Here is a 51,635-nt window from a genome sequence, read left to right on the forward strand (position 1 = left end):
CCACGCCGCCACGGGCCAGCCAGAACGACTCACTGCGGCTGAAGGCGGTTTCTCCGGGCATCAGCGGCTCAAAGTGAATACTGCGCCCGCCGTTATCGTTGAGAATAAGTTCCTCATCGCGAAGCTGTAAGCGGATATCGAAAGGGGCTTTCCAGCCGGGGCCGAATATGCCCGACGGCGCAGGGGTTTTCGTCCGGTAGCTACTGTATGCGCGGGTGAGCATAAACGGCAACGGTCCCGGCAGCGCAATATCGGTCTCGCCGGGCAGGACTTTAGCCCCCAGCAGCGGGTTCACCGGGCTGCCGGAGGTTCTGCCGCCGGGACACACCGAGCAGGCCACGCCGGTGGGCGCGCCGATAAACACGCCCGTAGAGCCCTGAACGATGGGCCCGCCGTACTTCGTCATGTCGCTCATGCGGGCAGCCGGTTTTCCGGTCATTCACAAATCCTTTTGCCGTAATCCTGATTTCAACAGAGTAGGGTAAAAATAATCTGGAGCAGTTAAAGGTAATTTGTAAGAGAGCTATTTGATACGGATCATCCAAAGGGAATGAAAAATGAAATTAATGCATATTTTTCAATTGGTTAATAATGGTTGTTTATAAGTACGCTGCAATAATTTAATTCAGTGATACCAAATGCCTTATTAGCTGTTTCAGAACTTTGGAAGTCTGTTTCTGTCAGTGTTGCCTCGTTGCGTTACCTGTAAGTAAGAGCACGGGTACCTGGAGCCTTCATGAAAAAGCTGCGCATAATATTTTGAGTGTACACTTAACGGCATAAACCCGACCTTTTTTGCCGTTTACTCTGCCCATTGGCGGCAGGCGCTTCTGGCATCATTCTCGCTCATAAGCCCATCCAGGATCTGATGCGTGTCTGAAGAGAACGACGACAAAACAGAAGCCCCCACACCCCACCGACTGGAAAAAGCGCGGGAGGAAGGGCAAATCCCCCGATCCCGGGAGCTGACTTCTCTGCTGATTTTGTTAGTGGGGGTCTGCATTCTCTGGATTGGCGGCGCGTCGTTGGCAAGGCGCCTGTCGGGAATGCTGTCGGCGGGGCTGCGATTTGATCACAGCATGGTCAATGACCCCAATCTGATCCTCGGGCAAATCATCCTGTTAATAAAAGAAGCGATGATCGCGCTGCTGCCGCTTATCACCGGCGTGGTGCTGGTGGCGCTGATCTCGCCGGTGCTACTCGGCGGGCTGGTGTTCAGCGGCAAATCGCTACAGCCGAAATTTTCCAAACTTAACCCGCTGCCGGGCATTAAGCGTATGTTCTCCGCGCAGACCGGCGCGGAGTTGCTGAAGGCGATACTGAAATCGTCGCTGGTGGGCGGCGTGACAGCGCTTTATTTGTGGCATAAGTGGCCGGAGATGATGCGCCTGATGGCGGAATCGCCGATTACGGCGATGGGTAACGCGCTGGATCTCGTCGGACTCTGCGCATTGCTGGTGGTGCTCGGTGTGATCCCGATGGTCGCCTTTGACGTGATCTTTCAGATCTTCAGTCACCTGAAAAAGCTGCGCATGTCGCGTCAGGACATCCGCGATGAATTCAAACAGAACGAAGGCGACCCGCACGTGAAAGGGCGTATCCGTCAGATGCAGCGAGCGGCGGCGCGCCAGCGCATGATGAGCGACGTACCCAAAGCGGATGTCATTGTCACCAACCCCACCCACTATTCGGTGGCGTTACAGTATGACGAAAACAAAATGAGCGCGCCGAAAGTGCTCGCCAAAGGGGCGGGACTGGTGGCGCTGCGCATTCGCGAGATTGGCGCGGAAAACAAAATCCCCACGCTTGAAGCGCCGCCGCTGGCGCGAGCGCTCTATCGCCATGCTGAAATTGGTCAGCAAATACCCGGTCAACTGTACGCCGCCGTGGCGGAAGTGCTGGCCTGGGTCTGGCAGCTTAAACGCTGGCGTCTTGCTGGCGGGGAACGTCCACCACAACCTGCAAATCTTCCGGTGCCTGAGTCACTGGATTTTATGAACGAGAAGACTACCGATGGCTAATCTGGTCGCGATGTTGCGCCTGCCCAACAACATGAAAACCACGCAATGGCAGATCCTTGCCGGGCCGATCCTCATCCTGTTAATTCTGTCGATGATGGTACTGCCGCTACCCGCGTTTATCCTCGACCTACTGTTTACCTTTAACATTGCGCTGTCGATCATGGTGTTACTGGTGGCGATGTTTACCCAGCGTACGCTGGAGTTCGCCGCCTTCCCGACCATCCTGCTGTTCACTACCTTACTGCGTCTGGCGCTGAACGTGGCGTCCACCCGTATCATTCTGATGGAAGGACACACCGGCGCGGCGGCGGCAGGGAAGGTGGTCGAAGCGTTCGGGCATTTCCTGGTGGGGGGCAATTTCGCCATTGGGATCGTGGTGTTCGTCATTCTGGTCATCATCAACTTTATGGTGATTACCAAGGGCGCCGGGCGTATCGCTGAGGTTGGCGCGCGCTTCGTGCTCGACGGCATGCCGGGTAAACAGATGGCGATTGACGCCGACCTCAACGCCGGACTGATTGGCGAAGATGAAGCGAAAAAACGTCGCGCCGAAGTGACCCAGGAAGCGGACTTCTATGGTTCTATGGACGGGGCGAGTAAATTCGTTCGCGGCGATGCCATCGCCGGTATTTTGATCATGGTGATCAACGTGGTCGGCGGTCTGCTGGTCGGTGTGTTGCAGCATGGCATGAGCATGGGCGATGCGGCGGAAAGTTATACGTTGCTGACTATCGGTGACGGCCTGGTGGCGCAGATCCCGGCGCTGGTCATTTCGACCGCCGCAGGCGTGATCGTCACCCGCGTCAGTACCGATCAGGACGTGGGCGAGCAGATGGTGGGGCAGCTTTTCAGCAATCCCAGCGTCATGCTGCTCAGCGCAGGGGTTCTGGGCCTGCTCGGGCTGGTGCCGGGCATGCCAAACCTCGTTTTCCTGTTGTTTACGGCGGCGCTGTTGGGGCTGGCCTGGTGGATCCGTGGCCGGGAACAAAAGGCGCCCAGCGAACCGCAACCCGTTAAAATGCCGGAAAACAATTCGGTGGTGGAAGCGACGTGGAACGACGTCCAGCTTGAAGATTCGCTCGGTATGGAGGTGGGCTACCGCCTGATTCCGATGGTCGATTTCCAGCAGGATGGCGAGTTGCTCGGGCGCATCCGCAGTATCCGCAAGAAATTCGCGCAGGACATGGGCTTCCTGCCGCCAGTGGTGCACATTCGCGACAATATGGATCTGCAACCGGCGCACTATCGTATTCTGATGAAAGGGGTGGAGATTGGCAGCGGCGACGCGTATCCGGGGCGCTGGCTGGCAATCAACCCGGGAACCGCGGCGGGTACGCTGCCAGGCGAGCAAACCGTGGATCCGGCGTTTGGCCTGGATGCAATCTGGATCGAAAGCGCGCTGAAAGAACAGGCGCAGATCCAGGGCTTTACGGTGGTGGAAGCCAGTACCGTCGTGGCGACGCACCTCAACCATTTGATCGGCAAATATGCCGCCGAACTGTTTGGCCGTCAGGAAGCGCAGCAGTTGTTGGATCGCGTTTCCCAGGAGATGCCGAAACTGACCGAAGATTTGGTCCCCGGCGTGGTCACCCTGACCACGCTGCATAAAGTGCTGCAGAATCTGCTGGATGAAAAAGTGCCGATCCGCGATATGCGCACCATTCTTGAAACGCTGGCGGAACATGCGCCGCTGCAAAATGATCCCCATGAACTTACCGCCGTGGTGCGCGTGGCGCTGGGGCGCGCAATTACACAGCAGTGGTTCCCCGGTAGCGATGAAGTCAGCGTTATTGGCCTGGATACGGCGCTCGAACGCTTGTTGTTGCAGGCGTTGCAGGGCGGCGGCGGTCTGGAGCCTGGGCTGGCCGATCGCCTGCTGGCGCAAACGCAAGAGGCGCTGTCTCGTCAGGAGATGCTTGGCGCGCCGCCAGTGTTGTTGGTCAACCATGCGCTGCGCCCATTGCTGTCGCGCTTTCTGCGTCGCAGTCTGCCGCAGCTGGTCGTCCTGTCGAACATGGAGCTTTCCGACAATCGTAACATTCGCATGACCGCAACCATTGGAGGTAAATAATGCGCAGACTTCTTTGGCTGTTGCTGTTCCCGCTGGCGGCGCAGGCCGCCGGGGAAGGCGCATGGCAGGCCAGCAGCATCGGCATTACCTTAAACCATCGCGGTGAATCCGCCTCCTCGGCGCCGCTTTCCGCTGGTCAGCCGGTGTCCGGGCTGATGACCCTGGTGGCCTGGCGTTATGAGCTGAATGGCCCGACGCCTGCCGGTTTGCGGGTGCGCTTATGCTCCCAGTCGCGCTGCGTCGAGCTTGATGGACAAAGTGGGACAACCACCGCTTTTAGCAACGTGCCCGCCGTGGAGCCGCTGCGTTTTATCTGGGAAGTACCCGGTGGCGGCCGTCTGATTCCCGCCCTAAAAGTACAGCGCAATCAGGTAATTGTGAACTACCGCTAACGGTTATTTCCTCATCAGGCGGCAACGTAATTTGCTGCCTGACTCGCATTTTTGGCCCCCTCTTTTGATTCAAAAGAAACGCTGTTTTATAAATCGGTGACACGCGTTGCCGGTCTCTTTGCGTTTTTGCCATTTCGCCAGGACAGGTGGCAAAAACGAAAAGGTATCCCGCCTGGTAAGCTTTTACTGTAGCCGTGTAAGTACTCCCTCTGGCGTAGCCACAGGTCGGAGTCCCCCAACTGATTGCAGGGTTAACGGCAATGAAAACACGTAAAATTGGATTGGCGAATTATTTAGCCTACGGTTCAGGCGATTTTTTAGGTGCAGGCACCACGGCGCTCACAGCCGCCTGGTTACTGTATTTTTATACGACGTTTTGCGGTCTTTCGCCCATCGAGGCGACGTTTATCTTTGCGGCGGCGAGGGTGCTGGACGCAGTCGTCAGCCCACTGATGGGCTTTCTGACGGACAACTTCGGCTCAACATGGCTGGGTAAACGCTTTGGCCGCCGTAAATTCTTTATTTTGCTGGGGATCCCATGTGTCTTTAGCTACTCATTAATGTGGGTGGGGGATATGGGGTTCTGGTACTACCTGCTGACCTACCTGATTTTCGATATCGTCTACACCATGATCCTGGTGCCATATGAAACGCTGGTGCCGGAAATGACCGATGATTTCAAACAGAAAACCAAATTTTCCGGCGCGCGTATTTCCATGGCGCAGATGTCCGCGATCCTCGCTTCCTTCCTGCCGGGTATCCTGTTGACCGCGTTTGGCAAAGACAACCCCATCTCCTTTTTCTACGCCAGCCTGGTGTTCTCAGTGCTGTGCGCCCTGATGCTGACGTTCGTCTGGTTCTTCACCTGGGAGCGTCCACGCGAGGAATGGACGGAAGCAGCGCTACGCGCGGAAGAAGAGAAAAAGAGCCTGACGTTCAGCCAGAGCATGCGCCGCCTGTTTGTTGAGCTGAGCTCTACGTTGCGGATTAAAATTTTCCGCCAGCATCTCGGCATGTATCTGGGCGGCTACATCGCGCAGGATGTTTTCAACGCCGTCTTTACCTATTACGTGGTGTTCGTCCTGATGCAGGAAGCGTCGATGGCGTCAAACCTGCTTGGCACCATGGCGATTTTCCAGTTTATCGCGGTTATCGGCATGATCCCGCTGTGCATCCGCTTCGGACCTGCGCCTTCTTACCGGATGGTGGTGGTGCTGTTTGGTCTTAGCTCACTCTCGTATGCCCTGCTGTATTACGCCGGATTAAGCGATATTTATTCCCTGTTGCTGCTGGTGTCCGCCATTGCTGGTCTGGGGCGTGGGGGGATTAACTATGTGCCGTGGAACACCTACACCTACATTGCCGATGTGGATGAAGTGATTACCGGTCAGCGTCGTGAAGGGATCTTCGCCGGGATCATGACCCTGACGCGCAAAGCCTCACAGGCTGGAGCGGTCATGCTGGTCGGGATTGTCATGCAGACGTCTGGTTTCGTTTCCGGACAAAGCACCCAGCCGGAGGCGGTCAGCCACACCATACTGTTAATCCTCAGCTGCGGTACGCTGCTGGTGCTGGCCTGCGGTTTCCTGGTCTCTCTGCGTTTTAAACTGAATTTGCAAACCCACAGCACGCTACGCGAAGAAACAGCGAAAATGCGTGAGTCGGGCCGGGCGATGCCGGAGAACATCACGCCGCAGGCGCGCGCCACCGTCGAGATGCTGTCGGGTCTGCCGTATGAATCACTTTGGGGTAACAACAATATTGGTTACCTGAATCGTAATAAACCTGCTGCACCCTCGCTCAAGCGGGCAGCAACGTTGAATTCGACTTATAACAGAGGTTAGAGATATGAAAGTTTGGCCCGTCAAACATAGCGCGTTACTACGACAGCCGGAGCGTTTTATCTCCCGGGAAGAGCTGAAGGGTTTGATTCAGACGGTGACGAACAATCTGGTCAACATCAAGGACGAGACTGGCCAATTCCTGCTACGCCTGGATGACGGACGTGTGATTGACACAAAAGGGTGGGCAGGATGGGAATGGACGCACGGCGTCGGTCTGTATGGAATGTATCAGTATTATCAGCAGACCGGTGATGAGTCGATGCGCGACATTATCGACAATTGGTTCGCCGACCGCTTTGCGGAAGGCGCCACTACCAAGAACGTAAACACCATGGCGCCGTTCTTAACGCTGGCGTATCGCTATGAAGAGACGCGTAATCCGGTGTACCTGCCCTGGCTGGACAGCTGGGCGGAATGGGCGATGAATGAAATGCCGCGTACCGACCATGGCGGAATGCAGCATATCACGCTGGCGGAAGAGAACCACCAGCAGATGTGGGACGATACGCTGATGATGACGGTGTTACCGCTGGCGAAAATTGGCAAGTTGCTCAACCGGCCGGAATATGTCGAAGAGGCAACCTATCAGTTCCTGCTACACGTGCAAAACCTGATGGACAGGGAAACCGGCCTGTGGTTCCACGGCTGGAATTATGACGGGCACCATAACTTTGCCAACGCCCGCTGGGCGCGCGGCAACAGCTGGTTGACCATTGTGATCCCGGATTTCCTGGAACTGGTCGATCTGCCGGAAAACAATGCGGTGCGTCGTTATCTGGTGCAGGTTCTGAAGGCGCAAATCGCCGCGCTGGCAAAATGCCAGGATGAAAGCGGACTGTGGCATACGTTGCTGGACGATCCGCAGTCCTACCTGGAAGCGTCTGCGACCGCGGGTTTTGCCTACGGCATACTGAAAGCGGTACGTAAACGTTATGTTGGCGCGGAATATGCCGGGGTTGCGGAAAAAGCCATTCGCGGCATTGTGCAGAATATCTCGCCGGAAGGGGAGTTGTTGCAGACCTCCTTCGGGACCGGAATGGGCAGCAATCTCGATTTCTATCGTGCGATCCCGCTCACCTCTATGCCGTATGGCCAGGCGATGGCGATGCTGTGCCTGACGGAATATCTGCGGAAATATTTCTGATTCAGAAGTAAAAACAAAACCCGGCGATAGCCGGGTTTATTCTGCTGGTAACCTTTTATTTTGCCAGCGTCATTCTCGTAAGGAATTACATCCGCTCTACGGTTTCGATACCCAGCGTATCGAGACCCAGCTTCAGGGTTTTAGCGGTCAGCAGCGCCAGTTTTAGCCGGCTGTTGCGCACATCGTCGTTCTCTGCGCTCAGAATCGGGCAATGTTCGTAGAAACCGGAGAACAGACCTGCGACATCATACAGATACGCGCACATGACGTGTGGCGTCCCTTCACGCGCGACAACGGTCAGCGTCTCTTCAAACTGCAACAGACGCGCGGCCAGCTGCGCTTCGCGATCTTCGCTAAGCACCACTCTCGCGCTGGCAAGGGCGCGCTCATCCAGACCAGATTTACGGAACACCGACAGTACGCGGGTATAGGCATACTGCATATACGGCGCAGTGTTACCCTCAAAGGCCAGCATGTTGTCCCAGTCAAAGATATAGTCGGTGGTGCGGTTTTTCGACAGATCGGCGTATTTCACCGCACCGATACCGACGGCGTTCGCCAGTTTTTCCAGCTCGTCGGCGGGCATATCCGGGTTCTTTTCCGCCACCAGACGGCGGGCGCGCTCAAGCGCTTCATCCAACAGATCGGCCAGCTTGACGGTGCCGCCAGCGCGGGTTTTGAACGGCTTGCCGTCTTTACCCAACATCATGCCGAACATGTGGTGCTCCAGCGGGACGGAATCCGGAACGTAGCCCGCTTTACGGACGATAGTCCATGCTTGCATCAGATGCTGATGCTGACGGGAGTCGATGTAATACAGCACGCGGTCAGCATGCAGGGTCTCATAACGGTATTTGGCGCAGGCGATATCCGTGGTGGTGTACAAATAACCGCCATCTTTCTTCTGAATGATAACCCCCATCGGTTCGCCTTCCTTGTTTTTATACTCATCAAGGAATACCACGGTGGCGCCTTCGCTTTCGACGGCCAGACCTTTGGCTTTCAGATCGGCCACGATGCCCGGCAGCATGGGGTTGTACAGGCTTTCACCCATCACATCATCGCGGGTCAGCGTGACGTTCAGGCGATCGTAGGTGATCTGGTTCTGCGACATGGTGATGTCGACCAGCTTGCGCCACATTTGCAGGAAATAGTCGTCGCCGCCCTGCAGTTTTACCACGTAGCTGCGCGCGCGCTCGGCAAAGGCTTCATCTTCGTCGTAGTGTTTTTTGGCTTCGCGATAAAAACCTTCGAGGTCTGCCAGCGCCATTTCACCGGCGTTTTCCTGTTGCTGTTTTTCCAGATAAGCGATCAGCATCCCGAACTGAGTGCCCCAGTCGCCTACGTGGTTCGCACGAATCACATGATGACCAAGAAACTCAAGGGTACGCACCGCGGCGTCGCCGATGATGGTGGAACGCAGGTGGCCGACATGCATCTCTTTCGCGACATTTGGCGCGGAGTAATCGACCACCACGGTCTGTTTCTCCGGCTTCGCTACGCCGAGGCGATCTGAGGTCAGCGCTTGCTCCACGCTTTCAGCGAGAAACGCGGGGTCGAGGAAAATATTAATAAAGCCCGGGCCAGCGATTTCAACCTTACTGGCGATACCGCTGAGATCCAGATGAGTCAGCACCTGCTCGGCCAGTTGTCGCGGCGCCATGCCCAGTTTTTTCGCCACCGCCATCATGCCGTTGGCCTGATAGTCGCCGAACTGTACTTTTGCTGACTGACGAACCTGCGGTTCGCAATCCGCAGGCGCGCCTGCGGCAATCATGGCCTGACTGACTTTTTCTGAGAGAAGAGCCTGAATATTCACCTGAATACCTTACGTTGATGAAGCGGGTTGAAATTTACCGCCGCAGTTTAAGAATCAAGGGCGGGAGTATACTGCAAATGGCCCCTTGCGTCAGCACTGCGCGGCCTGAACAATGTGCAGAAAATAAGCGATAAAAGCGTGCATAACCATGCATTCGGCAAATCCCGCAATCTGCGGTTGGTTGTGTCGGACCAACAGAGTAAATTAGCGGCTTTGAAACCTGTTAAGAGCTGACATTATGGCGAACTGGCAAACCCTCGACGAACTGCATGATATTTCCGCCGACCTCCCGCGATTCACGCGGGCGTTCACGGAACTTTCCACTCGCCTCGGTCTGGATATTACGCCGCTTGATGCCGACCATATCTCTTTGCGTTGTCATCAAAACGCCACTGCGGAACGCTGGCGGCGAGGCTTTGAACAATGCGGCAAACTGTTGTCGGAAAATATCATCAATGGCCGACCAATTTGTCTGTTTAAACTGGATGAGCCCGTCTGCGTCGCGCACTGGGCATTTAGCGTTGTTGAGCTGCCCTGGCCGGGCGATAAGCGCTATCCCCACGAAGGATGGGAGCATATCGAAATCGTTTTGCCGGGAGAGCCGGATACCCTGAACGCGCGTGCGTTGGCGCTGCTCGCCGATGACGGACTGAGCCAGCCGGGGATTGTCGTTAAAACCAGTTCGCCGAAAGGCGCGCATGAGCGTCTACCGAATCCGACTCTGGCGGTTACCGACGGTCACGTCACCGTTAAATTCCACCCGTGGTCAATTGAAGCGATCGTGGCAAGCGAACAGCAGGAGTGACAATGGCATTACTTGAGATCTGTTGTTACAGCATGGAATGCGCGCGCATCGCGCAGCAAAACGGCGCGGATCGTATTGAGCTTTGCGCCGCGCCGAAAGAAGGGGGCTTAACGCCTTCGCTGGGCGTGCTGAGTACGGTTCGCCAACAGGTGACGATCCCTGTTCATCCTATCATCCGTCCGCGCGGCGGCGATTTTTGTTATTCCGCAGGGGAGTTCGCCGCCATGCTTGAAGACGTGCGACAGGTGAGGGAGATGGGATTCCCGGGGCTGGTGATCGGTGTGCTGGATGCGGACGGCCACGTCGACATGCCGCGCATGCAGCAAATTATGCAGGCGGCAGGGCCGCTGGCCGTGACATTTCATCGCGCCTTCGACATGTGTGCTAATCCATTAAAAGCACTTAACAATCTCGCGGAACTGGGCGTCGCCAGAGTGCTGACTTCGGGACAAAAATCAGATGCGGCGCAAGGTTTATCAATAATTTTGGAACTTATTGCCCACGCCGATGTTCCAATCATTATGGCCGGAGCAGGGGTTCGTGCAGCAAATCTGCAGCGTTTCCTCGATGCCGGGGTACGGGAAGTACACAGCTCAGCCGGAACGACACAGCCCTCGCCGATGCGTTATCGCAATCCAGGGTTGTCAATGTCAGCCGATAAGCAGGCGGACGAATACTCCCGCTATGTGGTTGACGGCGCCGCGGTTGCTGAAATGAAAGGAATCATTGCTCGCCATCAGGCCAAATGATTTTTACCGTTGCATCATGTCGCCCAATATGATGCTTGCTCGTACCAGGCCCCTGCCATTAACAGGGGCCTTTTTTTCTCCTGCATATTTCAGGCTGCCGCTGTGTTGGCCGCCTTGCTGCAACCTGAACTATTTTGGCGAAAACATGCTACGAGTAGGCCGGGTAAGGCGTAGACGCCACCCGGCAAAATACTACGGCTTCGTGGCAATCAACACCGCACGCATCGGCGCCGGATAGCCTTCCACGGTTTTGCTGTGGTCGGTTGGGTCGAGGAACTGCTCCAGCGATTCGGTGATCATCCAGTCGGTGCGGCGCTGCTCTTCTGTGGTGGTGACGCAGACGTCAGCGATGCGTACGTCGACAAAACCACACTTCTCTAACCAGTTTTTCAACGCCAGCGCAGACGGAATAAAGTAGACATTGCGCATCTGCGCGTAGCGATCGCCCGGTACCAGCACGGTGTTCTCGTCACCGTCGACCACCAGCGTTTCCAGCACCAGTTCACCGTCTTTCACCAGCTGATCTTTTAACTGCCAGAGATGCTCCAGCGGCGAGCGGCGATGATACAGCACGCCCATGGAAAAGACGGTATCGAAGGCGTTAAGCGCGGGCAACTGCTCAATACCGAGCGGCAGCAGGTGGGCGCGCTGATCGTTGCCCAGCAGTTTACGAACCGCTTCGAACTGGCACAGGAACAGCTGCGTCGGGTCAATGCCGACTGCCAGATGCGCGCCTGCGCCAATCATGCGCCACATGTGATAACCGCTGCCGCAGCCCACGTCGAGAATAGTCCGCCCGGTCAGGTCGGACAGGTGCGGCAGAACGCGATCCCATTTCCAGTCTGAACGCCACTCGGTGTCAATGTTCACGCCATACAAAGAGAATGGACCTTTGCGCCATGGCATCAGGTTGCGCAGCAGGGTATCGATACGCTTGAGCTGGCCCGGGGTAAGCGGTGTTTCGCTTTCTGCCGTAACGCTGTGCAGCAGATCCAGCCGGTCAGGCGTCAGGGCCGGAAGAAACGCCACCGCGTTGGCCCATTGCTTATACAGGCCGTGCTGTTCGCGCTGCCAGGCGGCAAGCTGCGCGGGCAAGGTTTCCAGCCAGTGGGAAAGCGCGTTTTTGGCAATCAGTTGATAAAAGTTACCAAAGTCGATCATGCCGGAACCTCAGCTTTCAGCGCCACCAGGGAACCAAAGTTAAAGCACTGGAACCAGAGTTCACTGTGTTCGAAACCCGCCTGGCGCAGACGCGCCTTATGGGTTTCGACCGAGTCGGTGAGCATCACGTTTTCCAGCATGCTGCGCTTCTGGCTGATCTCCAGCTCGCTGTAGCCATTCGCGCGCTTAAAGTCATGGTGCATGTTAAACAGCAACTCGCCGACTTTCGCATCTTCGAAGCTGAATTTTTCCGACAGCACCAGCGCGCCGCCCGGCATCAGCCCCTGGTAAATCTTATCCAACAACGCCTGGCGCTCAACTGGCGCAAGGAATTGCAGGGTAAAATTCAGCACCACCATTGAGGCATTTTCGATGGCGATGGTGCGGATGTCGCCCTCCACCACATCCACAGGCGTCGGCGCTTTATACGCGTCAATATGACGGCGACAGCGTTCAATCATTGCCGGAGAGTTGTCGACGGCGATGATTTTGCAATTTTGATGTTGAATATTACGCCGCACAGAGAGCGTCGCCGCGCCAAGAGAGCAGCCCAGGTCGTAAACCTGCGTGTCAGGCTGCACAAAACGTTCGGCGAGCATGCCAATCATCGAAATGATATTGGAATAGCCGGGAACGGAGCGCTGGATCATATCCGGGAAGACTTCAGCTACCCGTTCATCAAAGGTCCAGTCGCCCAGACTGGCGATTGGCGCAGAAAAAAGCGTGTCGCGGTGAGACATAACGTAAAAATCCGGGAAAAATAAAGGGGCGTATTGTGCGCTAATGCAGGGAGAAAACCAACTCCCACGGCATATACCACAGGTTCGCCAGCACCATTAGCAACAGCGCGCACCAGGTGGCGCTCATGCCTGACCGACGCCAGCGGAACAGCCGCTGATGGAAACCGTAGTAATGCATCAGCCGACCGGCAAGTAGAATGATGCCGCACAGGTGCACCATCCACGTTTCTGCGCCGTTCATTTCCATAAACAGCAGGAGCACCATCGCGATCGGAATATATTCTACCGCATTGCCATGGATACGAATGGCGCTCTGCAGTTCGCTAAAACCACCGTCGCCATAGGCAACGCGATACTGCATTCGCAGACGGACGACATCAAATGAAAACTTAATTAACAGCAACGCACCTAATACGGCATATAGCGCGCTTACCATACAATGTCCCTTTTTGGCAGATGGCACGCCCTTATGATAGGGGGCAATTTCAGAAAAGAGAAGATTGCTGTGGGATGGAGGGTGCTGATCCGATCACTGGCAACACCGCGCGCAAATCTTCCCACAGGGTGTCGACCAGCTCCGGCGCCTGCGCGATATCCGGGGTGTGCAAAAAAAGATACGGCGTGGTGGTTTGCTCCCAGCGTGGCAGTTTCGTCAGCCAGTCGGCGAAAAACGATTGATTCTGCGCCATATCATCGCTGCCGATGAATCTCACCATCGGAGTGTTTGCCGTCACCAGCGCATGAACCGGCACTTTCGGCTTCTTGCGTTGGGCGTCGCGTATGGCTTCGGTGTGCGGGCGCGCCGCGTGGACCGGTCGGCTGTCGAGAATAACCCGGTTTACGCCGCGCTGATGCAGACCGCTGTTCAGCAACTGTTCCGCGTCGCCTTTGGCGAAAAATTCCGGATGACGAACCTCGACGCCGTAAGTGAAGCCCTTTGGCAGCGCGTCGAGAAACGACCAGAGGGCAGGAAGGTCCTGTGGGCCAAAGGTCGCGGGAAGCTGCAGCCAGTACTGCCCGATGCGCGTCTCCAGCGGGGACAGGCGGCTAAAAAACGCATGCGCCAGATCATCACAGTGGCGAAGAGCCGCCTGATGCGAAATGGTCGCCGGAAACTTAAAGCAGAAGCGAAAATCATCCGTGGTTTGCGCGTACCAGCGTTCGACAATCTCCGCCCTGGGAAGCGCGTACAGGGTGGTATTGCCCTCCACGCAATTAACATGTCGGGCGTTATTAACTAACTTACTGATTTCAATAATGCTCTGGCGGTGCTAGGTATGCTTTGGGGCATCTGTGGGGCAAAATCCGCGAGCCTCTGATTCAGCATTGCGATCTGCTCACTACTGCTGTCTGCCATCCACGCACCGTATACGTTGAAGACCATCTGGGCGCTCGCATGGCCCATCTGACTGGCAATGAAGCTGGGGTTAGCGCCAGCTGACAGTGACCAGCATGCATACGTGTGACGCGACTGATATGCTTTCCTGTGCCTTATCCCTGCTCGCTTCATCGCTGCGTCCCATAAATCACCTATCGAGTCGACTTTGTAGATGACCCCCACCTGCTGACATCTTCTGACCAGTTGAGGGTTGAAAACAAATGTACACTCGTGGCTCTCAGTTCTGCCGTATTCGCGCAGCTGAACATCGATCTGATGTTTTTTTCCAAACCTGGTCATTTCCGCCTGATTCCTCAGGACGCTGATCGCAGGCTGAATGAGGTGTATCACTCTGTTGGTACTGGCCTCAGTTTTCGGTAGAGTGAATTCACCCAGTTTTGTATAATTGCGCCTGATTGTTATTGTTCCAGCTTCAAGATCGATATCCTCCCAGGCCAGGGAGGTCAGCTCTCCATGACGGACCCCTGTGTATACTGCTAGTGACCACAGGTTTTTCGTCTGCTGATGCCGGCATGCATCAATCAGGCGAATAAATTCGTCACGAGTTAGCGGATCTGGCTCTGCCCTGGCTTTTTTAAGAGGCTTGATCCCGTCGAATGGGTTCGCCTCTAAGTAACCGTGATCTGCGGCAAACTGAAACATTCCGGCAATAGTTGTCATGTAATAATTTACGGTGACAACACTTCTTCCCTTTGCCGGGACCTTCCCCTTCATTGGCATCTGGTGACCAGTCAGTAAATCTTTCCTGATATACAGTAATTCCTCTTTAGTCACCGCCGACACCAGCCGATTACCCCCGATCCTTGGTACCATATTCCTTGCGACTGACTCATAACGGTTGAGTGCGTTCGCGCAGATTTCCATTCTCTTCAGATCCAGCCACTTTTCGGTAAGCTCTGAAACTGTAATTTCTTTCTTACCCACCCCAAATGTCTTGAGGTTAGGGGAGTCCGGAAACTGTGCCGCGTACTCAAATGTGCCTGTTCTGATGGCAAAACATACCGATGTCCGCAGTTCTCCGGCGATCTTCCTGTTCTTAGCGGTGTCAGGGACACCGAGGCTCTCCCTGACACGCTTACCTTTGAAATTAAACCAGATGCGCAATGTGCCACCGTGGTTTTCGACGCCTGTTGGATATGTAACTTTATCCATTGATTCCTCCAGACGCCCAAGAGCGATATGAGATTACCTTTTTCATGGCCTCAGATCACCCAGGCTGTTTGTTTTTCATTGAGGCGACCCATGCATCGACCGCTTTACGGTTGTACATGCACTCGCTGGAAGGTTTCGGATTTCCGTCAGGTGAAACATGCACATATTCCCGCCCAACCAGCCAGCATTCTTTTCTGGCCCGGAGGATGGTTCCGGGCTTGAGCCCGGTAACCGCAATCAGAACCTTTTCGCTAACCCAGTCATTAGGTACCAGAAGAACAACTTCGCTCATGATTATCCCTCAGATAGCCCGGCATTCAGCCGGGCAGGTGGATTATTTAACCTGAATAAATGGAGTACTTGCGCCACTGGTCATGTACTGAGGCAGAGTGCCATTCCATTTGTTGATGGCCTCCAGTTGCAGAACTTCCGGGTTCTCCCGCATGGCCTGTCCACGGATCTGGATAGACTTTGCTTCTGCTTCCGCCAGCTTCAGTTTTGCATCCGCCTGGCCATCTGCCTCAGCGCGCAACATATTGGCTTCAGCTTCTCGTTGTTTCACTTCCTGCTCACGTTGCAGGGTCTTCTGGTTGGCGGTGACTTTTGCGTTGATGCTGTCGATGACTGTCGGCGGATACTCAGGACGGCCGACGTAAGAAAGACTGATAACCTGGATTCCTACCGGCCCCATGTCTGACTGGATCTCTTTCAGAGCGTTTTCAAGCAGCTCAGCTTTCCCGCCGTCAATGAACTTATCGGTGCTCATGCGGCTTGCGAGACGATTAAGGGCGTCAGCAATCTTTTGGCGCAAATCAGTGTCGGTGATGTCGTCCACACCTTTGCGATAGGTCTGGAAGACCGTCGTCACTTTGGTCGGATCAACTTTATAGGCGACGCCGATGTGATAGCCGATAGTTGTTCCGTCACTCATCTGGAAGTTGAAAGCATCGTCGTAGGTCTTCATCTGTTTGAAGGTAGGGAAGATATAAACCTCAGTGTTCCAGCCAGTCCAATAGCGGCCCACGCCTACCACTTCGCCGACACCTTTGTCGTCACCCAACTTATTAACCTTAATACCCACGTTGCCGGGTTCGACTCGATCGCAACCTACAAGACCGATTGCAGAGAGCGCGATAATTGAAGCCATAATTGTTTTTTTCATTTTTTTTCCTTCGTTACGGTAACTACAAGACCCTTACAAATGGCGTAGATGCACGGCGGGGTCAGAATCGCCAGGGCAAAGCCGGATATAACTGCCGTCGTGTCCTTCATCGAAATTAGGATCGGAACGAACAGCCCATAAACGCTGGCGACAATCACCACCGATAAAACAACACGTAAGTAAGCAACCATCAGCTGATCCCTTCTGGTTTGCTGGCCTGTAGCTCTGCTTGCTCTTTCACGTACCGGTCGTGCATGGCGTCCCATTTCGCCAGCCATTTTTGTGCTGCGCGCTTGCGTTCCAGAATTCGCCGAATACGCCGCATGCATCGGGCATGTGCAAAAAGATATTCCTGTGTGTGCTGGCCCATTCGATTGACGAGCACACCGTTGCTGAATACAGGCTCGTCTGGTTCGTTGGTATTCAAGCCGGCGCGGTGAAAAGTTTTGGTCACCATGTAGTGAGCAAGATTGCTGATCGCCGCACTCCTGCTGAGAAAACGGCGCGAGTAGCCGTGTCGTGATACGACGTAAACAGGCTGCATATCTTTAGCAAAGGCACTATCAATTGAGGTTGAGCTGATGCGTTTATCTTTCATTTCCGATCCTTAACTTTTGAATAACGCTCATGGGACATTACTTCCCAGTTCTTACCGCCATCGCGGGAGAGTAGCCGCCAGCGGTGGTTAACCTTGAGGCTCAAATTCCCGGAGCCGTGCATACGGCAAGGGTGAATGCGCCTTGCCCTGAACTGGCTTAAAACGTGTACCGCTTTGAGGTGAACCCACTCAGGAATTCGTATCGCTGTAAGTGCCATCAGATCCCCCCATTTCATGACCCTCCGTTTTCGGAGCCTCCACTTTTTGTTTTTTGACGAACTCAACCAGCTCAGAAATGAGCTCGTCGATTAACTCCTTCCCGCTATCCGTAAGGAATTCACCGCTGCCATTAACATCAACAGCGCTGCTGTAAATTCCCTTGATAGCTTTTACGCCTTCGACATTCCCGTACTCACTGATCGCAAGCCTTTCGAATTTTCTCAATAATCCATCGAGAAGAATCTCTGTTAACTCGACCGTGTTAATGCCGCCTTTATTGAGCTTAATAACAAGGCAGTTACTGCCTGTTTTACGCTGGTGGCGTAATAACGCTGCTTTTAAAATTCGGCGTCGGTAGGTTTCAATTACGTTGTTTTTCACGACGTTCAAACTCCGAATCCATCCACATTGAAACCTGAGCCGACAAGTCAAGGCAGAGGCCAGACAGAGAAATTATTTGCTCGATATCCATATCAATAATATTGGAGTTAATTAATTCCATTAATTGATACAGGTTATCTGCTGTGTTTTTTGCGGTTTCTAGAGAGCTGTCTTTACTGAGCATATTCAGACCCCGTAAGCTTTGCGCATGAAAAGGTTAGAGATATGGCGGTATTCCTCACCATAGGTCGCGAAGAAAAGCCGTGCTGTTAAATACGCAGATTTATCTTTGATGAATGTCATTTTTAACCTAATCCTGTTTTCAGGTTGCAGGAAGCCACACCAGTGAAGGTGTTATTTGTTTTATTGTTTAGCGTTACTTATTGAATTCGATCTTGTCCGCTTTAGAGCTAATAATGCTCTGCATTTCATCCAGTTTTTGGGAGACGAGACTTAAAACCCCAATTGCGTTTGATTCTGTTGGTATATCATCCATTGAATTATAAACGGCAAGCTTACAATCGCCGATATCACAAGCCCAAGAGTTAAGTTGATTAGCTAGCGATGTTAGCGACTCTAATTTTTGTCCCCGTTGACATTCAGCTCCAGCATGGATGCTAAGTTGCTCCACATACTCGTAAGCAGTTTGGCTGGTCTTTAGCATAGAACGAATCAGGCAGGCAATTGTGTTATCGGCTTCCGGTGAAAATTCATTTATGCGGTAAATAACCTCCAGTAACGAAGCATTCTCAGTGATTTCCGCAGCAATATCATTTAGCATTTCGATTGGATTTTTCATTATCGTTTATCCCATTCATTTTTATGGGCCTCGTTTGCATAGTTGCAGACAAACGCGAGAAGAATGTCGCTAATTTCTCTATACTCGTCATCATCAACCGCCGATAACAAACTAGCTGCTTCAACAATCAAGGACATATTCTTGAAGGCATCACAAGGATGGATGGACAACCCCTTAAATGTTTTTATCTTCTGAGACATTTTCTATCACCTCTGAGTTGATTTGATAGAATGATGATAGAGCCTGCTATTGGCCTTTGCAATAGGTATTGCTATTTAAATTGCTATTGATTTTTATGTCATTGATATCAAAAATAAAAAAAATATATTGCTGATGTGTTTGTAACAGCACGGTAGAAATAATTGTCCTTTAGACAGTGATCTACCAATACATGAGATATCGGGAGTTGGAGCATCGAAGCTTGAGAATAAAATGGACTGTGAAAGGGCGAGATACTCGCAGAGAGAAAGAGGGTAGGAGTTCCGATCAGGTAGTCGCCCGCCTGGTTGACTGGTGGTTACTATTGTGGGGGCACATAGAAAACCCGGCGCACTGGCCGGGTTAAGAATCTACTCAGCTTGTTATGCGTAAGTTTTTATTTTCATTTGCATTATTCACCCATGCTTCCTGTAGGTCTGCGGCATGCTGCCGATCACCTTTCCGAAGATGAAAATTTTGTTCATCTCTTCCTTCTCGATTGGGTCCCATGGTAGATAGGTATGGTTGTCAGAGATAACTAAGAGTTTGTCTTTCATCTTTTGTAAGCGCTTAACATGCGATGTGTCATCGTAGATGAACGCGTATATACCGTCGCCATCGAAATGCTGAACGCTGATATCGACGAAGAGTAAGTCCCCTGGCTCTATGGTGCCAGACATGCTATCACCTCGAACGTTGATGATGCGTATCTGCTCCTGTTTCCGGCCATTAAACATTTGACGAGCATCTTCAACTGAGTATTCCACGGAGCGCAGCACCTCCACGAATTCGCTGTTAATTATGCCCGGGCCAGCACTTACGGTAAGGTCGAGTACGTCAACTCTGAAGATGGCTGGATCTTTTTTGTTATTCATCGGTGGGGGTGGTTGTTGGTCGTCACCCCTCATTGGTCCAGTACCGTTTGATAGCCACTCCGAACGAACACCCAGGGCATTAGCTATTTCAACGATTTTAGTTGTGCCTCTAGCATTTCCAGATGTTATTCGCCATATGGTTGGTTGTGCCATATTCGCCGCTTTGGCTAACTGACCCTGGCTCATGCCCATCTCATGCATTGCGTAGTTAAGTCTGTCAGCTAGCGTCTTAAGTGTTCTCTCTTGCATATTTATAGCCTCCGCTATCACATTCTAGTCAAGCATGATAAACAAGTCTATTGCTCATTCCAATAGCAATTGCTATCATAATTTCGATAGCAACTGAACGGGATTAGCAAAAAAATGAAATCAGCAATTGAAAGAGCTATTGATGCTGCTGGAGGAGTAAATGCTCTAGCTCGCGCTATAGGTGTAAAACAACCCTCTGTCTCTCGCTGGAGAAAGGTTGGTGTTGTTGGGGTGGAACATGTGCCTGATGTTGCGGCCTTTACTGGGATTCCCGCCCATGAACTGAGACCTGACAAACCAAAATTATTCCCTCACCCGGGCAATGAGGTGTGATATGTCGCACTCGATCACTACCGAAAACCAAGTTAAGCCATTGGATATCGATTATCGCGATCCGCGCGGTGTGATTGTGCATGTCACCGGCTGGAATCGGGATAAACAGCAGGTGTACTTCACCAGGCAGAATTATCCGCATGAATGCATGCAGCCTGTCTGGAAGTTTCAAAATTATTTCAGGAGGGTTGTGGAGTGAGCAATTTCTTACAGCTCGTTGATCGTCCAATAGCCTTTCAACGGTCCTTCGTTCGCCTTGGCGTGGGTATTACAGGTGCATTGCTATTGTCACAGATTGTCTATTGGCAGAACCGCATGGAAGGGAATTGGTTCTACAAAACCCAGACAGATCTCGAAGAAGAGACTGGATTAACGCGTTACGAACAAGAGGGAGCGCGTAAAAAGCTGGTTTCCTGTGGCGTACTGGAAGAAGCAAAACGTGGCATCCCAGCAAAATTATATTTCAGAGTAAACCAGGAGCGCTTGGAAGAACTTCTACTTGGCGAAAACCAGCATGCAGGTATGGGGAAAACCAACAAACAAGGATGCGGAATTTCCGCAAACAGTGATGCGGAAAACCAGCATGCAGGTATGGGGAAAACCAACGAGCAGTCATGTGGAAATTCCGCATCCATTCATACAGTAGATTACCAGGAGACTACACAGAAGATTAATACAGAGAATAAATATCTTGGTGCATCGGCTGAAGCCGACACACCGAAAGTGAAATCTTCAACTGATTATTCTCCTGCATTTGAAGAAGCCTGGCAGGCATACCCAAAACGTAGCGGTGGAAATAACAAGCTAAGCGCATTCAAAGCCTGGAACGCACGTATTAAACAGGGCGTAAAACCAGAGACGATGCTGGAAGGGGTTAAGCGCTACGCAGCTTTCATGGCCTCTGAGGGAAAGATCGGTACTTCGTTCGTCAAGCAGGCGGCGACGTTCTTCGGGCCGGATAAACATTTCGATGAACCGTGGCTGGTAGAGACCCAGGAAAACAAAGTCCCTACCCGACAAGACCAGTCTCGCTACGAGTGGTACGCAAAGTCTGATGACGGCTCTGCCGAGGTGTTTATCAATCAGTCAGCGATCGATCGCATGAACCGTGGCGGGTATCGCCCATGAAAATACTCCTCAAGCGTGTGCTGGTGGCCGGATATAACCACGGCGTTCTGTGCGAGGGATTTGTGAGATGGTTTTTTGTTAAATTCGATTTACGGAGTTTGTGAGTTATGAGCCCAGCTGAACTATCAGAAAAACTATGGGATAACGCTGAACGCGTCGCTAAGTTTCTCCTTCCGAAAGGACATCTGGAGGGGAAGGAGTGGTGTGCTGGCAATACGAACGGTGACTCAGGCAAAAGCCTCAAGGTCAATATCGGCGGTAAAAAATCATGGGCTGACTTTGCCAGCGGTGACAGCGGTGACCTGCTGGATCTCTGGGTGTTGGTTCGTAACTGCCAGCTGCATGATGCAATGCGAGAGGCGAAAGAGTTTCTTGGCCTGAAAGATGACGACCACCACTTCGAAGCGAAGAAAAAACTGTTCTCTCGTCCGACGAAAAAGGGCGTTAAATCGGCCAGCAAATGCTATGACTACCTTGCTTCACGTGGAATTACCCGTGAAACAGCCGATCGCTTTAAGGTAACAGACGCGGTGGTCTGGTATCACGACGAAAGCCGCGAGGTACCAGCAGTGGCATTCCCGTACATCCGGAATGGTGAACTGCTACAGGTAAAACGTATTGGAACCGAAAGGCCAAACGGCAAAAAACTGATTATGGCTGAAGCTGATTGCGAACCATGTCTGTTTGGCTGGCAGGCTCTGGATAAAAACACCCGCCTGGTAGTTCTGTGCGAAGGTGAGATTGATTGCATGACCTTTACGCAGCTTGGCTATGATGCCCTGTCTGTTCCCTTTGGCGGTGGCAAAGGGGCCAAACAGCAGTGGATTGAATATGAATACCATAACCTCGATCGCTTCCAGGAAATTTGGCTGTGCCTGGACAACGACAATGTAGGCCGTGAAGCTGCAAAAGAAATCGCCAGACGTCTTGGGGAACATCGTTGCCGCATGGTTGAACTTCCCCACAAAGATATCAACGATTGCCTGATGAACGGCATGGACAGCGACTCCATTCTGGAATACATGGAGCGCGCCAAATTCTTCGATCCCGATGAGCTTTGCTCAGCAGGGGACTTGCTTCAGGAAACTATCGAGGCATTCGAACATCGGGATACCGGTCTGTTTACAAGCCCATGGGCTTCGCTGAACAACAACTTTAAGTTCCGTGCCGGTGAACTGACCCTCGTTAATGGCGTTAATGGGCATGGAAAAACAGAGCTCGTTGGACATATCGCGATTGATGCGATGAGTCAGGGCGTCAGGACGTGTATTGCTTCTCTGGAGCTTAAACCAGGCAAAATGCTTGCCCGACTCACGCGGCAAACCATCTGCACTTCCTCACCGAAACGTGAAGAAATCATTATGACCAACGAATGGTTTTCTGACCGCCTTTGGGTATTCAAACTTACCGGAACTGCCAAAGCAGACCGGCTTCTTGAGATTTTTGCCTATGCCCGGCGTCGCTATGGCATTGAGCTGTTCGTCATAGATAACCTGGCTAAATGTGGCTTAGACGAAGAAGACTACACAGGTCAGAAGGACTTCATCGATACGCTGTGCGACTTCAAGAACGAGCATAACTGTCACGTCCTGCTGGTTACCCACGCCAGAAAAACAAACGACTCCGCTCCAACAGGAAAGATGGACGTAAAAGGCACTGGCGCCTTAACCGACATGCCCGACAACGTTATGGCCGTCTGGCGCAACATTCCCCGTGAGCTGGCGCAGAGAAAAGCGGATCGTATGGGTTATGAGAGCCTCGACAAAGACGAACAGGCCGCGATCAATCTCCCCGCCTCAATGATTCGTTTGTTGAAGCAACGAGAAGGCGAAGGGTGGATCGGTGACATCGGAGCTAATTTCGACTCTCGCTCTCACCAGTTCCTGGAAGGCGAGAAAAAACCATTTAACTACCTGGTCGGTAAGCCGCAAAGCGAGCTTGATCTCGAGTGGGAAGCCAGCAACGTAACGAGGGTTTGAGATATGGAACTTGAAGCATCACTAAAACACTTTAGCCCTCAGGGTATGCACATCAGCGACGACGTGAAAGGAACCTCTCCGGATCGCCTCACCGGCACTGATGTTATGGCGGCGATTGGCACCACCAGCAGCCGTGCGCGCTTCGGCCTGGCGGCGTTCTTCGGTAAAGCGGGAATCAGCAAAACGGATGAACAGCTCGCAGTTCAGGCGCTGGCGCGATATGCGATGGATGTCGCACCGAAGAATGTTCGCAAAGCAGCTGGTGGCCAGTTCGGATGGTGTATGCAGATGTTGGCACAATTTGCCTTTGCTGATTACTCACGTTCAGCGGCTACCAGCGTGACGTGTCACAGTTGCAGTGGTACCGGGTTTATCTCCAGGAATGAGGATGTGGTTAAACATCCTGGTATTTTCGACGCCGACGGTGCTGAAGTAGTTGCCCCGAAGATTAAAAATGAGCTGGTGAATAGGGTTTGCGGAACATGCGGAGGAAAGAAAGTGATCCTTGCGCGGTGCAGATGCGGCGGTAAAGGTGAAGTGCTGGATCGCAAAGCGACCAAAGAACGTGGCGCACCGGTTTTCAAAACGTGTGAACGTTGCTCTGGTAATGGCTTCTCTGCCATCTCCTCGGCGACGGTACACCGTGCCATTCTGAAGCGTCTCCCGGAGCTCCATCAGTCCTCATGGTCACGCAACTGGAAACCCTTTTATGAAATGCTGGTGGACACGCTGCGCCAGGGGGAGCGTCACGCGGCAGTAGAATTTGAGAAGGCAACAACTTATTAATATGATCGGAGCAAATGGCGACACTTTTTTGCACGTTAGTGTTGACTTTGCATACAACTGTCCTGTATGCTTCTGATTATGGAGTATAACGCCTGTAGATAATTAACTTCGAAAAGCCCGCCACGTTGCGGGTTTTTTATTTCAGGGTCAGAAGCACAGCGGTTGTGCGTTCGGCTGTTAACCGAATGGTCGAAGGTTCGAATCATTCCTGTCCCGCCAATTCTGCATCTGTCGTAGTTTGGGAATTACGTCTGGCTTCCAACCAGAAGATGCGGGTTCGATCCCCGCCAGATGCTCCAAATTCGCCGGTCTAGTTCAGTGGCAGAACGGCAGCCTTGTAAGCTGCGCGTCAGAGGTTCGATTCCTTTGCCCGGCACCAATTTGCCTGTAGCTCAGAGGAAAGAGCAACCGCCTTCTAAGCGGTTGGTCGCTGGTTCGAATCCAGCCAGGCGAGCCATATACCATGTGATGATTCTGCCGGTGCAATTCCGGCGGCGTCTGCTCCACGAAACGCAGCGTACAACAGGAAAGGGCGCTCTCCCTTATGGGGCTTGGCTTAAATGCACCGAGCGCCCTTTCCGTTGTGGTGTAACTCAATTACCGCTTGCGGGTTGAATGGGTAGAGTAACGCATCAACTGGATCACTCCAGCGGGTTAGGCATGATGCTGATGCCGGTCCCGAGTATCGGTTCGAGTCCGATCGCCACACACAGAACCCACTACCTGGGACCCTTCGGCCAGAGAGCCGGCATTGCCTTACCCTCACATTGCCAGCCTGTCGCTGGCTTTTTTATTTTCAGGCTCCGGGAACCATCATCGACACGCCTACTTGTTAAATCGTCCCGAGGGCCTGAACCAACTACACACGGAATAAATATGTCTGAGACCTTCACTATCGTAGGCGTTGGTCTTACATCGTCATCAGTCGGTGTAACCTTTGCCACGCTGTTTCCGGAGGCGACTCCAGCAGTGATGCTCGGATCACTCGCCGGAACTGCGCTATACGTTCTGACCTCAGATCCCCATCAACTCTGGAAGCAGGCTATCTTTGCGCTGATATCGTTTATCAGTGGTGTGTTCTTCTCCGTACCCATGGCGAAAATCATGGCCGGAATCATCAACACGCCGTTAAGCCTGATGAAGCCACCGGCCAGCATTGAGGTATCGCCAGCTGTCGGTGCAATTGTCACTGCTTCCATTTCCGTGGCAGTCCTGCTGCGTATTCTCCGCAAATCCAAAAGCGGGAAGATGCCGGGGCTGGGGGAGGAAGATAAATGACATGGCAGCTTCTTCTTATGGATGCAAACGCCATAGTTTGCCTGTTAATCATGGTCAGGCTGATGTTTTTCCGGAAGGAGGGAAAGCGTCATCGCCTGAGTGTCGCGGTACTGGCCTATCTGGTCATCCTTGCCGCCGGATTCAACGCCTTCAACATTCTGCTCGGCCACTACGTACAGGTTAACCTCGGCGATCTGCTGCTTAACTCCGTCATCTGCATGGCGGTGTGGCTGGCTCGCGGGAACCTGGCGAAGGTCGTCATTACGGAATAGCCATGACCAAAGACGATATCTTTAACACCATCCTCGGCAAAGAGGGCGGTTATGTTGATCACCCGAATGATAAGGGCGGACCAACGAACTGGGGAATTACTCAGGCAACTGCCCGAGCGCATGGTTATACCGGTGATATGCGAAACCTTACACGTGACCAGGCTCTGGCGATCCTTGAGTCTGATTACTGGTATGGACCGCGCTTTGACCAGGTGGCAGAAGTATCCCCTTCTATTGCCGCCGAACTTTGCGATACCGGTGTGAACATGGGGCCATCGGTGCAGGTTAAATGGTTCCAGCGCTGGCTGAACGTTTTCAATAACCAGCAGCAGCTCTATCCGGATCTGATCGCCGACGGGCAGATCGGCCCACGTAGCATCAGCGCGCTAAAGTCCTTCCTGGAGAAACGAGGCGGCGAAGGGGAAATCGTATTGCTTCGCGCACTGAACTGTAGCCAGGGCCAGCGTTATCTTGAGCTGGCAGAACAGCGCAGCGCGAACGAGACATTTGTTTATGGCTGGGTAAAGGAACGGGTGGTTATATGACGCTTGAGATGATCACCGGACTCGTTGTAGCAGTATTTGCTGCTATTGCTGGGGCTTTTGGCCTGGGCCATCTACGCGGCGCCAGCAAAGCTGAAGCGAAAGCAGATAAGCAGCGCACCGAAGAAAACGCAGCGGCCACAGTCGCAGCAGCAGAACGCCGGTTAGAGACAACGAAAGAGGCCAGCAATGTACAGCAGACTGTTAACCATATGCCTGATGACGATGTTGATCGCGAGCTGCGTGACACGTGGAAGCGTCCCGGTGGTGGTTGATACCGCCTGTGATTGGGTAAAGCCAATCTACCTGACCGATCATGACATTGACGTTATGGACCGCCAGACGAAGAAAGACATCCTGGCGCATAACAAAGCGTGGCAGAAAAACTGCCAGAAGGTGAGCCCATGAGTTATACGCGATGCACCTTCTGCGGTTCGGGTTTACACACCCGTGAGATTTGCCCGCATACATGGAGCGGCAACGCTCGCCGGGTGAATCTGCGCTGTAGCTACTGCGGCGCCAACGGTCACAATTCTAACGCCTGCCCGCACAACGCCAGCAGCGCTAACCGTCGTCGACTTAATGACGATTTCTATATGGACTGAGGATAAAAAATGACTCCGATAGTGCTTACAGCTGAACAAATTAAATCGCTCGCTGAGTTTGCAGAATCAGAAGGTCAAGCGGCGTATACGATCGCCCACGCAACAATTCCGGCTTTTGAAGCCGATGATGGCGAGGTTATCCCGGAATACACGGGTCTGGTCGCCTATTCAGGTTCAGAAGAGCACGGCGTATTGCAACTGGAAGACTAGGCATTACAGCAGGCACTCAATGAATGCCTGCTGTAAAATGGACGGTTAGAGTAATTTTATAAATTTATCGCCGTCGTTAACTTGCTTGGCAATCCTGAGAATTACCGCAGCTATAGAGGCAATGAACTTTTCACGATTTGAAATCCCTTCGTCATTGAGATGTATTCCTTTGTCACCAATCAGGATGCCAAATTTGGGGTTTTCAATTAGCTCTCTTTGATCGCCCTTGCTTATGAGTGTGATTAATTTATTTATCTCTTCATTGGTAATTTCTGAATTATCAATTTGATGTGAGCGTGCATTTCTGATTTTGTTTACGACTTTAAGCTCCTGGTAGGAAAACTCATTCAAACCAAAATTTGTAGCGAGCTTGAGTTTTGCCGCGTATGACATAGTTAAGTTTTCGCCGAAACCATCAAAAAAATTAACGTTGTTTGATGCCGCACAGCACCACGCTTCAATAATTTTCTCGGTTACCAGGTGAAGGCGCAAGACGACACCTATGTCGTCTTCGCTTTGCATTATCGAAGATAGCCTTTCCCATGTTTGCTCATTAAGCAGAACCATTTCATCGAAAATTTTCTTATTCATAAATCATTCCTTTGTTGATTGTGCCAGTGCTCGTGGGCAGATGAGCACTCTACACCAGTATACAGAGAGGTAACCCATGGGCGGAACAATTGAGATCAGTGAGGTTGGGATGACAGTCAATATGGCTGGTGGCGGGAAAATAGTTGTCGGCAATTGGGGTGATGGCTCAGTAAATACGGCAGCCGCTCGCCCCCCCCTTACCCCGGAAGAGGAGCTTTATGGTCGTGGGCTCTGTCTTCTGCCTGATGGCTGGGAAGATCTAAGCGGTGACGGGCACTGGCAATATCATCTTAGCGAATCTTTGCGTCATCTATGGTCTTCGTTCAACAGGGAACAGAAGATGGCTATCGCTTACTCCATTAGCGAATTGTCAGATGAGCTGACGAATATCACATACGAAAGTTCCTGGTAATAACATCTCTGCGCATCGCACGCGCACATTCTACTCAGAACCTTTCAGGATGACCCTTGAGGAACCGGCTGGCGTCGGAGCCTTCTGAGGGCCGGATCTCCTGTGCGACAAGGTTCATCACTAAAAGGTAGCTCCGATGAATGATATTTCTATCGAATATCTGAAAGAAGCGCTGGAATACACACCAGAGTCTGGCGTCATCCGCTGGAGGCAGCGACCCAAATCTCATTTCAAGACAGATAATTCCTGGCGGGCAACTAATGCCAATTTTGCCGGAAAGATAGCAGGCTCGCTTTCTGATGATGGGTATTTGCGGATCGGGATAGATGGTCGGACATATAAATCTCACCGTGTCGCCTGGGCGTTACATTATGGCTATTGGCCTGAGCATGAGATTGACCACATTTCAGGCGATAGGAGTGATAACCGCATACACAACTTGCGATCAGTAACTGCGGCAGTAAATAACAAGAATTTACGCCTTTACTCCACAAATAAAACAGGTGTCCCCGGGGTCGGCTGGTATAAAGCACGCAGAAAGTGGAGAGCAAAGATAAACGACTCTGGAAAGGTAAAGCATATTGGTTACTTCGATGATTTCAGTGAAGCAGTAAAAGCAAGAAAGGCTGCCGAAATGCAGTTGCAATATCACGAAAATCACGGAACCAGTGACAGAGCTGCTTTCTAAAAGGAAATAAATCATGGGTCAGAAAATCATTACGTTGTCCGGCGCTGCGACGGATGTTCTTTATGCACTGTTTTTTCGTGGTGCGTTGACTGGCGGAGATCTGCCATCTAAATCTGGCGCAGCTGAGCTTCGAGAACTGGGGTTTGCTGAAAGTCGCCATACCGCTACAAAATATCATGAGAAAAACTTCTTCACGTTCCTGACTGCTGAAGGGCAGGAGTTTGCCATTAAGCATCTGGCAAATACTCGCTTTGGTGTTCCCGCTGGTGGTTATATCGGCTGCCCTATAGATGAGCCAAGAGACGGCATCAATAGCTACTGCCCAATTGAAGACTTTAAATGGGGCTGGTTTGTCGATAAATCAGGGCAAGCCTACATCCATAAGGCGCTGATCGGTGATGGCGTATTGTCTACGGGTTATAACGTGAAATTGAACGTGAGCGTCACCGACAAGGGTAAGCAGCACGAAGCTGGCATGGCACTCGATGTTGACGATGGCCAGAGCAACGTTGAGTTTATGGCTGATCGCTATACGGTGCATGAAGCCGCTTCATCCATAATCGAGAACGCCGTCGCAACAAGCGCGAAGACGAAGATTATGCTTGGCGATGAAACGAAGCAGGCCGTCATTGATGCTGTGCGTGAAAGCGATTTGTTCGCAGCCCTCCAGGCAAAGATTGATGCGCAAACAGCTTCAGTAGTTGGCTTGCAACAGGCGATGCACGAAGCGGTGAACGATGCTCTTCGCAATGCGCTCAAGCCAGGCGGTATCCTCTGGAATGCACGGTCGCGTGGAATCTGACGGGAGGTTGTATGCGTATCACCGTATTGGATGACGATCCGGGGCGGAAAATTAATCTCGCTCGGGAACGATATAAAGTCTATATCGATGGCGTTGAAGTTAAGCACGTATTCACTGCTGATGATGAAAAAGGCGAGGTGATTGCTGCCGTGCTGGATAATCGCGGTTACATGACGGCAGAGAACGGCGAAGTAAAGCGGCAATCGTTTTACGGGCGAGTAATCATCCAGCGTCAATAACCCCGATGGAGAAATTATGCAGGTCACTATTGATGGCGTCCCGTTTGTGCCTGCCTGCGCTTCAGCGTCACGGATCGGCATAGCCATTACTACCCACAACCGGCCAGACGTTTTAAAGCGCGCCATTGAGCAGCACCAAAAGCATCTGCCAGCCGGTGCGCTGGTGGTTGTTATCGATGATGGTTCAAAACCTGCAGCAGTAGTGGCTGACGGCGTGCAGCTGCGTCGCCATGATGAATCACTCGGCATTGTTGCTTCAAAGAACGCCAGCCTGTCAGCCCTGATGGATGCCGGATGCGAGCATCTTTTTTTATGGGATGACGATGCGTATGCCATCGCTGATAACTGGCACTTGCCATACATCGAATCACCCGAACCGCACCTTGCTTACCAGTTTCTCGATCTGGCAGGGGTGAATAAGCTGAAGGATATGGCGGTCCTGTACCGGGATGATAAGCACATCGCTTACACCGGGCAGCGCGGCGTGATGCTGTATTACCACCGCAGCGCTATCGAGAAGGTTGGCGGTTTCGATCCGGTATACGGTCGCGGCATGTACGAGCACAGCGATCTCGCCTTGCGCATCCATAACGCAGGACTGACTACGTGGGCTTACGGTGATGTGGTCGGTTCAGAAAAGCTGATTCATTCTCTCGATGAGCATGAATCCGTAGAGCGTTCGGTACCGCGTCCCGACCGACAGGCGCTGGTGGAACGTAACGTGAAGATCCATAACGAACGGCGTGATTCCGGGTTTACTGGTTATGTTGAATACCGCCAGCAGCGCGACGTGGTTATCACAACGCTGCTCACCAGTCAGCCCGACCCGCAGCGCGGCACAAAAATGGCGGCCTCGCCTGGCATGCTGGCTAAATGGGCCTCATCACTTCGGAATTGTGGCCGCATAGCGCTGGTGGATGAGCTGCATGCAGCCCCGGAAGACGTCGAGTTATACCGCGTTCCTGACGTGAAGATGAATGTCTACTTTCGTCGCTGGTTGCACATCTGGCAGCACCTGCGAGATCACCCTGAATACCGGTTCGTCTGGTGTACCGATGGTACAGATGTCGAAATGCTTCGCGCGCCGTGGGAAGAAATGGAAGCCGGAAAGGTGTATGTCGGTTCAGAACCAAAGACCTACGCCGACACTTGGGCAAAGCAGAATCATCCGGAGCGCATCTATCAGGAGTTTATCGAAGCGCACCGCAACGATGTGATGCTTAACGCTGGGCTGCTGGGTGGTACCCGCGCTGATGTGATGGCGTTCGCTCACGGCATCATCCGTCTTTACTACCGGATCGAAAGTTATCGTTTCTGGAAGAAAGAACAGGCTGGCGCCGCAGTGGGGGATATGATCGCTTTTGGCATTGTCGCTAAGTCTTTTGGCGATCGCATTGTCACCGGCCCGCGCATCCACACAGTTTTTAAGACTGATGGTATTGGCAAAGAATGCGCCTGGTTTAAACACAAATAGGCTGATATGAAAAAGACCAGAACTTTCAGTGAAAGATTCTGGGAAAAGGTCGTTGTTGCTTCTCCAGATGAATGCTGGATCTGGAATGCGGCTAAGAGAAAGAGTCCTATAGGCGGTGGAAAGTATTTATTTTACGGGCATTTGAAAGCTGGAGTTACTGCTGGCGGGCCTGGAAAGATGATTCTTGCACACAGAGCTTCATGGGAACTTTGCAACGGACCTATCCCAGACGGATATTTGATTGACCATACCTGCCATAACACTCTTTGCGTAAACCCAAAACATCTTCGAATAGCAACACCAAAGCAAAACGCTGAAAACAGGCACCGTCACTCCTCTGCGTCAGGATTTCGTGGCGTTACTTGGAATCGGGATATGAAGAAATGGTGTGCTCACTATAAAGAGCATGGTACCCGTCATCACCTTGGTTACTTTGACTGCAAGCATGAAGCCGCTGAGGTTGCACGACGAGCCCGGAATAAGGTGTTTACCCATAATGATGCTGACAGATATTAAGTTCTGCGTTGTTGGCCATCACGCCAGGCGGCAACAGGCTGAAGCGTTGGCCATGAGTATTGGCGCACACCTGCTTATCGATGAAGGTGACCACGGCGCGAACTGGAATCACCGACGCGCGCTTGAATGGGCATCAGAACAAACCTGCCGGGTAGTTGTTGTTGAAGATGATGCGATGCCAGTGGGCTTGTTCTTCACTTCAGTCACGAGCTGGCTTAATCGCTTCCCAGAATCGCTGGTGAGTTTTTACCTGGGTACTGGTCGACCACCTCAATATCAAATGCAAATAGCTGAACGACTGATAGTCGCTGATAAAACTCAGGCTGACTACATCACACTGCCGCGGCTGATACACGGCGTTTGTTATAGCGTACCTCCTCAGCATATTGAACGAGTCCTTTCTCGATGGGACAGCAGCAAGCCTGCCGATTATGCCGTTGGAGATGCCTATGGCGGCGCTGTAGTTTATCCGTGTTACTCGCTGGTGGATCATGCTGATTGTGAGCCTGTTGAACGTCACCCTGACTCATCGCCACGATCAGAACGCCGCCGGGCGTGGAGGTTAGCCTGATGCCTGCGTTAATACCAAGAGCATGCCGCAAGCGTGGCTGCCCAGGCACGACCACTGACCGCTCAGGCTATTGTCCCAGGCACCTTAACGAAGGCTGGCAGCAGCATCAGCGGGGACAGAGCCGACATCAGCGCGGCTATGGCAGTAAGTGGGACAGGCTGCGCCCAATCGTTCTCGACAGAGATAAACACCTTTGTCAGGAATGCCTGCGAAATGGAAGGTATACACCCGCTGAGACGGTGGACCACATCATCGCCAAAGCAAATGGGGGTACCGATGACCTGTCCAACCTCGAAAGCCTCTGCAAGCCCTGCCACAGAGCGAAGACAGCGGTCGAGAGACTCAAATGACATCAGTTCTCATTTGAAATGAGAAAGGGGGAGGGCGGGTTGAAAGTTCAGGAAAGACGCGCCAAAGGACCGCCGCCTAACCTCTTTTCACATCGCCGCAGGTTAGAAAACTTTTTTTAGGGGTCCCCCATTCGATGATTAATAGGAGTTTTCGATTATGTCTGGACCACCGAAAACCCCGACCCATCTACGTTTGGTGAGGGGTAACCCATCAAAGCGCCCGATCAATGAGAACGAACCAAAACCCCCTTCAGGGGTACCCCCAACGCCGAAGCATTTCGATAAGCAGGGGAAATACTGGTTTAAACGGATGGCCGACGAGCTTGATGCTATCGGTGTGATGTCTCAGCTGGACGCCAGAGCCCTTGAGCTGCTTGTTGAGGCTTATACCGAATACCGGCATCACTGCGACACGCTTGAAGTTGAGGGCTACACCTACCGGACCGAAACGCAGAGCGGGGATGTGCTGATAAAGGCTCACCCGGCGGCCATCATGAAAGCTGATGCCTGGAAACGTCTGCGCGCCATGCTCGGTGAGTTTGGCATGACGCCAGCCAGCCGTTCTAAGGTTAATGCCAAAGGTCCTGATGCGGTTGATCCGCTGACCGAGTTTATGAATGCGAGGGATTAATGGCTAAGGTTGCAGAAGGCATCCGCTACGCCGAGAGGGTAGTGGCGGGGGAAATTATTGCCTGTGAGTATGTGCGCCTTGCCTGTCAGCGTTTTCTTGACGATCTGGCACACGGCGAAGAGCGCGGTATTTTCTTCAGTGAACCGCGCGCGCAGCACATTCTGAATTTCTATAATTTTGTACCTCACGTAAAAGGCGCACTGGCAGGGCAGCCTATTGAGCTGATGGACTGGCACGTTTTCATCCTGATTAATATTTTTGGTTTCGTGATCCCGCTGGTTAACGAGGAAACGGGAGAAACCGTTTTGCGTAACGACGGCAGCGGTCGTCCAGTAATGGTTCGGCGCTTCCGTACAGCAGATGTTGAGGTGGCCCGTAAAAATGCCAAATCAACGCTTTGCTCCGGCGTGGGGCTTTATATGGCTGGTGCCGACGGCGAGGGCGGTGCGGAGGTTTATTCCGCTGCAACCACCCGTGACCAGGCACGCATTGTTTTTGAAGACGCGAAGAATATGGTCAAGAAGGCGAAAGCCACTCTTGGGCGGATCTTCGAATTCAACAAGCTCGCTATCTACCAGGAGCAAACGGCCTCCAAATTCGAGCCTTTATCATCAGATGCGAACAACCTTGACGGCCTGAACATCCACTGTGCCATCGTCGACGAGCTGCATGCTCACAAAACCCGTGACGTCTGGGACGTTCTGGAGACGGCAACCGGCGCACGTCTGCAATCGCTGCTTTTCGGTATCACCACCGCCGGTTTCAACAAAGAAGGCATCTGCTACGAATTGCGTGATTACGCCATCAAGGTGCTGCGTGGGCTGGTAAAAGACGATACGTTTTTTGCCATCATCTACACCTTAGATGAAGGTGACGATCCCTTTGATGAAAAAGTCTGGCAGAAGGCGAATCCGGGGCTGGGTATCTGTAAGCGCTGGGATGACCTGCGCCGCCTGGCTAAAAAGGCGAAAGAGCAGGTTTCGGCCAGAATTAACTTTTTCACCAAGCACATGAATATCTGGGTTACCGCTGAGTCAGCCTGGATGGACATGATGAAATGGGAGAAATGCGAGTTTATCGCCCCGCAGCACGAACTTAAAACCTATCCCTCCTGGGTGGGCGTTGACCTGTCAAACAAAATTGATATCTGTGCGGCCGCGAAAGTCTGGCGCGCGCCAGATGGCCACGTTCATGCGGATTTCAAATTCTGGCTACCGGAAGGACGCCTTGAGAAATGTTCACGCCAGATGGCAGAGCTCTATCGTAAGTGGGCCGGGATGGACAAGCTGATCCTTACCGACGGGGATGTAATCGACCATGCTCAGATTAAGGAAGAGCTACAGCTGTGGGTTGCTGGCGAGAGCCTGAAAGAAATCGGCTTTGACCCGTGGAGTGCGACGCAGTTCAGCCTTGCGCTGGCAGAAGAAGGGTTGCCGCTGGTGGAAGTGCCGCAGACGGTTCGCAATTTCTCTGAGGCGATGAAAGAGGTCGAAGCGCTGGTATACGGTGGCCGCTTCCATCACAGCGATCACCCGGTGATGAACTGGATGATGTCCAACGTAACCGTCAAACCGGACCGGAACGAGAACATATTCCCGAATAAGTCTACACCTGAGGCCAAGATTGATGGCCCTGCGGCCTTGTTCACAGCAATGAGCCGCGTTCTGGTTAACGGTGGCAACGACCAGCAGGATCTCTCCGGATTCTTCAATAATCCCATCATGGTAGGTTTCTGATGAAAAAAAACAAACGGCCAGGCAGGGTTAAAAGTGCTCTGCTTAACTGGCTTGGTGTGCCTATCAGCCTGACTACCGGCACGTTCTGGGAGGAATGGTTTGGTACCAGCAGCAGCGGAAAGGTGGTAACGGCCGATAAGGCCATCCAGCTATCGGCTGTATGGGCATGCGTAAGGCTGTTAAGCGAGTCTATTTCAACACTTCCGCTGAAAATATACGTTCGACAGCCTGACGGTTCGCGTAAAGCGGCAACCGATCATCCGGCCTATTCGATACTGTGCCGCCGACCCAATTCAGAAATGACACCATCACGCTTTATGTTGATGGTGGTCGCCAGTATTTGCCTGCGCGGGAACGCCTTCATTGAGAAGAAATTCATCGCAAACCGCCTGGTTTCGCTGGTGCCTTTGCTGCCGCAGAACATGGTGGTTAAACGTCTCACGACCGGGGCGCTGGAATACAAATACACTGAAAACGGTAACGAGCGCGTCATTCCCGTCAAAAACATCATGCACATTCGCGGGTTCGGTCTTGACGGTGTTTGCGGCATGATGCCGATGAAAACAGGCCGGGATGTGATCGGTTCTGCAATGGCGGTTGAAGAGTCCGCGGCGAAGATATTCGAACAGGGCCTGCAAAGTTCAGGGTTTCTCTCTTCTGATAAAGCTCTGGATGATACTCAACGTGAAAAACTTCGCGGTTACATGGCGGCGTTTACAGGCTCAAAAAACGCCGGGAAAATCATGGTGCTTGAGGGAGGCTTGACGTACCAGGGCGTAACCATGAACCCGGAAGATGCTCAGATGCTCGAAAGCCGCGCCTTTAGCATTGAGGAGATCTGCCGCTGGTTTCGCGTTCCGCCTTTCATGGTCGGTCACACCACGAAGCAAAGTAGCTGGGCATCCAGTCTGGAGGGCATGAACCTCCAGTTCCTGACGCACACCCTGCGACCCCTGCTGGTGAACATCGAACAGGAAATTGGACGGTGCCTGCTGGACAGCGATGATGAGGTTTTCGCGGAGTTCTCCGTAGAAGGACTGCTGCGCGCCGACAGCGCGGGCCGTGCTGCGTACTATACCAGTGCGCTCCAGAATGGGTGGATGTCCCGTAATGACGTGCGCCGTCTTGAAAATATGCCACCGATTGAAGGGGGTGACATTTACACCGTTCAGCTCAACCTGACGCAACTGAAAAATCTCGAAAGCAGCAATCCTGCTGTTCAGGCTCTGGCCCTGAGAGAGCTGCATAACCACATATTCCCTGACATTTCCTTTGAACAATCTCCGCTGAAACAGGCCGCTTAGGAGCACTTTCCTGATGAGCAAAAAACAACTTCCGGTAGCACCGGCGGGTCGCCCCTGCGCGCGCGTTACCTGTGAAACATTACCGTCCGCACTGGACCGCTGGGACGGCGGGATCAAAGCTGCGGCCACCGACGACAACAGTATTTCTGTTTTTGATGTGATCGGGCAGGACTACTGGGGTGAAGGCGTAACAGCCAAACGTATCGCCGGTGCGCTACGGGCGATGAATGGCGCCGACGTCACGGTCAATATCAACTCCCCTGGCGGTGACATGTTTGAAGGCCTGGCAATCTACAACCTTCTGCGTGAATACGAAGGCCGTGTGACGGTGAAGGTGCTCGGTATTGCCGCCAGCGCCGCCTCGGTCATTGCGATGGCCGGGGATGATATTCAGATCGGTCGTGGTGCCTTCATGATGATCCACAACTGCTGGGTCTACGCGATGGGTAACCGCCATGACTTTGCGGAACTGGCACAGTCTCTGGAGCCCTTCGATAACGCTATGGCAGACATCTACGCGGCGCGTTCCGGCCTTGATATGGCATCTGTTCAGAAACTGATGGATGCCGAGAGTTATATCGGTGGCAGTGACGCTGTGGCGAAGGGACTGGCAGACAGCCTGCTTTCTGCTGATGCGGTCAGTGATGGCGATGAATCACCTGCGGCCGCGCTTCGCAAACTTGATGCGCTGCTGGCTAAAACCAACACCCCGCGCTCTGAGCGCAGAAAACTCATTAAAGCCTTATCCGGTGGCATGCCTGGCGCTGTCACCACCAACGACGGTACGCCGGGCGCTGCCGAAGATATCAAACCTGAAACCCTCAATTCACTTGAAAACGCTCTTGCGGCGTTAGTCAAATAAGGACCATTTATGTCTGAAGTAAACGAAATTCTGAAAAAAGTCACTGCCAGCATTGAAGATGCAACCAGCAAATTCAACGCGAAAGCAGAAGAGGCACTGACCGAAGCGAAAAAGAATGGTCAGCTCTCAGCTCAGACCAAAGATGTTGTAGATAAAATGGCGACAGAGCTCAACGCTCTTAAGGAAGCTGAAAAAACCCTTAAGGCCAGCCTTGGTGAGCTGGAACAGCATGTTGCCCAAATGCCATTGAACAACGCTGCTAAAGTTACCGAAACTGTTGGACAGGTGGTGATTAATAGCGAGGCGCTGAAGGCCTTTGCCGCGAGCGTTGAAGGCAATAAGCGCGTAAGCGTCCCAGTTCACGCGGCCTTGCTTTCTACAGATGTTGCAGATGGCGTGGTTGAACCACAGCGACTGCCTGGCATCGACACTGCACCAAAACAGCGTCTCTTCATTCGTGATCTGATTGCGCCTGGCCGCACATCTTCACCGGCTATTTTCTGGGTGCAGCAAACGGGCTTTACCAATGCAGCGAAAGTCGTTGCAGAGGGGACTGCCAAACCTTACAGCGATATTGAATTCGCAACTAAAATCACGCCGGTGACAACCATCGCGCACATGTTTAAGGCATCCAAGCAGATCCTTGACGATTTCGCTCAACTCCAGTCTACGGTTGACGCTGAGATGCGTTACGGCCTGAAATATGTTGAGGAACAGGAAATCTTGTTCGGCGACGGAACTGGTGTGCACCTGCACGGCATCGTTCCTCAGGCCTCAGCATTCGACCCGGCATTTTCTGTTGAGAGCCAGAACGGGATTGATGATCTGCGCCTGGCAATGCTTCAGGCTCAACTGGCTCGTTTCCCTGCATCTGGCCACGTTCTGCACTTCATCGACTGGGCGAAAATTGAGCTCACGAAAGACAGTCTGGGCCGCTATATCCTGGCTAACCCGGCATCTCTGACTGGCCCTACGCTTTGGGGGCTTCCGGTGGTAGCAACTGAGGCAGCAGCTTTCCAGGGCAAATTCCTGACAGGCGCATTCAATGCCGCAGCTCAACTGTTCGATCGTGAAGATGCCAACGTGGTTATCTCCACCGAAAACGCCGACGACTTCGAGAAAAACATGATCTCCATTCGCTGCGAAGAACGTCTGGCGCTGGCTGTGAAACGCCCTGAGGCGTTCGTTTACGGTTCATTCAGCACCGGCGCGGGTAGCTGATAACTATTGCGGCCTTCGGGCCGCTTTTTTTCGGGGCAAACAAATGCTTGATCAGAATGTGGTGAAACAGCATTGCCGTATTGATACCGACTTTACGGGTGATGATGCTCTGCTGGAGATTTACACAGGTGCGGCGGCCCGGTACGTCCAGACATGGACACGCCGAACGCTCTATGAAAAGGAAAGCAGCCCTGGCTACGCTGACGACCCGGACCCGATACTGCTCAATGATGATGTGAAGGCAGCCATGCTACTGCTTATCGGTCACTGGTATGCAAACAGGGAAGCGGTAAACATCGGGAACATAACTTCAGCCGTACCTTTTGCTGTGGAAGCGCTATTGCAGCCATACCGTATTTATGGATTGTAGGAGGGGGTATGCAGGCCGGAAGACTGAGAGACAGGGTGGTAATTCAGAACATCACAACATCCAGAGACCCTTCTGGTCAGCCTGTTGAAACATGGCATGACGGCGCGACTACATGGGCAGAAGTTAAAGGTATCAGCGGGCGTGAGCTTGTAGCGGCAGGTGCAGAAACGGCTGTAGCCACTATCAGGGTATGGACTCGATTTCGTAACGATATAACTGCTGCGTCAAGACTCAGGGTTGTGACTGGCCCGTTCAAGGGTGTCATTTTAAATATCATTGGTCCGCCGATACCTGATTCTCGCGGCATTCAGCTCGAAATTCTTTGTAAGCAGGGGATCGAAAAATGATTGAGACGAGCCTCGATTTTTCCGGCCTGAATGACATCGCAAAGGATCTGGAGGCGCTTAGCCGCGCTGAAAACAATAAGGTTCTTCGTGATGCCACGCGCGCCGGTGCGGAAGTGCTTAAGGAAGAAGTGATCGCACGTGCACCGGTACGCACCGGAAAACTGAAAAAAAACGTGGTGGTGGTGACCCAAAAAAGCCGCCGCCGCGGGGAGATTTCTTCCGGCGTCCATATTCGTGGCGTTAACCCGCGCACCGGCAACAGCGATAACACGATGAAGGCGAATAACCCGAGAAACGCCTTTTACTGGCGCTTTGTGGAGCTTGGCACTGCGAACATGCCTGCGCATCCTTTTGTGCGACCCGCTTACGATACGCGCGAGGAAGAGGCCGCCAGCGTCGCCATTGCCAGGATGAATCAGGCTATTGATGAGGTATTGAGCAAGTGAATGAAGATAATATCTACGCCTTGCTTTCTCCCCTGGCAGAAGGACGGGTATATCCCTATGTTGCGCCATTAGGTAGTGACGGGAAACCTTCTGTCTCTCCACCCTGGATTATCTTTTCCATCGTCGATGATGTTTCCGCTGACGTGCTGTGTGGCCAGGCAGAGAGCAGGGTTTCCGTTCAGGTCGATGTGTATTCCACTTCGATCGCTGAATCACGATCCCTGAGAGATTTGGCGCTCGCTTCGCTTGAGCCGTTAAACCCTACAGAGGTGGTAAAAATCCCCGGGTACGAGCCGGATTATCGGCTCTACCGTGCCACCCTGGATTTTAAAGTTACCACCTGACGATTAATTCACCCAACGAACCCGCCTGATGGCGGGTTTTCTTTTTCCAGGAGACAGCTATGTCTGCACTTTATGAAAAATCGCAGCTGACGAAGATCCTTATTTCCTCCCTGCCAGCCACCAAAGAAACGATGGATACCGCAACCTTCCTCGATCTGAGTTGCACCATCAAAGAAATTCAGTTCACCGGTGGTCAGAAGCAGGATATCGACGTAACAACACTTTGCTCTACCGAGCAGGAGAACATCAACGGCCTGCCTTCTCCGTCAGAAATCTCTCTGTCCGGCAACTTCTACAAGAATCCGGCGCAGGACGCCTTGCGTGATGCGTATGACAACGATACGACCTACGCTTTCCAGGTCATTTTCCCGTCCGGCAAAGGCTTTAAGTTCCTGGCTGAAATCCGCCAGCACACCTGGTCTTCCGGTACCAACGGCGTAGTGGCGGCAACGTTCTCCCTGCGCCTGAAAGGTAAGCCTGAAAACATCGAGTCTGGCTCCTGAGAGGTCTCATGAAGAATATTAAAAATCTCGCCCTGGCTAAGATGTCGGGATTTCGTCATAAGACGGTCGCCGTTCCTGAGTGGGAAGGCGTCAAAGTGGTTCTCCGTGAGCCGTCAGGTGAAGCCTGGCTGCGCTGGCAGGAAGTGGTGAAAGCGGGTGCTGATGATGAAAATGTGTCAGTATCAGAAAAGGCACACCGTAATCTTTGCGCTGACGTTGTGCTCTTCATTGACGTTCTGTGTGACACCGATAAGCAACCGGTATTCAGCGTAGATGAAGAAGAGCAGGTGCGTGAAATCTACGGCCCCGTCCATTCACGCCTGCTCAAACAGGCGCTTGACCTGATCAACAATGCGGACGAAGCGCGGGAAAAGTCTCAACCCCCGGCGTAAAGTTTCTGATGTCGCTTGCGCTCCGGATGGGGCGCACGCTCTCAGAGCTTCGGCAGAATATGACGGCAAGCGAGCTTCTGATGTGGATTGAGTACGACAGGCAAAGTCCGGTTGGCGATATCCGTGGTGACATTCAGGCAGCCCAGCTCGTCTCTGCCATCTACGGCTCGCAGGGGGCAAAAGTACCGCTGGACGATGCGATCCTGCGCTGGGGTGGTGATGAGCAATCAGCACCGAAGGACCCGTTTGCAGGGCTTGAGGCTGCACTTACAGCTGCAACTCAGTGACTTTTTACCCAGAAAACATTAGGATTTTAGCCACTAATAATTCTGGGGATAGAAAATGGAAATTTTACTTGTTTCAATTGTAATAGGCTTAGTTCCAGCCTTAATAGCTCAAAGCAAAGGCCGCTCTTTCTTTGCTTGGTGGGTTTATGGTGCATTGCTGTTTATTATTGCCTTTGTACACTCGCTGGTAATTAAGAAAGATGTTGCAGCTGAAGAAAAAGACTTAATTGAAAATGAGGGTATGAAAAAGTGTCCGTTCTGTGCGGAAATAATCAAAAACGCAGCCATTAAATGTAAACATTGTGGCAGTGATTTGATGGCCGAATCACCTCCGGCTAAAACCGATGAAGAATACCTTGAAGAAGCCAGGCAAAAGGTCTGGAAACAATAAAAATAAAACCGCTTCGGCGGTTTTTTTACGTCTGGAGTTTGGATAAATGGCAACCTTACGCGAATTAATAATCAAAATTTCCGCCAATTCTCAATCTTTCCAGACGGAAATTTCCCGCGCCTCACGAATGGGCCAGGATTATTACCGCACCATGCAGAATGGCGGTCGGCAGGCCGCTGCTGCTGCCAGAGAGAGCGAAAGGGCGCTCTCTGATTTGACTGCCGGATTTGCATCTGCTGGAAGGGCTGCTGCCGCAGCTACGGCAGCTTTTGCAACGGGTAAAATTGTGCAGATTGCTGATGAGTGGAACTCCGTAAACGCTCGTCTTAAACAGGCATCATCTTCTGCTGATGATTTTGCCGCTTCACAGCGTCAGTTAATGGAAATCAGCCAAAGAACCGGCACGGCATTTTCAGATAACGCAAACCTTTTTTCCCGTGCAGCAGCCTCAATGCGCGAGTACGGTTATAGCTCTGACGAAGTTCTGAAAATTACCGAAGCTGTCTCTACCGGCCTCAAACTTTCCGGGGCTAACACTCAGGAGGCGAGCTCTGTTATTACTCAGTTCAGCCAGGCGCTCGCACAAGGCGTTCTTCGTGGTGAAGAATTTAATGCCGTTAACGAAGCCGGTGATCGGGTAATCCGCGCTCTGGCTGCGGGAATGGGTGTAGCCCGTAAAGACCTCAAGAGCATGGCTGACCAGGGACAGCTTACGATCGATAAGGTTGTCCCAGCTTTAATGAGCCAGTTAGGAGCATTGCAGGGCGAATTTGCCAGCATGCCACAAACGGTTTCCGGATCCCTTCAAAAAGTAACTAACTCATTCATGGCCTGGGTGGGCGGTGTAAACCAGGCAACCGGTGCTACTGATGCGTTGTCTGGCGGATTGGATAATGTTGCCCAGACGCTTGATTCTTTTACTTCATCAGCAGTGAGCGGCGCTCTGAATGACGTTGCTGACAATATGTCAACAATTACAACAGTCGCTGGGGCGCTTGTTGGTGTTGGGTTGGCAAGATACCTCAGCGGAGTTGTAACCAGCGCCAGTAGCGCAACAGGTGCGCTAATTTCAGCTGCGAAATCAGAGGTTGCCCTTGCTGTCGCGCAGGATAAAGCGGCTCAGTCTGCTGTTGCAGCTTCAAGGGCAGAAGTTTATCGAGCCCAGCAAGCTGTTCAAAGATCGCGAAGTGCAGATGTTCAGGCCGCTCAGCAAGAAAAAATTGCGGCAGCGGAAGCCAAAGTCACAGCAGCTCAAGCCAGGCTGACCACTGCTCTTGCAAGTGGCTCCGCCACAGAAAAAGTCAGGGCCAGAACTGCGCTTGAGCGTGCGCAGGCAGGGCTGGTGGCTGCAAAAAATGCCGACGCTCAGGCTATTGCTGAAAGACGGCTGGCTTCTGCGGAGGCAGCCAGAGACAGGAATCTGGCAAATCGCGTCTCCACCCAGCGAAATCTCAACAATGTAACATCAGTTGGTACTCGCCTGATGAGTGGTGCACTTGGTCTCATCGGCGGAATACCGGGTTTGGTCATGTTGGGTGCTGGTGCCTGGTATGCAGTCTATCAAAATCAGGAGCAGGCCCGTCGTTCGGCGCAGGAATACGCCACCACGATTGATGAAGTCAGTAAAAAGTCGAAGGCAATGTCTTTGCCTGAAGCTTCAGACAATGCTGAGAAAACGCGCGCAGCATTGAATGAGCAGAACAGGCTGATAGATGAACAAAAGAGCAAGATAGAAAATCTGAAAGAGCAGATGGCTGGTTATCAGTCAGTGATCAGTAATCCCGGTCCAACGACCAGCGGTGGTTTCATGATTAACCACCTGACATCTTTGGATACCGTGACCCGTGGACTGACTACAGTCACTGAACAGTTATCTGTTGAGCAGGAAAGGCTTGCCCAGATGCAGGAGAAATCTGCCTCTATCCAACAGGTTCTTGAAGGTCTTGAGCATCGGCGTGTGACGCTAATTCGGGAGGAGGCAGCGAATCAGAACCGGGCTTATCAATCACTTCTGTTGATGAATTGGCAGCACGATGAACTTAATCGATTACTCGGCCTGGGTAACCAGCTCCTTATGGCGCGCCAGGGGCTGGCTAACGTCCCGCTCAGACTTCCGCAGGCCGATCTCGACAAAAAGCAAACCGATGCCCTCGAAAAGAGCCGCCGGGATCTGGAGTTGTCACGCCTGAAGGGTGAAGCAAAAGAGCGCCTGCGTCTGAGTTATGCAGCCGATGACCTGGGGTTAACCAGTGACCCGCAATTCCAGACAGGCCGTCAGGAGTTGATTAATAACGGCCTTGCTGAATGGCGGAATAATGAGGCCAACAAACCTAAGGCGAAGGGCGGTAAAACCGAAGGCGAGAAAACCGAGGATGTGTATAAGCGCCTTATCAAGCAGCAAAAAGAGCAGATTGCTCTGGCTGGTCAAAATACCGAACTGGCAAAACTGAAATACCAGGTTAGCCAGGGCGAACTGGCGACGCTGACAGAGTCCCAGAAACAGACCCTTTTGCAGAATGCCGCGCTTATTGATCAGCAGAAAATTCGTGAGCAACTGGCAGCATATGAAGCAAACCTTGCTGATGCCAACGCCAGCTCGCGTGCATCAAATCAAGCTGAGCTCACTGGATACGGGCAGGGGAGCCGTACGCGTGAGCGTATGCAGGAAATGCTGCGTATCAGGGAGGAATTTCAGCAGAAAAACGTTGACCTTCAGCGCCAGTATCAGTCCGGTGATATCTCTGAGGAACTGTATCGCCAGGAGCTGGCACTGAATAAACGTTATCTCGATGAACGCTTACGCGATCAGGAGGGTTTCTACGCTGCGTCTGATGCCCAAAGAAGTGACTGGGCTGCTGGGATGCGGGAGGGCTTTGCTAACTGGGTAGATACTGCTTCCGATTACGCCTCACAGTCAGCAGACCTGGTGAACAATACCATGTCTGGGCTGGTGGGGAATATTTCTGAAGCGCTTTCCGGTAATAAGGTTGACTGGGAAGACTGGGCCAGTTCGGTTCTTCAGTCTATGCAGAAAATTATCCTCAATGCGATAATCGTTAATTCTCTGCAGTCATCTATGGGTGGTAGTGGATTCCTCAGTGGGCTGTTTGGCGGGGCGGCAGGTGGTTCCACGCCGTCCGGCGCTTACAACTCAGCAGCATCAGGACTTCAGCTCAACGCAAAAGGTGGCGCCTATGCTTCTGCAAGCCTCAGCGCTTACAGTAACAGCATCGTCAGTTCGCCTACCTATTTTGCCTTCGCCAAAGGCGCAGGTTTGATGGGGGAAGCTGGGCCGGAAGCTATCATGCCGTTAACCCGCTCCGCTGATGGATCGTTAGGAGTGCGTGTGGTTGGTTCACAGACTCCAGCATCCGGAAATGGCATAACTCAGCACATCACCCAGCATTTCACCATATCCGGTAATGGTGATGCAGCACTGAAACAGGCAATGCAGGAAGCAGCCCGTCAGGGGGCGAACGATGGTGCCAAGCAGGCGCGTCAGGATTTGCTGCAGGACTTTTCCAATCGAGGCCAGGCACGTCGTTTGTTAGGCGTGTGATGGTCTGCATCCTTAATTTAATTAGCCGAAAGGCAGGAGACAGTTATGACTTTAGAGAAACGTGTTGAAGAATTGGAAATGTCGCTTTTGCATACGCGGCAGGCAATCAATGAGATTAACTGCGCGATTGATGAACTCAGTGTTTCTGTTCGTCAACAACTGAAAGTTAATGATAAGGGACTTCAGGAACGGGACGACAAAGTTACATTGGCGGATGGCGGCATTACTGTTCATCTTAAAGAGGGAGGGGTTATTGTTATTAACCGTTTTAGTGCCCCTGTAAGTGAACCAGATAAATTACGCCAGGCAATGGAGATAGCCGCAACTACTGGTGCGGAGGCGGCTATGGAACAAATACATCAAGACTTTATTTCTCGTGGACCGCTACGCCGATTACTTGGCTGAGGCGGAATATAATCCATTGAGGTACTGATTTACTTCTTTTTCAATATCTACGAGAGTGCGATTCTTCGCATCCTTAATGAACATATGATGGGTGATGCTTTCTTCGTGCTCACCATAAACGGTAACTCTGACATTTGGAGTGCCGGCTTCTGGCTCGTAATCACCTGGCATTCCAATGTGTAGTAGTTGCACTTTAGACAAGTAAAACTTCATCTTATTTCCTTATCAAGAGGTAATCAGCCATCCCTCTTTTCCTGAGTGCGCCAGTGTCCCACCACTGGCGGGCTGAACCACACACTTTAACCAGGGTTAATGCCCCGTAACACCCTGACAAATGATCAGTACCGCCGTTGTGCGTATTTCTCCAGGAGTATTTATGGCTGCACTTGAATGGCCGGAAGATATCTGTCCGGCGTCTTTGACGTGGCGACCAGAAAGCAACACCAAAACATTTCGTTCCCCCTTCAATGGTGCGTCACAGACTGTCCGTTATCCCGGTACCCGCTGGGTATGTTCCCTGACATTCAACAACCTTTCGGATGATAAATCACGGCGCCTTGATTCGCTAATTGCTGAACTGGATGGCGAATATGGCAGGGTGAAAATCCATGACTGGGGAAGGGGCGGGCGCACTCCCGCGGGTTCGCCAGTGGTGAATGGTGCAAACCAGACTGGCACAGAATTACAGACGAGCGGATGGACTCCCGGTGCCGTGGTTCTGGAACGTGGAGACTACATCACCGTTAACGACGAACTGAAAATAGTGACCGCCGATGTGACGAGCACATCAACCGGTACAGCCACTGTGACATTCGCGCCCATGTTGCGCTGGTCGCCACCGGATGGCGCGGCTGTCGAAGTGGCGAAACCGTACGGCATTTTCAAACTTAAGGATAACCAGCAGGGCGCGGGTAATCGAGTACCTGGGGTATTTACCAGTTACACGCTGGAACTGGAGGAGGCGTTTTAATGTTGTATTCCCCTTTTTCTGATTCGATGGTCGACTGGCTTTCCCGCGACCGGGTCACGGCTGTGATTGCTGCCAATATCCAGTTTGAGTCCGGCACTGTTTACGTGCATTCCGGCACTGGGACAATCGTGCTGGGCGGATATGTTTATTACGGCATGGGGCGAATGGGCTCTGTCGATGATGCCAGCGAAACCAACACCACCAGTCCGACCCAGGTCAAAATGACGCTCTCTGGTCTTGATCTGTCGCTTTTTGCCACGACGCTGAATGAGCGTTGTGTGGGAAAAAATGCCGAGATTTATCTTGTTGCTATGGATGATAACGGTGTGGTTCAGGTTGCCGATCTCCTGTTTAAGGGCCGGGTATCCAGTACCGGCGCGACAGTCGGCGAGACTAACGCGCTCCAGTACACCATCAGCAATATTTTTGAAGACTGGCAGCGTCCGTTCCCTGACCGCTATACCGATGAGTCACAGCAGGCCGCTTATCCAGGCGATCGCATATTTCGTTACGTAGCTCAGATGGCAGAGCGTTCGATTTACTGGGGCAGTAAAAAAGACGCTCCCGGATTTACCTATAAGTGAGGAAGCATGAAGCACCCTGACTGGCAAAACAGATTAAACGTAGTGATGAAGGCCGCCATTGAGCGGCCTTTTTCATGGGGCGAGCATGACTGTTGTCTGTTTGCGGCCGACTGCGCACAGGCCATGTGCGGTGAGGATTATGCCGCTGAATGGCGCGGGACGTATGACAGCGAACCAGGGGCTAAAAAGGCCATTCTTCGCGGTGGTGGTTCACTTGAAAAGGTGCTTGCCCGATTTCTCGACGAAGTACCGGTGAAACTGGCGCAGCGTGGGGATATTGCCATCGTCGAGAATGCCGGGACGAAGTGCGCTGGCGTGGTGTATTCCGGCGTTGTATGGGTGCCTGGCGAAAATGGTCTTGTCAGCCTGCGGGTTAAGCCGATGAGTGTCTGGAGGGTACGTTAATGCCTGCTGCTGTTCCTATTGTTGCCAGCATTGCCGCAGGTGTGGCGGCGGCAAATGAAATGTATGCCATTGCGATGGTGATCACCGTCGCCGCACAGATCGCTACTCAGGCGCTGACCAAAACGCCGTCTCTGAATTCCTATCGCGATACGGCAGAGCGTAAACAGGTTCTGCGTGCGGCAGCCAGTGCCAAAACCGTTGTTTATGGTCGCTCCACATCAGCGGGCACTCTGTTCTTTTCCGAAGAGCAGGCTGGCGAACAGGATGATGGCGAAATGTTGCATCTGGCCATTGCTCTGGCTGGACATCCGCTATCCGGTATTCAGACGGTCTGGCTGGGTGATGAACCGATCAGTAGCTATCCTGAGCATGCCTTTTTCGAGCTGCACACCAACCGCCAGGCGGCAGACCCTTATATGCTGGAAAACTGCCCGTCATGGAAAGAAGACATGATCGGGAGAGGGATCACCTGGCTGCGCGTATCCCTTAAATTTAATGCTGAAAAATTCCCGTCTGGTATCCCCAACATTAAAGTCGAAAAGCTGGGCCGCGCTATATACGACCCGCGAACCGGGCAGACGGCATATAGCAACAATGCTGCGCTGGTCATTCTGGATTATTACCGCAACTATCTGAAAGTCCCGGATTCAGACATCCTCTGGGACCAGTTTCAGGAAGCGGCGAATATCTGCGATGAGGAGGTAATCACTGGCGGTAATACTGTTGAAAAGCGGTATACGATCAACGGTGAGTTTGACCTCAGCGAAAACAAGGTGAGCATTCTTGAGGGGATGCTTGCGGCCTGTGCGGGTGATGTCACCTATATAGCCGGTAAGCACGGCTTGCTTGTTGGTGCCTATTATGGCCCGGCAACGGAAGTGATCACCGAAAGCCAGCTGGCCGGCGATATCGAAATCATGCCGGAAGTCTCCCAGTCGGAGCGGGTAAACACTATCAAGGGAACATTCGTCGATCCTGAGCAGGGGTTTACTGAAGCGGATTTTCCATCTGTATCCGTAAGTGAGTGGGTGACGGAGGACGGCGTAGAAATTTCGCAGGATATGAAACTGCGATTTGTGACGAGTGAGTTTCAGGCTCAGCGCCTGGCTGATGTGAAGTTAAAGCGAACCCGCATAGCCAGAACGATGAACGTTACGCTGAATCTCAGCGGCTACCGATATCGTCCTGGAATGTATGTGAAGGTGAATTTCCCGTCACTGGGCATCGTCAACGTAGAGATGCGCGTTACCGACTGGAAGTTTGGCGTGCAGAATGGTGTACAGCTAACGCTGAAACAGGAAACTGCTGATGTCTGGGGTGATGCAATAGGTAAGCCTGTAGAGCGGCCACCATTCACGCAGTTACCGTCCGGTGGCGTGGCACAGCCGCAAAACCTCAGATACACCGTTGAGGAAATCGGGCAGGTGGTACAGGGCATTCTTTCCTGGGAAAACGTGGGGCAGGTGACCTATAACAAAGTCATCATTCGTCGTAACGGCCAGATGGTGCTTTCTGTTCAGGTTCCGGGTTCATTTACACGTCTGACCGGATTGCCAAAGGATACCTATACCGCCCATGTTATCGCCGTTAACCAGATGGGAGCGGAATCTCCTGAAGGCTATCTGGAATTCAGCATTGAGGCCCCGCCTCCTCCGTCGCATGTTGATATTGAGCAGGGTTTCTTTGCCGTCACGCTGATCCCACGTCTGGCTGCGATAACAAACGTTTCCACCCAGTTTGACTTCTGGACATCAGGCGAAACTCAGCTTCCCGGCACAACGACTGAAATCGTTGAGGGGAACGCCAGCAGGGAGGGTATTGGCACCACATGGACCAGTAACCAGCTACAGGTGGGACACACATATTACTGGTACATCAGGACGATTAACGCCTTTGGTGCATCAGCATTTGTTGAGGTTCCGGCGCTGTGCTCAATGGATACCGGAGGCCTGATCGACCTCATTGATGATGCCGTTCAGAATTCTGATGCATTTAAAAATGTGCAGGAAGGAGTTGATATAAACCTCGAAGGCATTATGGAAAATTCGCTGGCGAACCACGGAACTGTTGAGCACCAGTATCAGCAATATGGAGAGGTCCGCGCAGATATACTGGTCGTAAAAACCACGGTAGCGTCTGCTGAGCAGGGACTTGCTGACCTGTCCACGTATGTTCAGGCGCAGATTGGCCCTGAGGGCGAGCTAACATCAGCCGTTAACCAGAAGATGACTGCAGTCGTTAATAGTGATGGTACAGCGAAGGCATCTTATACGCTCAATATGGGTATTGTCAGGAACGGAGTGAAATACAATACAGGTTTCGGCATGTCCATTGAGCCTGATGGTAGCTCATACAAATCAACTGTAGTTTTTGCGGCTGATCAGTTCGGTATTTATTCCGGTAGCGACCCTGGAAACTATATTGCTGCCTTCTTCGTATATAACGGCCAGGTATTTATCAGGGATGCTTTAATTCAGGACGGTAGCATCACTAATGCCAAAATTGGTAACTATATTCGATCCAGTTCTTACATATCTGGTCCCGGTGGAACGGGGTGGAATATAGATAAAAATGGTAACTGTGAATTCCATGGTCAGTTTTATGCGAACAGCGGTCAGTTTGCCTTCAATGGCGAAAACAACACGGTTGTAATAAATGGGAATGGTATCACGGTCAATCTCCCCGGAGGTGGTCGGGTTGTCGTTGGACGTTGGTAGGTGAAGTATGCCGGAAGGTATTCTGATTGATTATAACGATGGCCGTCCTGTGATGGCTATTACTGCGGGGCTGCGTGCCCCATCGTTTTGTGCCAGTTTTTCAGGGAACGGAACCGGAGCGAATCAATTTCGCGTCGATACTCCGTTGACTCCGGGTTCTACAGTTTTTGTTTTGCCGACACGTCCTGTTGACATACAGGAATTTGCCGACAATCAAACATGGATTGTTTTGCCGATATATATGACATCAGTGACAAGAAACGGAGACAGTGGTGTTACTGTTAACGGTACAAACAGGGGCAACTACCAGCGAATACCAAACTGGGCAGGAACAGTATTTGAAATTCTTCCTGCCTCTACTTACAACGAAGGACTCCTCGTTTCCAACTCTACTGATTTCACAGCAATTTCAAATCAGGCTAAATTAATGACATGTGCTTACGTTGGCACGGTGACAGTCAACGGCTCGATGGCGCTTCCCGTAACAGGAATACCGTTCGGGAAATGGAATAACAATAATGTATCTGTAGGGTTTGACGGAACAAATATTATTGTTAGAGACATCAGTTACTCAGGAAGAGATGATGTTACCGCATCTGTAACAATGGACCTGGTAATTTTCAATAATACCGCTCCTGTAGCCGGTGATGGCATCACCATGACAAATTCAGCAGGACAGGTAACATTTTCAACAATGAAGCGACCATTTGTATATGACCAGCAATTAACCATGACCGACAGCAATCAGTATGTAGGTGATAAATATTGCCAGATAGTATTTACAGGTGCTCAGTCAAGAAGAGTCGATGGGTACTTCAATGTAAGAAAAAAAGGCGTTGTAATGTCAGGAGGAAATGTCAGGTCAGCGTATAACCAGGTAGTCGGTAATTATAATGACAACGGATTCGACATGTCATTTAACCAGAATATTAATATGCCCGTTTTAATCCTTCCAAACATGTACTGAGGAAATAACCATGTCCGCAGGAACTTTAACCCTGACCAATAACTCTGACATTGTGACGGGTATCGGTACTTCATTTGTAACGGAACTCGCTGCAGGAGATTTCGTTGTAGTAACGGTCGGAGGTGTACCATATACTCTGCCGGTTAAATCGGTAGAGAGTGACACAGGCCTGACGCTGGTCAGTGTATTCACAGGCCCGACACAATCCGGCTCCGCATGGTCGGCGGTTCCACGCGTGGCTCTGAACATGGTGACAGCCGCGCTGGTTGCACAAAGTGCGGAAGCGCTACGTGGTCTTAACTACGACAAGCAGAACTGGCAGCAGGTTTACAGCGCCAGCGGCAGCATTACCGTAAAACTCCCCGACGGTTCAACGTTCACCGGCCCGTCGTGGAAATATCTGGCAGACAACATGGCGACAAAAACGGGCGGAGCGGTGCCGATCAGCCAGGGCGGAACCGGTTCAAAGACTGCAGCAGGCGCTCGAACAAACCTCGGTTTAGGAGATCCTGAGGATTATTGTACACGTGGCAATTCCGGCTGGAATGTTTACGACCCTCCGGAAGCAGCTCCACGCGCTACAAATGAGGGGAATCTTCCCACAGGCCTATATTGGGGGACACTTGATATGATTGGCAAT

General features: G+C 52.2%; 64 protein-coding genes, 4 tRNA genes and 3 pseudogenes. 52 read left to right on the forward strand and 19 right to left on the reverse strand.

The window, feature by feature from the left end; translation table 11 throughout:
• On the reverse strand, positions 1-439 hold a 439-nt coding region (locus tag OOJ60_RS22060; protein ID WP_268077748.1), incomplete at its 3' end, for a DUF6531 domain-containing protein.
• Positions 440-872: 433 nt separating this feature from the next.
• Between OOJ60_RS22060 and flhB the strand changes: the two genes are divergently transcribed.
• The 5 genes from flhB (at position 873) to bglB (ending at position 7,472) form a co-directional block, all read left to right on the forward strand.
• Positions 873-2,021 carry a flagellar biosynthesis protein FlhB gene (gene flhB, locus OOJ60_RS22065; protein ID WP_042283896.1) on the forward strand — a complete coding sequence of 383 codons (1,149 nt, stop codon included), beginning with the start codon at positions 873-875 and terminating at the stop codon, positions 2,019-2,021.
• Positions 2,014-4,092 carry a flagellar biosynthesis protein FlhA gene (flhA, locus tag OOJ60_RS22070; RefSeq protein ID WP_042283893.1) on the forward strand — a complete coding sequence of 693 codons (2,079 nt, stop codon included), beginning with the start codon at positions 2,014-2,016 and terminating at the stop codon, positions 4,090-4,092. Before flhB ends, flhA begins: the two co-directional genes overlap by 8 nt.
• Complete coding sequence (flhE, locus tag OOJ60_RS22075) at positions 4,092-4,484, forward strand: flagellar protein FlhE (RefSeq protein WP_042283891.1); 393 nt, start codon at positions 4,092-4,094, stop codon at positions 4,482-4,484. The genes flhA and flhE overlap by 1 nt, the downstream gene beginning before the upstream one ends.
• 260 nt (positions 4,485-4,744) lie before the next feature.
• Positions 4,745-6,328, forward strand: a complete 1,584-nt coding sequence (locus OOJ60_RS22080) for an MFS transporter (protein ID WP_042283888.1) — start codon at positions 4,745-4,747, stop codon at positions 6,326-6,328.
• 4 nt (positions 6,329-6,332) lie between these two features.
• Positions 6,333-7,472 carry a beta-galactosidase BglB gene (gene bglB, locus OOJ60_RS22085; RefSeq protein WP_205613273.1) on the forward strand — a complete coding sequence of 380 codons (1,140 nt, stop codon included), beginning with the start codon at positions 6,333-6,335 and terminating at the stop codon, positions 7,470-7,472.
• An 85-nt stretch (positions 7,473-7,557) separates the two neighbouring features.
• Here the strand turns inward: bglB and argS are convergent, their stop codons facing one another.
• Complete coding sequence (argS, locus tag OOJ60_RS22090) at positions 7,558-9,291, reverse strand: arginine--tRNA ligase (RefSeq protein ID WP_042283881.1); 1,734 nt, start codon at positions 9,289-9,291, stop codon at positions 7,558-7,560.
• 238 nt (positions 9,292-9,529) lie between these two features.
• Here argS and OOJ60_RS22095 point away from each other — a divergent pair, with 238 nt between their 5' ends.
• On the forward strand, positions 9,530-10,096 hold the full coding sequence (locus OOJ60_RS22095; protein ID WP_060571378.1) for a VOC family protein: 567 nt from the start codon (positions 9,530-9,532) through the stop codon (positions 10,094-10,096).
• Positions 10,097-10,098: 2 nt separating this feature from the next.
• Entirely contained in the window at positions 10,099-10,845 is a 747-nt protein-coding gene (gene cutC / locus OOJ60_RS22100; RefSeq protein WP_042283875.1) for a copper homeostasis protein CutC, read from the forward strand.
• A gap of 192 nt (positions 10,846-11,037) precedes the next feature.
• Here cutC and cmoB read toward each other — a convergent pair whose 3' ends face one another.
• The 15 genes from cmoB to OOJ60_RS22175 all read right to left on the reverse strand — a co-directional run bounded on the left by cmoB (position 11,038) and on the right by OOJ60_RS22175 (position 19,778).
• Positions 11,038-12,006 carry a tRNA 5-methoxyuridine(34)/uridine 5-oxyacetic acid(34) synthase CmoB gene (gene cmoB / locus OOJ60_RS22105; RefSeq protein WP_205613274.1) on the reverse strand — a complete coding sequence of 323 codons (969 nt, stop codon included), beginning with the start codon at positions 12,004-12,006 and terminating at the stop codon, positions 11,038-11,040.
• On the reverse strand, positions 12,003-12,746 hold the full coding sequence (cmoA, locus tag OOJ60_RS22110) for a carboxy-S-adenosyl-L-methionine synthase CmoA (RefSeq protein WP_042283870.1): 744 nt from the start codon (positions 12,744-12,746) through the stop codon (positions 12,003-12,005). Before cmoA ends, cmoB begins: the two co-directional genes overlap by 4 nt.
• A gap of 40 nt (positions 12,747-12,786) precedes the next feature.
• The gene (locus tag OOJ60_RS22115) at positions 12,787-13,182 is read right to left on the reverse strand and encodes an MAPEG family protein (protein WP_042283868.1); all 396 of its coding nucleotides are present in this window, start codon (positions 13,180-13,182) and stop codon (positions 12,787-12,789) included.
• A 49-nt stretch (positions 13,183-13,231) separates the two neighbouring features.
• Positions 13,232-14,005: a DUF72 domain-containing protein gene (locus OOJ60_RS22120; RefSeq protein ID WP_205613275.1), complete on the reverse strand. Its 774-nt coding sequence runs from the start codon at positions 14,003-14,005 to the stop codon at positions 13,232-13,234.
• Entirely contained in the window at positions 13,984-15,297 is a 1,314-nt protein-coding gene (locus OOJ60_RS22125) for a tyrosine-type recombinase/integrase (RefSeq protein ID WP_205613238.1), read from the reverse strand. Before OOJ60_RS22125 ends, OOJ60_RS22120 begins: the two co-directional genes overlap by 22 nt.
• 55 nt (positions 15,298-15,352) lie before the next feature.
• Positions 15,353-15,589, reverse strand: a complete 237-nt coding sequence (locus tag OOJ60_RS22130) for an excisionase family protein (RefSeq protein WP_058685154.1) — start codon at positions 15,587-15,589, stop codon at positions 15,353-15,355.
• 42 nt (positions 15,590-15,631) lie between these two features.
• Positions 15,632-16,459 (reverse strand): SPFH domain-containing protein, encoded by an 828-nt coding sequence (locus OOJ60_RS22135; protein WP_058662942.1) that lies wholly within the window; start codon positions 16,457-16,459, stop codon positions 15,632-15,634.
• Positions 16,456-16,650, reverse strand: coding sequence for a hypothetical protein (locus tag OOJ60_RS22140; RefSeq protein WP_045339075.1), 195 nt, complete (start codon positions 16,648-16,650; stop codon positions 16,456-16,458). The genes OOJ60_RS22135 and OOJ60_RS22140 overlap by 4 nt, the downstream gene beginning before the upstream one ends.
• The gene (locus OOJ60_RS22145; RefSeq protein WP_199016988.1) at positions 16,650-17,057 is read right to left on the reverse strand and encodes a hypothetical protein; all 408 of its coding nucleotides are present in this window, start codon (positions 17,055-17,057) and stop codon (positions 16,650-16,652) included. The genes OOJ60_RS22140 and OOJ60_RS22145 overlap by 1 nt, the downstream gene beginning before the upstream one ends.
• Positions 17,054-17,293 carry a ParE family toxin-like protein gene (locus tag OOJ60_RS24920; RefSeq protein WP_419095430.1) on the reverse strand — a complete coding sequence of 80 codons (240 nt, stop codon included), beginning with the start codon at positions 17,291-17,293 and terminating at the stop codon, positions 17,054-17,056. The genes OOJ60_RS22145 and OOJ60_RS24920 overlap by 4 nt, the downstream gene beginning before the upstream one ends.
• On the reverse strand, positions 17,247-17,657 hold the full coding sequence (locus tag OOJ60_RS22155; RefSeq protein ID WP_032650068.1) for a hypothetical protein: 411 nt from the start codon (positions 17,655-17,657) through the stop codon (positions 17,247-17,249). The genes OOJ60_RS24920 and OOJ60_RS22155 overlap by 47 nt, the downstream gene beginning before the upstream one ends.
• Positions 17,638-17,841, reverse strand: a complete 204-nt coding sequence (locus tag OOJ60_RS22160; protein ID WP_016240231.1) for a hypothetical protein — start codon at positions 17,839-17,841, stop codon at positions 17,638-17,640. Before OOJ60_RS22160 ends, OOJ60_RS22155 begins: the two co-directional genes overlap by 20 nt.
• Before the next feature lie 192 nt (positions 17,842-18,033).
• Positions 18,034-18,456 (reverse strand): hypothetical protein, encoded by a 423-nt coding sequence (locus OOJ60_RS22165; protein ID WP_197377765.1) that lies wholly within the window; start codon positions 18,454-18,456, stop codon positions 18,034-18,036.
• Positions 18,456-18,656 carry a hypothetical protein gene (locus OOJ60_RS22170; RefSeq protein ID WP_017384395.1) on the reverse strand — a complete coding sequence of 67 codons (201 nt, stop codon included), beginning with the start codon at positions 18,654-18,656 and terminating at the stop codon, positions 18,456-18,458. The genes OOJ60_RS22165 and OOJ60_RS22170 overlap by 1 nt, the downstream gene beginning before the upstream one ends.
• 414 nt (positions 18,657-19,070) lie before the next feature.
• The gene (locus OOJ60_RS22175) at positions 19,071-19,778 is read right to left on the reverse strand and encodes an XRE family transcriptional regulator (RefSeq protein WP_017384394.1); all 708 of its coding nucleotides are present in this window, start codon (positions 19,776-19,778) and stop codon (positions 19,071-19,073) included.
• A 114-nt stretch (positions 19,779-19,892) separates the two neighbouring features.
• On the opposite strand from OOJ60_RS22175, the gene OOJ60_RS22180 reads away from it, so the two are divergent.
• The 16 genes from OOJ60_RS22180 (at position 19,893) to OOJ60_RS22255 (ending at position 26,911) form a co-directional block, all read left to right on the forward strand.
• Positions 19,893-20,111: a transcriptional regulator gene (locus OOJ60_RS22180; RefSeq protein ID WP_032645228.1), complete on the forward strand. Its 219-nt coding sequence runs from the start codon at positions 19,893-19,895 to the stop codon at positions 20,109-20,111.
• 1 nt (position 20,112) lies between these two features.
• A complete protein-coding gene (locus OOJ60_RS22185) occupies positions 20,113-20,310 on the forward strand; it encodes a DUF4222 domain-containing protein (RefSeq protein ID WP_000019788.1) in 198 nt (65 codons plus the stop codon).
• Positions 20,307-21,239, forward strand: a complete 933-nt coding sequence (locus tag OOJ60_RS22190; RefSeq protein WP_000064516.1) for a hypothetical protein — start codon at positions 20,307-20,309, stop codon at positions 21,237-21,239. Before OOJ60_RS22185 ends, OOJ60_RS22190 begins: the two co-directional genes overlap by 4 nt.
• A 107-nt stretch (positions 21,240-21,346) precedes the next feature.
• Complete coding sequence (locus OOJ60_RS22195) at positions 21,347-23,218, forward strand: toprim domain-containing protein (RefSeq protein ID WP_047051618.1); 1,872 nt, start codon at positions 21,347-21,349, stop codon at positions 23,216-23,218.
• Positions 23,219-23,221: 3 nt separating this feature from the next.
• Positions 23,222-24,004, forward strand: coding sequence for an antitermination protein (locus OOJ60_RS22200; protein WP_205613240.1), 783 nt, complete (start codon positions 23,222-23,224; stop codon positions 24,002-24,004).
• Positions 24,005-24,148: 144 nt separating this feature from the next.
• Positions 24,149-24,223 (forward strand) — tRNA-Asn (locus OOJ60_RS22205).
• 5 nt (positions 24,224-24,228) lie between these two features.
• A tRNA-Gly gene (locus OOJ60_RS22210) sits at positions 24,229-24,303 on the forward strand.
• A 5-nt stretch (positions 24,304-24,308) separates the two neighbouring features.
• Positions 24,309-24,383: transfer RNA gene (locus tag OOJ60_RS22215), tRNA-Thr, on the forward strand.
• 2 nt (positions 24,384-24,385) lie between these two features.
• Positions 24,386-24,461: transfer RNA gene (locus tag OOJ60_RS22220), tRNA-Arg, on the forward strand.
• Positions 24,462-24,880: 419 nt separating this feature from the next.
• A complete protein-coding gene (locus OOJ60_RS22225; RefSeq protein ID WP_001514183.1) occupies positions 24,881-25,282 on the forward strand; it encodes a putative holin in 402 nt (133 codons plus the stop codon).
• Positions 25,279-25,554, forward strand: a complete 276-nt coding sequence (locus OOJ60_RS22230; RefSeq protein WP_001514184.1) for a phage holin family protein — start codon at positions 25,279-25,281, stop codon at positions 25,552-25,554. The genes OOJ60_RS22225 and OOJ60_RS22230 overlap by 4 nt, the downstream gene beginning before the upstream one ends.
• 2 nt (positions 25,555-25,556) lie before the next feature.
• On the forward strand, positions 25,557-26,099 hold the full coding sequence (locus OOJ60_RS22235; protein WP_205613241.1) for a glycoside hydrolase family 108 protein: 543 nt from the start codon (positions 25,557-25,559) through the stop codon (positions 26,097-26,099).
• A complete protein-coding gene (locus OOJ60_RS22240) occupies positions 26,096-26,371 on the forward strand; it encodes a hypothetical protein (protein WP_205613242.1) in 276 nt (91 codons plus the stop codon). Before OOJ60_RS22235 ends, OOJ60_RS22240 begins: the two co-directional genes overlap by 4 nt.
• Positions 26,361-26,504, forward strand: a complete 144-nt coding sequence (locus tag OOJ60_RS22245; protein WP_233470919.1) for a hypothetical protein — start codon at positions 26,361-26,363, stop codon at positions 26,502-26,504. Before OOJ60_RS22240 ends, OOJ60_RS22245 begins: the two co-directional genes overlap by 11 nt.
• A complete protein-coding gene (locus OOJ60_RS22250) occupies positions 26,501-26,701 on the forward strand; it encodes a hypothetical protein (protein ID WP_060569845.1) in 201 nt (66 codons plus the stop codon). Before OOJ60_RS22245 ends, OOJ60_RS22250 begins: the two co-directional genes overlap by 4 nt.
• Positions 26,702-26,710: 9 nt before the next feature.
• On the forward strand, positions 26,711-26,911 hold the full coding sequence (locus tag OOJ60_RS22255) for a hypothetical protein (protein WP_060569846.1): 201 nt from the start codon (positions 26,711-26,713) through the stop codon (positions 26,909-26,911).
• 45 nt (positions 26,912-26,956) lie between these two features.
• Here the strand turns inward: OOJ60_RS22255 and OOJ60_RS22260 are convergent, their stop codons facing one another.
• Positions 26,957-27,502 (reverse strand): hypothetical protein, encoded by a 546-nt coding sequence (locus OOJ60_RS22260; RefSeq protein WP_032636956.1) that lies wholly within the window; start codon positions 27,500-27,502, stop codon positions 26,957-26,959.
• A gap of 76 nt (positions 27,503-27,578) precedes the next feature.
• Here OOJ60_RS22260 and OOJ60_RS22265 point away from each other — a divergent pair, with 76 nt between their 5' ends.
• The 23 genes and pseudogenes from OOJ60_RS22265 (at position 27,579) to OOJ60_RS22375 (ending at position 45,352) form a co-directional block, all read left to right on the forward strand.
• A complete protein-coding gene (locus OOJ60_RS22265) occupies positions 27,579-27,914 on the forward strand; it encodes a hypothetical protein (RefSeq protein ID WP_060569847.1) in 336 nt (111 codons plus the stop codon).
• A gap of 136 nt (positions 27,915-28,050) precedes the next feature.
• Entirely contained in the window at positions 28,051-28,602 is a 552-nt protein-coding gene (locus OOJ60_RS22270; RefSeq protein ID WP_111970382.1) for an HNH endonuclease signature motif containing protein, read from the forward strand.
• A 13-nt stretch (positions 28,603-28,615) separates the two neighbouring features.
• The gene (locus OOJ60_RS22275; protein WP_233470920.1) at positions 28,616-29,404 is read left to right on the forward strand and encodes a phage tail tip fiber protein; all 789 of its coding nucleotides are present in this window, start codon (positions 28,616-28,618) and stop codon (positions 29,402-29,404) included.
• Between the two features lie 11 nt (positions 29,405-29,415).
• Complete coding sequence (locus OOJ60_RS22280) at positions 29,416-29,643, forward strand: hypothetical protein (RefSeq protein WP_032667396.1); 228 nt, start codon at positions 29,416-29,418, stop codon at positions 29,641-29,643.
• A 16-nt stretch (positions 29,644-29,659) separates the two neighbouring features.
• Positions 29,660-31,117 carry a glycosyltransferase family 2 protein gene (locus OOJ60_RS22285; protein ID WP_205613244.1) on the forward strand — a complete coding sequence of 486 codons (1,458 nt, stop codon included), beginning with the start codon at positions 29,660-29,662 and terminating at the stop codon, positions 31,115-31,117.
• A 6-nt stretch (positions 31,118-31,123) separates the two neighbouring features.
• The gene (locus tag OOJ60_RS22290) at positions 31,124-31,633 is read left to right on the forward strand and encodes an HNH endonuclease signature motif containing protein (protein ID WP_071925305.1); all 510 of its coding nucleotides are present in this window, start codon (positions 31,124-31,126) and stop codon (positions 31,631-31,633) included.
• Positions 31,614-32,262: pseudogene (locus OOJ60_RS22295) on the forward strand (hypothetical protein). The gene OOJ60_RS22290 and the pseudogene OOJ60_RS22295 overlap by 20 nt, the downstream one beginning before the upstream one ends.
• Positions 32,216-32,554: an HNH endonuclease gene (locus OOJ60_RS22300; RefSeq protein WP_233470921.1), complete on the forward strand. Its 339-nt coding sequence runs from the start codon at positions 32,216-32,218 to the stop codon at positions 32,552-32,554. The pseudogene OOJ60_RS22295 and the gene OOJ60_RS22300 overlap by 47 nt, the downstream one beginning before the upstream one ends.
• A 157-nt stretch (positions 32,555-32,711) precedes the next feature.
• A complete protein-coding gene (locus OOJ60_RS22305; protein ID WP_058679251.1) occupies positions 32,712-33,185 on the forward strand; it encodes a phage terminase small subunit P27 family in 474 nt (157 codons plus the stop codon).
• A complete protein-coding gene (locus OOJ60_RS22310) occupies positions 33,185-34,921 on the forward strand; it encodes a terminase large subunit (protein ID WP_016063095.1) in 1,737 nt (578 codons plus the stop codon). The genes OOJ60_RS22305 and OOJ60_RS22310 overlap by 1 nt, the downstream gene beginning before the upstream one ends.
• The gene (locus OOJ60_RS22315) at positions 34,921-36,225 is read left to right on the forward strand and encodes a phage portal protein (RefSeq protein WP_032104390.1); all 1,305 of its coding nucleotides are present in this window, start codon (positions 34,921-34,923) and stop codon (positions 36,223-36,225) included. Before OOJ60_RS22310 ends, OOJ60_RS22315 begins: the two co-directional genes overlap by 1 nt.
• Before the next feature lie 13 nt (positions 36,226-36,238).
• Entirely contained in the window at positions 36,239-37,087 is an 849-nt protein-coding gene (locus tag OOJ60_RS22320; protein ID WP_205613246.1) for a head maturation protease, ClpP-related, read from the forward strand.
• 9 nt (positions 37,088-37,096) lie between these two features.
• On the forward strand, positions 37,097-38,308 hold the full coding sequence (locus tag OOJ60_RS22325) for a phage major capsid protein (protein ID WP_023296252.1): 1,212 nt from the start codon (positions 37,097-37,099) through the stop codon (positions 38,306-38,308).
• Between the two features lie 43 nt (positions 38,309-38,351).
• On the forward strand, positions 38,352-38,678 hold the full coding sequence (locus OOJ60_RS22330; protein WP_022650848.1) for a head-tail connector protein: 327 nt from the start codon (positions 38,352-38,354) through the stop codon (positions 38,676-38,678).
• An 8-nt stretch (positions 38,679-38,686) separates the two neighbouring features.
• Positions 38,687-39,025, forward strand: coding sequence for a phage head closure protein (locus OOJ60_RS22335; protein ID WP_022648888.1), 339 nt, complete (start codon positions 38,687-38,689; stop codon positions 39,023-39,025).
• Positions 39,022-39,471 carry an HK97-gp10 family putative phage morphogenesis protein gene (locus tag OOJ60_RS22340; protein WP_006809157.1) on the forward strand — a complete coding sequence of 150 codons (450 nt, stop codon included), beginning with the start codon at positions 39,022-39,024 and terminating at the stop codon, positions 39,469-39,471. Before OOJ60_RS22335 ends, OOJ60_RS22340 begins: the two co-directional genes overlap by 4 nt.
• Entirely contained in the window at positions 39,468-39,815 is a 348-nt protein-coding gene (gene gp17, locus OOJ60_RS22345; RefSeq protein ID WP_205613247.1) for a tail completion protein gp17, read from the forward strand. The genes OOJ60_RS22340 and gp17 overlap by 4 nt, the downstream gene beginning before the upstream one ends.
• 59 nt (positions 39,816-39,874) lie before the next feature.
• A pseudogene (locus tag OOJ60_RS22350) lies at positions 39,875-40,294 on the forward strand (phage tail tube protein); the annotation flags it as partial.
• A 32-nt stretch (positions 40,295-40,326) separates the two neighbouring features.
• Positions 40,327-40,710: a phage tail assembly chaperone gene (locus OOJ60_RS22355; RefSeq protein ID WP_001549114.1), complete on the forward strand. Its 384-nt coding sequence runs from the start codon at positions 40,327-40,329 to the stop codon at positions 40,708-40,710.
• A gap of 8 nt (positions 40,711-40,718) precedes the next feature.
• On the forward strand, positions 40,719-40,997 hold the full coding sequence (locus OOJ60_RS22360) for a phage tail assembly protein T (protein WP_023305929.1): 279 nt from the start codon (positions 40,719-40,721) through the stop codon (positions 40,995-40,997).
• A 55-nt stretch (positions 40,998-41,052) separates the two neighbouring features.
• Complete coding sequence (locus tag OOJ60_RS22365) at positions 41,053-41,388, forward strand: zinc ribbon domain-containing protein (RefSeq protein ID WP_032665364.1); 336 nt, start codon at positions 41,053-41,055, stop codon at positions 41,386-41,388.
• A gap of 46 nt (positions 41,389-41,434) precedes the next feature.
• The gene (locus OOJ60_RS22370; RefSeq protein WP_205613248.1) at positions 41,435-44,947 is read left to right on the forward strand and encodes a phage tail tape measure protein; all 3,513 of its coding nucleotides are present in this window, start codon (positions 41,435-41,437) and stop codon (positions 44,945-44,947) included.
• A 45-nt stretch (positions 44,948-44,992) separates the two neighbouring features.
• Complete coding sequence (locus OOJ60_RS22375; protein ID WP_080076622.1) at positions 44,993-45,352, forward strand: hypothetical protein; 360 nt, start codon at positions 44,993-44,995, stop codon at positions 45,350-45,352.
• On the opposite strand, the gene OOJ60_RS22380 is transcribed toward OOJ60_RS22375, so the two are convergent.
• Positions 45,341-45,565 (reverse strand): hypothetical protein, encoded by a 225-nt coding sequence (locus tag OOJ60_RS22380; RefSeq protein ID WP_023242812.1) that lies wholly within the window; start codon positions 45,563-45,565, stop codon positions 45,341-45,343. The two genes, OOJ60_RS22375 and OOJ60_RS22380, sit on opposite strands and share 12 nt — an antisense overlap.
• 163 nt (positions 45,566-45,728) lie before the next feature.
• On the opposite strand from OOJ60_RS22380, the gene OOJ60_RS22385 reads away from it, so the two are divergent.
• The 6 genes and pseudogenes from OOJ60_RS22385 to OOJ60_RS22410 form a co-directional block, all read left to right on the forward strand.
• The gene (locus OOJ60_RS22385) at positions 45,729-46,322 is read left to right on the forward strand and encodes a hypothetical protein (protein WP_205613249.1); all 594 of its coding nucleotides are present in this window, start codon (positions 45,729-45,731) and stop codon (positions 46,320-46,322) included.
• Entirely contained in the window at positions 46,322-46,906 is a 585-nt protein-coding gene (locus OOJ60_RS22390) for a hypothetical protein (RefSeq protein WP_079780918.1), read from the forward strand. Before OOJ60_RS22385 ends, OOJ60_RS22390 begins: the two co-directional genes overlap by 1 nt.
• A 6-nt stretch (positions 46,907-46,912) precedes the next feature.
• Positions 46,913-47,311, forward strand: coding sequence for a DUF6950 family protein (locus OOJ60_RS22395; RefSeq protein WP_079780920.1), 399 nt, complete (start codon positions 46,913-46,915; stop codon positions 47,309-47,311).
• Entirely contained in the window at positions 47,311-50,028 is a 2,718-nt protein-coding gene (locus tag OOJ60_RS22400; RefSeq protein ID WP_205613250.1) for a phage tail tip fiber protein, read from the forward strand. Before OOJ60_RS22395 ends, OOJ60_RS22400 begins: the two co-directional genes overlap by 1 nt.
• A 7-nt stretch (positions 50,029-50,035) precedes the next feature.
• On the forward strand, positions 50,036-50,995 hold the full coding sequence (locus OOJ60_RS22405; RefSeq protein WP_205613251.1) for a DUF6453 family protein: 960 nt from the start codon (positions 50,036-50,038) through the stop codon (positions 50,993-50,995).
• A gap of 10 nt (positions 50,996-51,005) precedes the next feature.
• A pseudogene (locus tag OOJ60_RS22410) lies at positions 51,006-51,635 on the forward strand (phage tail protein); the annotation flags it as partial.

This window comes from Citrobacter sp. R4 (assembly GCF_026719175.1).
In the GTDB taxonomy this organism is placed as follows: Bacteria; Pseudomonadota; Gammaproteobacteria; order Enterobacterales; family Enterobacteriaceae; genus Citrobacter_A; species Citrobacter_A sedlakii.

Excerpts from the sequence above, each read along its gene's own strand:
- OOJ60_RS22395 (WP_079780920.1), top strand. The coding sequence starts at position 46,913 with ATGAAGCACCCTGACTGGCAAAACAGATTAAACGTAGTGATGAAGGCC.
- OOJ60_RS22325 (WP_023296252.1), top strand. The coding sequence starts at position 37,097 with ATGTCTGAAGTAAACGAAATTCTGAAAAAAGTCACTGCCAGCATTGAA.
- OOJ60_RS22170 (WP_017384395.1), bottom strand. The coding sequence starts at position 18,656 with ATGTCTCAGAAGATAAAAACATTTAAGGGGTTGTCCATCCATCCTTGT.
- OOJ60_RS22305 (WP_058679251.1), top strand. The coding sequence starts at position 32,712 with ATGTCTGGACCACCGAAAACCCCGACCCATCTACGTTTGGTGAGGGGT.
- OOJ60_RS22145 (WP_199016988.1), bottom strand. The coding sequence starts at position 17,057 with ATGAAAGATAAACGCATCAGCTCAACCTCAATTGATAGTGCCTTTGCT.
- OOJ60_RS22235 (WP_205613241.1), top strand. The coding sequence starts at position 25,557 with ATGACCAAAGACGATATCTTTAACACCATCCTCGGCAAAGAGGGCGGT.
- OOJ60_RS22340 (WP_006809157.1), top strand. The coding sequence starts at position 39,022 with ATGATTGAGACGAGCCTCGATTTTTCCGGCCTGAATGACATCGCAAAG.
- OOJ60_RS22095 (WP_060571378.1), top strand. The coding sequence starts at position 9,530 with ATGGCGAACTGGCAAACCCTCGACGAACTGCATGATATTTCCGCCGAC.
- OOJ60_RS22135 (WP_058662942.1), bottom strand. The coding sequence starts at position 16,459 with ATGAAAAAAACAATTATGGCTTCAATTATCGCGCTCTCTGCAATCGGT.
- OOJ60_RS22200 (WP_205613240.1), top strand. The coding sequence starts at position 23,222 with ATGGAACTTGAAGCATCACTAAAACACTTTAGCCCTCAGGGTATGCAC.
- OOJ60_RS22285 (WP_205613244.1), top strand. The coding sequence starts at position 29,660 with ATGCAGGTCACTATTGATGGCGTCCCGTTTGTGCCTGCCTGCGCTTCA.
- OOJ60_RS22175 (WP_017384394.1), bottom strand. The coding sequence starts at position 19,778 with ATGCAAGAGAGAACACTTAAGACGCTAGCTGACAGACTTAACTACGCA.
- OOJ60_RS22375 (WP_080076622.1), top strand. The coding sequence starts at position 44,993 with ATGACTTTAGAGAAACGTGTTGAAGAATTGGAAATGTCGCTTTTGCAT.
- OOJ60_RS22265 (WP_060569847.1), top strand. The coding sequence starts at position 27,579 with ATGGGCGGAACAATTGAGATCAGTGAGGTTGGGATGACAGTCAATATG.
- OOJ60_RS22225 (WP_001514183.1), top strand. The coding sequence starts at position 24,881 with ATGTCTGAGACCTTCACTATCGTAGGCGTTGGTCTTACATCGTCATCA.
- OOJ60_RS22130 (WP_058685154.1), bottom strand. The coding sequence starts at position 15,589 with ATGAGCGAAGTTGTTCTTCTGGTACCTAATGACTGGGTTAGCGAAAAG.
- OOJ60_RS22160 (WP_016240231.1), bottom strand. The coding sequence starts at position 17,841 with ATGCTCAGTAAAGACAGCTCTCTAGAAACCGCAAAAAACACAGCAGAT.
- OOJ60_RS22180 (WP_032645228.1), top strand. The coding sequence starts at position 19,893 with ATGAAATCAGCAATTGAAAGAGCTATTGATGCTGCTGGAGGAGTAAAT.
- OOJ60_RS22360 (WP_023305929.1), top strand. The coding sequence starts at position 40,719 with ATGTCGCTTGCGCTCCGGATGGGGCGCACGCTCTCAGAGCTTCGGCAG.
- OOJ60_RS22335 (WP_022648888.1), top strand. The coding sequence starts at position 38,687 with ATGCAGGCCGGAAGACTGAGAGACAGGGTGGTAATTCAGAACATCACA.
- OOJ60_RS22290 (WP_071925305.1), top strand. The coding sequence starts at position 31,124 with ATGAAAAAGACCAGAACTTTCAGTGAAAGATTCTGGGAAAAGGTCGTT.
- OOJ60_RS22400 (WP_205613250.1), top strand. The coding sequence starts at position 47,311 with ATGCCTGCTGCTGTTCCTATTGTTGCCAGCATTGCCGCAGGTGTGGCG.
- cmoB (WP_205613274.1), bottom strand. The coding sequence starts at position 12,006 with ATGATCGACTTTGGTAACTTTTATCAACTGATTGCCAAAAACGCGCTT.
- cutC (WP_042283875.1), top strand. The coding sequence starts at position 10,099 with ATGGCATTACTTGAGATCTGTTGTTACAGCATGGAATGCGCGCGCATC.
- flhA (WP_042283893.1), top strand. The coding sequence starts at position 2,014 with ATGGCTAATCTGGTCGCGATGTTGCGCCTGCCCAACAACATGAAAACC.
- OOJ60_RS22240 (WP_205613242.1), top strand. The coding sequence starts at position 26,096 with ATGACGCTTGAGATGATCACCGGACTCGTTGTAGCAGTATTTGCTGCT.
- OOJ60_RS22255 (WP_060569846.1), top strand. The coding sequence starts at position 26,711 with ATGACTCCGATAGTGCTTACAGCTGAACAAATTAAATCGCTCGCTGAG.
- OOJ60_RS22330 (WP_022650848.1), top strand. The coding sequence starts at position 38,352 with ATGCTTGATCAGAATGTGGTGAAACAGCATTGCCGTATTGATACCGAC.
- OOJ60_RS22280 (WP_032667396.1), top strand. The coding sequence starts at position 29,416 with ATGCGTATCACCGTATTGGATGACGATCCGGGGCGGAAAATTAATCTC.
- OOJ60_RS22370 (WP_205613248.1), top strand. The coding sequence starts at position 41,435 with ATGGCAACCTTACGCGAATTAATAATCAAAATTTCCGCCAATTCTCAA.
- OOJ60_RS22355 (WP_001549114.1), top strand. The coding sequence starts at position 40,327 with ATGAAGAATATTAAAAATCTCGCCCTGGCTAAGATGTCGGGATTTCGT.
- OOJ60_RS22405 (WP_205613251.1), top strand. The coding sequence starts at position 50,036 with ATGCCGGAAGGTATTCTGATTGATTATAACGATGGCCGTCCTGTGATG.
- OOJ60_RS22310 (WP_016063095.1), top strand. The coding sequence starts at position 33,185 with ATGGCTAAGGTTGCAGAAGGCATCCGCTACGCCGAGAGGGTAGTGGCG.
- OOJ60_RS22230 (WP_001514184.1), top strand. The coding sequence starts at position 25,279 with ATGACATGGCAGCTTCTTCTTATGGATGCAAACGCCATAGTTTGCCTG.
- OOJ60_RS22140 (WP_045339075.1), bottom strand. The coding sequence starts at position 16,650 with ATGGTTGCTTACTTACGTGTTGTTTTATCGGTGGTGATTGTCGCCAGC.
- OOJ60_RS22260 (WP_032636956.1), bottom strand. The coding sequence starts at position 27,502 with ATGAATAAGAAAATTTTCGATGAAATGGTTCTGCTTAATGAGCAAACA.
- OOJ60_RS22365 (WP_032665364.1), top strand. The coding sequence starts at position 41,053 with ATGGAAATTTTACTTGTTTCAATTGTAATAGGCTTAGTTCCAGCCTTA.
- OOJ60_RS22115 (WP_042283868.1), bottom strand. The coding sequence starts at position 13,182 with ATGGTAAGCGCGCTATATGCCGTATTAGGTGCGTTGCTGTTAATTAAG.
- OOJ60_RS22185 (WP_000019788.1), top strand. The coding sequence starts at position 20,113 with ATGTCGCACTCGATCACTACCGAAAACCAAGTTAAGCCATTGGATATC.
- flhE (WP_042283891.1), top strand. The coding sequence starts at position 4,092 with ATGCGCAGACTTCTTTGGCTGTTGCTGTTCCCGCTGGCGGCGCAGGCC.
- OOJ60_RS22385 (WP_205613249.1), top strand. The coding sequence starts at position 45,729 with ATGGCTGCACTTGAATGGCCGGAAGATATCTGTCCGGCGTCTTTGACG.
- OOJ60_RS22250 (WP_060569845.1), top strand. The coding sequence starts at position 26,501 with ATGAGTTATACGCGATGCACCTTCTGCGGTTCGGGTTTACACACCCGT.
- OOJ60_RS22275 (WP_233470920.1), top strand. The coding sequence starts at position 28,616 with ATGGGTCAGAAAATCATTACGTTGTCCGGCGCTGCGACGGATGTTCTT.
- OOJ60_RS22125 (WP_205613238.1), bottom strand. The coding sequence starts at position 15,297 with ATGGATAAAGTTACATATCCAACAGGCGTCGAAAACCACGGTGGCACA.
- OOJ60_RS24920 (WP_419095430.1), bottom strand. The coding sequence starts at position 17,293 with ATGAAATGGGGGGATCTGATGGCACTTACAGCGATACGAATTCCTGAG.
- OOJ60_RS22165 (WP_197377765.1), bottom strand. The coding sequence starts at position 18,456 with ATGAAAAATCCAATCGAAATGCTAAATGATATTGCTGCGGAAATCACT.
- OOJ60_RS22270 (WP_111970382.1), top strand. The coding sequence starts at position 28,051 with ATGAATGATATTTCTATCGAATATCTGAAAGAAGCGCTGGAATACACA.
- OOJ60_RS22390 (WP_079780918.1), top strand. The coding sequence starts at position 46,322 with ATGTTGTATTCCCCTTTTTCTGATTCGATGGTCGACTGGCTTTCCCGC.
- OOJ60_RS22380 (WP_023242812.1), bottom strand. The coding sequence starts at position 45,565 with ATGAAGTTTTACTTGTCTAAAGTGCAACTACTACACATTGGAATGCCA.
- cmoA (WP_042283870.1), bottom strand. The coding sequence starts at position 12,746 with ATGTCTCACCGCGACACGCTTTTTTCTGCGCCAATCGCCAGTCTGGGC.
- OOJ60_RS22080 (WP_042283888.1), top strand. The coding sequence starts at position 4,745 with ATGAAAACACGTAAAATTGGATTGGCGAATTATTTAGCCTACGGTTCA.
- OOJ60_RS22195 (WP_047051618.1), top strand. The coding sequence starts at position 21,347 with ATGAGCCCAGCTGAACTATCAGAAAAACTATGGGATAACGCTGAACGC.
- OOJ60_RS22315 (WP_032104390.1), top strand. The coding sequence starts at position 34,921 with ATGAAAAAAAACAAACGGCCAGGCAGGGTTAAAAGTGCTCTGCTTAAC.
- OOJ60_RS22320 (WP_205613246.1), top strand. The coding sequence starts at position 36,239 with ATGAGCAAAAAACAACTTCCGGTAGCACCGGCGGGTCGCCCCTGCGCG.
- bglB (WP_205613273.1), top strand. The coding sequence starts at position 6,333 with ATGAAAGTTTGGCCCGTCAAACATAGCGCGTTACTACGACAGCCGGAG.